The 57,671-nt window shown below is 34.6% G+C and carries 53 protein-coding genes (1 of these 53 running past the window's edge); 40 read left to right on the forward strand and 13 right to left on the reverse strand.

The window, feature by feature from the left end; genetic code table 11:
- From BMY39_RS12795 to BMY39_RS12810, 4 genes are all read left to right on the forward strand, one after another.
- On the forward strand, positions 1-3,822 hold a 3,822-nt coding region (locus BMY39_RS12795), incomplete at its 5' end, for an HYR-like domain-containing protein (RefSeq protein ID WP_092580303.1).
- A gap of 10 nt (positions 3,823-3,832) precedes the next feature.
- The gene (locus BMY39_RS12800) at positions 3,833-4,753 is read left to right on the forward strand and encodes a PorP/SprF family type IX secretion system membrane protein (protein WP_092580305.1); all 921 of its coding nucleotides are present in this window, start codon (positions 3,833-3,835) and stop codon (positions 4,751-4,753) included.
- 18 nt (positions 4,754-4,771) lie between these two features.
- Positions 4,772-6,694 (forward strand): OmpA family protein, encoded by a 1,923-nt coding sequence (locus BMY39_RS12805; RefSeq protein WP_092580307.1) that lies wholly within the window; start codon positions 4,772-4,774, stop codon positions 6,692-6,694.
- Positions 6,695-6,757: 63 nt separating this feature from the next.
- A complete protein-coding gene (locus BMY39_RS12810; protein ID WP_092580309.1) occupies positions 6,758-8,719 on the forward strand; it encodes an OmpA family protein in 1,962 nt (653 codons plus the stop codon).
- Between the two features lie 448 nt (positions 8,720-9,167).
- Here the strand turns inward: BMY39_RS12810 and BMY39_RS12815 are convergent, their stop codons facing one another.
- From BMY39_RS12815 to pyrR, 6 genes are all read right to left on the reverse strand, one after another.
- Positions 9,168-9,662 carry a CAP domain-containing protein gene (locus BMY39_RS12815; RefSeq protein WP_092580311.1) on the reverse strand — a complete coding sequence of 165 codons (495 nt, stop codon included), beginning with the start codon at positions 9,660-9,662 and terminating at the stop codon, positions 9,168-9,170.
- Between the two features lie 167 nt (positions 9,663-9,829).
- A complete protein-coding gene (pdxH, locus tag BMY39_RS12820; RefSeq protein ID WP_092580313.1) occupies positions 9,830-10,477 on the reverse strand; it encodes a pyridoxamine 5'-phosphate oxidase in 648 nt (215 codons plus the stop codon).
- Positions 10,478-10,535: 58 nt separating this feature from the next.
- Positions 10,536-11,444 (reverse strand): ribonuclease Z, encoded by a 909-nt coding sequence (locus BMY39_RS12825; protein ID WP_092580315.1) that lies wholly within the window; start codon positions 11,442-11,444, stop codon positions 10,536-10,538.
- Positions 11,445-11,534: 90 nt separating this feature from the next.
- Positions 11,535-11,867, reverse strand: coding sequence for a ribonuclease Z (locus BMY39_RS12830; protein ID WP_092580317.1), 333 nt, complete (start codon positions 11,865-11,867; stop codon positions 11,535-11,537).
- A gap of 3 nt (positions 11,868-11,870) precedes the next feature.
- Entirely contained in the window at positions 11,871-12,800 is a 930-nt protein-coding gene (locus tag BMY39_RS12835; RefSeq protein WP_092580319.1) for an aspartate carbamoyltransferase catalytic subunit, read from the reverse strand.
- Positions 12,801-12,806: 6 nt separating this feature from the next.
- Entirely contained in the window at positions 12,807-13,346 is a 540-nt protein-coding gene (gene pyrR / locus BMY39_RS12840) for a bifunctional pyr operon transcriptional regulator/uracil phosphoribosyltransferase PyrR (protein WP_092580321.1), read from the reverse strand.
- A gap of 139 nt (positions 13,347-13,485) precedes the next feature.
- Here pyrR and BMY39_RS12845 point away from each other — a divergent pair, with 139 nt between their 5' ends.
- Genes BMY39_RS12845 through BMY39_RS12860 form a run of 4 tightly spaced genes read left to right on the forward strand, consistent with a single transcriptional unit; the run spans position 13,486 to position 17,583 of the window.
- The gene (locus BMY39_RS12845) at positions 13,486-14,037 is read left to right on the forward strand and encodes an NUDIX hydrolase (RefSeq protein WP_092580323.1); all 552 of its coding nucleotides are present in this window, start codon (positions 13,486-13,488) and stop codon (positions 14,035-14,037) included.
- Between the two features lie 59 nt (positions 14,038-14,096).
- A complete protein-coding gene (locus BMY39_RS12850; protein WP_092580325.1) occupies positions 14,097-14,582 on the forward strand; it encodes an acyl-CoA carboxylase biotin carboxyl carrier protein subunit in 486 nt (161 codons plus the stop codon).
- 2 nt (positions 14,583-14,584) lie between these two features.
- Positions 14,585-16,027 carry an acetyl-CoA carboxylase biotin carboxylase subunit gene (gene accC, locus BMY39_RS12855; protein ID WP_092580327.1) on the forward strand — a complete coding sequence of 481 codons (1,443 nt, stop codon included), beginning with the start codon at positions 14,585-14,587 and terminating at the stop codon, positions 16,025-16,027.
- A gap of 5 nt (positions 16,028-16,032) precedes the next feature.
- Positions 16,033-17,583, forward strand: a complete 1,551-nt coding sequence (locus BMY39_RS12860; protein ID WP_092580330.1) for an acyl-CoA carboxylase subunit beta — start codon at positions 16,033-16,035, stop codon at positions 17,581-17,583.
- 289 nt (positions 17,584-17,872) lie between these two features.
- Here BMY39_RS12860 and BMY39_RS12865 read toward each other — a convergent pair whose 3' ends face one another.
- A complete protein-coding gene (locus BMY39_RS12865; RefSeq protein ID WP_143064778.1) occupies positions 17,873-19,447 on the reverse strand; it encodes a helix-turn-helix transcriptional regulator in 1,575 nt (524 codons plus the stop codon).
- Positions 19,448-19,761: 314 nt separating this feature from the next.
- Between BMY39_RS12865 and BMY39_RS12870 the strand changes: the two genes are divergently transcribed.
- Entirely contained in the window at positions 19,762-20,985 is a 1,224-nt protein-coding gene (locus tag BMY39_RS12870) for a multidrug effflux MFS transporter (RefSeq protein ID WP_092580334.1), read from the forward strand.
- Between the two features lies 1 nt (position 20,986).
- On the opposite strand, the gene BMY39_RS12875 is transcribed toward BMY39_RS12870, so the two are convergent.
- On the reverse strand, positions 20,987-21,526 hold the full coding sequence (locus BMY39_RS12875) for a DinB family protein (protein ID WP_245738285.1): 540 nt from the start codon (positions 21,524-21,526) through the stop codon (positions 20,987-20,989).
- 105 nt (positions 21,527-21,631) lie between these two features.
- Here BMY39_RS12875 and BMY39_RS12880 point away from each other — a divergent pair, with 105 nt between their 5' ends.
- Positions 21,632-22,246 carry a fumarylacetoacetate hydrolase family protein gene (locus BMY39_RS12880; protein ID WP_092580336.1) on the forward strand — a complete coding sequence of 205 codons (615 nt, stop codon included), beginning with the start codon at positions 21,632-21,634 and terminating at the stop codon, positions 22,244-22,246.
- Between the two features lie 7 nt (positions 22,247-22,253).
- Here the strand turns inward: BMY39_RS12880 and acs are convergent, their stop codons facing one another.
- On the reverse strand, positions 22,254-24,161 hold the full coding sequence (acs, locus tag BMY39_RS12885) for an acetate--CoA ligase (protein WP_092580338.1): 1,908 nt from the start codon (positions 24,159-24,161) through the stop codon (positions 22,254-22,256).
- A 543-nt stretch (positions 24,162-24,704) separates the two neighbouring features.
- On the opposite strand from acs, the gene BMY39_RS12890 reads away from it, so the two are divergent.
- Together BMY39_RS12890 and BMY39_RS12895 are read left to right on the forward strand one after the other, a co-directional pair.
- Positions 24,705-25,481 (forward strand): carbonic anhydrase, encoded by a 777-nt coding sequence (locus BMY39_RS12890; RefSeq protein WP_092580340.1) that lies wholly within the window; start codon positions 24,705-24,707, stop codon positions 25,479-25,481.
- Positions 25,482-25,554: 73 nt separating this feature from the next.
- Positions 25,555-26,541: an aldo/keto reductase gene (locus BMY39_RS12895; protein ID WP_092580342.1), complete on the forward strand. Its 987-nt coding sequence runs from the start codon at positions 25,555-25,557 to the stop codon at positions 26,539-26,541.
- On the opposite strand, the gene BMY39_RS12900 is transcribed toward BMY39_RS12895, so the two are convergent.
- Positions 26,542-27,492: a phosphoribosylaminoimidazolesuccinocarboxamide synthase gene (locus BMY39_RS12900; RefSeq protein ID WP_092580344.1), complete on the reverse strand. Its 951-nt coding sequence runs from the start codon at positions 27,490-27,492 to the stop codon at positions 26,542-26,544.
- Positions 27,493-27,648: 156 nt separating this feature from the next.
- On the reverse strand, positions 27,649-28,602 hold the full coding sequence (locus tag BMY39_RS12905; RefSeq protein WP_092580346.1) for a PhoH family protein: 954 nt from the start codon (positions 28,600-28,602) through the stop codon (positions 27,649-27,651).
- 159 nt (positions 28,603-28,761) lie between these two features.
- On the opposite strand from BMY39_RS12905, the gene BMY39_RS12910 reads away from it, so the two are divergent.
- The 8 genes from BMY39_RS12910 (at position 28,762) to BMY39_RS12945 (ending at position 39,933) form a co-directional block, all read left to right on the forward strand.
- Positions 28,762-29,628 carry an SAM hydrolase/SAM-dependent halogenase family protein gene (locus BMY39_RS12910; protein ID WP_092580348.1) on the forward strand — a complete coding sequence of 289 codons (867 nt, stop codon included), beginning with the start codon at positions 28,762-28,764 and terminating at the stop codon, positions 29,626-29,628.
- Between the two features lie 11 nt (positions 29,629-29,639).
- Positions 29,640-29,936, forward strand: coding sequence for a putative quinol monooxygenase (locus BMY39_RS12915; RefSeq protein WP_092580350.1), 297 nt, complete (start codon positions 29,640-29,642; stop codon positions 29,934-29,936).
- A gap of 87 nt (positions 29,937-30,023) precedes the next feature.
- On the forward strand, positions 30,024-32,408 hold the full coding sequence (gene gldG / locus BMY39_RS12920) for a gliding motility-associated ABC transporter substrate-binding protein GldG (RefSeq protein WP_092580352.1): 2,385 nt from the start codon (positions 30,024-30,026) through the stop codon (positions 32,406-32,408).
- Positions 32,409-32,570: 162 nt separating this feature from the next.
- Positions 32,571-33,689: a DNA polymerase III subunit beta gene (gene dnaN / locus BMY39_RS12925; RefSeq protein ID WP_092580354.1), complete on the forward strand. Its 1,119-nt coding sequence runs from the start codon at positions 32,571-32,573 to the stop codon at positions 33,687-33,689.
- Positions 33,690-33,950: 261 nt separating this feature from the next.
- Entirely contained in the window at positions 33,951-34,430 is a 480-nt protein-coding gene (locus BMY39_RS12930; RefSeq protein ID WP_092580356.1) for a hypothetical protein, read from the forward strand.
- 178 nt (positions 34,431-34,608) lie between these two features.
- A complete protein-coding gene (locus BMY39_RS12935; protein ID WP_092580358.1) occupies positions 34,609-37,140 on the forward strand; it encodes a PIG-L family deacetylase in 2,532 nt (843 codons plus the stop codon).
- Between the two features lie 113 nt (positions 37,141-37,253).
- The gene (locus tag BMY39_RS12940) at positions 37,254-38,966 is read left to right on the forward strand and encodes a sodium:solute symporter family protein (RefSeq protein ID WP_092580360.1); all 1,713 of its coding nucleotides are present in this window, start codon (positions 37,254-37,256) and stop codon (positions 38,964-38,966) included.
- A complete protein-coding gene (locus BMY39_RS12945; RefSeq protein ID WP_092580362.1) occupies positions 38,944-39,933 on the forward strand; it encodes a Gfo/Idh/MocA family protein in 990 nt (329 codons plus the stop codon). The genes BMY39_RS12940 and BMY39_RS12945 overlap by 23 nt, the downstream gene beginning before the upstream one ends.
- A 196-nt stretch (positions 39,934-40,129) precedes the next feature.
- Here the strand turns inward: BMY39_RS12945 and BMY39_RS12950 are convergent, their stop codons facing one another.
- Entirely contained in the window at positions 40,130-40,978 is an 849-nt protein-coding gene (locus BMY39_RS12950; protein ID WP_092580364.1) for a DUF2911 domain-containing protein, read from the reverse strand.
- Between the two features lie 360 nt (positions 40,979-41,338).
- On the opposite strand from BMY39_RS12950, the gene BMY39_RS12955 reads away from it, so the two are divergent.
- The 20 genes from BMY39_RS12955 to BMY39_RS13045 all read left to right on the forward strand — a co-directional run bounded on the left by BMY39_RS12955 (position 41,339) and on the right by BMY39_RS13045 (position 57,558).
- Positions 41,339-41,995 carry a TetR family transcriptional regulator C-terminal domain-containing protein gene (locus tag BMY39_RS12955; RefSeq protein ID WP_092580386.1) on the forward strand — a complete coding sequence of 219 codons (657 nt, stop codon included), beginning with the start codon at positions 41,339-41,341 and terminating at the stop codon, positions 41,993-41,995.
- 6 nt (positions 41,996-42,001) lie between these two features.
- A complete protein-coding gene (locus BMY39_RS12960) occupies positions 42,002-43,315 on the forward strand; it encodes an ABC1 kinase family protein (protein WP_092580388.1) in 1,314 nt (437 codons plus the stop codon).
- A 1-nt stretch (position 43,316) separates the two neighbouring features.
- Complete coding sequence (locus tag BMY39_RS12965) at positions 43,317-43,949, forward strand: flavin reductase family protein (RefSeq protein ID WP_092580390.1); 633 nt, start codon at positions 43,317-43,319, stop codon at positions 43,947-43,949.
- Positions 43,946-45,415, forward strand: a complete 1,470-nt coding sequence (locus BMY39_RS12970; protein ID WP_092580392.1) for an SDR family oxidoreductase — start codon at positions 43,946-43,948, stop codon at positions 45,413-45,415. The genes BMY39_RS12965 and BMY39_RS12970 overlap by 4 nt, the downstream gene beginning before the upstream one ends.
- Positions 45,366-45,512, forward strand: a complete 147-nt coding sequence (locus BMY39_RS12975) for a DUF2256 domain-containing protein (protein ID WP_092580394.1) — start codon at positions 45,366-45,368, stop codon at positions 45,510-45,512. The genes BMY39_RS12970 and BMY39_RS12975 overlap by 50 nt, the downstream gene beginning before the upstream one ends.
- On the forward strand, positions 45,482-46,792 hold the full coding sequence (locus tag BMY39_RS12980; protein WP_092580396.1) for a DASH family cryptochrome: 1,311 nt from the start codon (positions 45,482-45,484) through the stop codon (positions 46,790-46,792). The genes BMY39_RS12975 and BMY39_RS12980 overlap by 31 nt, the downstream gene beginning before the upstream one ends.
- Positions 46,793-48,325 carry a cryptochrome/photolyase family protein gene (locus BMY39_RS12985; RefSeq protein WP_092580399.1) on the forward strand — a complete coding sequence of 511 codons (1,533 nt, stop codon included), beginning with the start codon at positions 46,793-46,795 and terminating at the stop codon, positions 48,323-48,325.
- Positions 48,315-49,796 carry a cryptochrome/deoxyribodipyrimidine photo-lyase family protein gene (locus BMY39_RS12990; protein ID WP_092580401.1) on the forward strand — a complete coding sequence of 494 codons (1,482 nt, stop codon included), beginning with the start codon at positions 48,315-48,317 and terminating at the stop codon, positions 49,794-49,796. Before BMY39_RS12985 ends, BMY39_RS12990 begins: the two co-directional genes overlap by 11 nt.
- A 121-nt stretch (positions 49,797-49,917) precedes the next feature.
- The gene (locus tag BMY39_RS12995; protein WP_092580403.1) at positions 49,918-50,346 is read left to right on the forward strand and encodes a hypothetical protein; all 429 of its coding nucleotides are present in this window, start codon (positions 49,918-49,920) and stop codon (positions 50,344-50,346) included.
- Complete coding sequence (locus tag BMY39_RS13000) at positions 50,343-50,615, forward strand: TIGR03643 family protein (RefSeq protein WP_092580405.1); 273 nt, start codon at positions 50,343-50,345, stop codon at positions 50,613-50,615. Before BMY39_RS12995 ends, BMY39_RS13000 begins: the two co-directional genes overlap by 4 nt.
- Before the next feature lie 48 nt (positions 50,616-50,663).
- On the forward strand, positions 50,664-51,359 hold the full coding sequence (folE, locus tag BMY39_RS13005) for a GTP cyclohydrolase I FolE (RefSeq protein WP_092580732.1): 696 nt from the start codon (positions 50,664-50,666) through the stop codon (positions 51,357-51,359).
- Positions 51,360-51,363: 4 nt separating this feature from the next.
- The gene (locus BMY39_RS13010) at positions 51,364-51,582 is read left to right on the forward strand and encodes a hypothetical protein (protein WP_092580407.1); all 219 of its coding nucleotides are present in this window, start codon (positions 51,364-51,366) and stop codon (positions 51,580-51,582) included.
- Positions 51,583-51,710: 128 nt separating this feature from the next.
- Complete coding sequence (locus BMY39_RS13015) at positions 51,711-51,926, forward strand: hypothetical protein (RefSeq protein ID WP_092580409.1); 216 nt, start codon at positions 51,711-51,713, stop codon at positions 51,924-51,926.
- A 21-nt stretch (positions 51,927-51,947) separates the two neighbouring features.
- The gene (locus BMY39_RS13020; protein WP_092580411.1) at positions 51,948-52,631 is read left to right on the forward strand and encodes an SDR family NAD(P)-dependent oxidoreductase; all 684 of its coding nucleotides are present in this window, start codon (positions 51,948-51,950) and stop codon (positions 52,629-52,631) included.
- Between the two features lie 2 nt (positions 52,632-52,633).
- The gene (locus BMY39_RS13025; RefSeq protein WP_092580413.1) at positions 52,634-53,170 is read left to right on the forward strand and encodes a glutathione peroxidase; all 537 of its coding nucleotides are present in this window, start codon (positions 52,634-52,636) and stop codon (positions 53,168-53,170) included.
- Between the two features lie 7 nt (positions 53,171-53,177).
- Complete coding sequence (locus tag BMY39_RS14985) at positions 53,178-53,354, forward strand: Lacal_2735 family protein (RefSeq protein ID WP_143064779.1); 177 nt, start codon at positions 53,178-53,180, stop codon at positions 53,352-53,354.
- Positions 53,341-53,802: a TspO/MBR family protein gene (locus BMY39_RS13030; protein ID WP_092580415.1), complete on the forward strand. Its 462-nt coding sequence runs from the start codon at positions 53,341-53,343 to the stop codon at positions 53,800-53,802. Before BMY39_RS14985 ends, BMY39_RS13030 begins: the two co-directional genes overlap by 14 nt.
- 2 nt (positions 53,803-53,804) lie before the next feature.
- Positions 53,805-54,266: an SRPBCC family protein gene (locus tag BMY39_RS13035; protein WP_092580417.1), complete on the forward strand. Its 462-nt coding sequence runs from the start codon at positions 53,805-53,807 to the stop codon at positions 54,264-54,266.
- Positions 54,267-54,359: 93 nt separating this feature from the next.
- Entirely contained in the window at positions 54,360-55,664 is a 1,305-nt protein-coding gene (locus tag BMY39_RS13040; protein WP_092580419.1) for a cryptochrome/photolyase family protein, read from the forward strand.
- Positions 55,665-55,890: 226 nt separating this feature from the next.
- Positions 55,891-57,558, forward strand: a complete 1,668-nt coding sequence (locus BMY39_RS13045) for a formate--tetrahydrofolate ligase (RefSeq protein WP_092580421.1) — start codon at positions 55,891-55,893, stop codon at positions 57,556-57,558.
- On the opposite strand, the gene BMY39_RS13050 is transcribed toward BMY39_RS13045, so the two are convergent.
- Positions 57,555-57,671, reverse strand: partial view of an NAD(P)H-dependent flavin oxidoreductase gene (locus BMY39_RS13050; protein ID WP_092580423.1) — the 3' end only. It continues 831 nt past the right edge of the window; the window shows 117 of its 948 coding nt (coding positions 832-948); its start codon lies off the right edge, out of view; the stop codon is at positions 57,555-57,557. The genes BMY39_RS13045 and BMY39_RS13050 overlap by 4 nt on opposite strands.

Below are 57,671 nucleotides of genomic sequence, written 5' to 3' on the forward strand. Positions count from 1 at the left end.
ACTGCAACTGTAACAACCAACAGTACCGGACTTAGCGATCTTTGTGGCGCTACTGGTACCGAAACGGTAACCTTTACGCTTACTGATGAATGTGGGAACGCTATTTCTGCTGATGCTACCTTCACGATTGAAGATACTACTGATCCTGTTATTGACAATACCAATACTGCAGATATAGATATAGAATGTGGTTTAGGTGATACTGAAAAACGATTAAACGCTTGGTTAAATAGTAATGCTGGCGCAACGGCAACGGACAATTGTAGTAGTGTAACATGGACAAATGACTATGGTAACGACGATAATATAAAATGTATAAAAGGTGTTACAGTGACTTTTACAGCAACTGATGAATGCGGCAACCAATCCTCAACTACAGCCACCTATTTTATTAAAGATACAGTTGCTCCATCAATTGATACACCAGCAGTTAACGAAACTGTGGAATGTGATGGTTCAGGTAACATCACCGATCTTAATAATTGGTTAACTTCAAATGGAGGTGCTGTAGCAACAGATAGATGTTCTGTTGTAACATGGACAAATGACTTTACAGGATTATCCGATCTTTGTGGAGCTACAGGTGCCGTAACGGTAACGTTTACAGCTACTGATGCTTGTAGTAATTCTAGCTCAACAACGGCTACCTTTACTATTGAAGATACTACCGATCCTACTTGGGATGTTATTCCTACGGATATGACGGTAGAATGTGATGGTACTGCTGATCCAAATGGCGCTTTCGCTGCGTGGTTGGCTTCATTCTCAGGCTCTGATACATGTGGTACTGCAACTGTAACAACCAACAGTACCGGACTTAGCGACCTTTGTGGCGCTACTGGTACCGAAACGGTAACCTTTACGCTTACTGATGAATGTGGTAATTCTATTTCAACAGATGCGACGTTCACTATTGAAGATACTACCGATCCTACTTGGGATGTAACACCTTCAGATCTTACTGTAGAATGTGATGGTACTGCTGATCCAAATGGCGCTTTCGCTGCGTGGTTGGCTTCATTCTCAGGTTCTGATACATGTGGTACTGCAACTGTAACAACCAACAGTACCGGACTTAGCGATCTTTGTGGCGCTACTGGTACCGAAACGGTAACCTTTACGCTTACTGATGAATGTGGTAATTCTATTTCAACAGATGCGACCTTTACCATTGAAGATACTACCGATCCTACTTGGGATGTTATTCCTACGGATATGACAGTAGAATGTGATGGTACTGCTGATCCAAATGGCGCTTTCGCTGCATGGTTGGCTTCATTCTCTGGTTCTGACACGTGTGGTACTGCAACTGTAACAACTAACAGTACCGGACTTAGCGATCTTTGTGGCGCTACAGGTACCGAAACGGTAACCTTTACGCTTACTGATGAATGTGGTAACGCTATTTCTGCTGATGCTACTTTCACGATTGAAGATACTACTGATCCTGTGTGGGTTAATGCGCCTTCAGACCTTACTGTAGAATGTGACGGTAGTACAGATGCTAATGGAGCATTTACAACATGGTTAAATTCATTTACAGGAACCGATACTTGTGGTACGGCTACTGTTACTAATAATAGCAATACACTTAGTGATTTATGTGGGGCTAATGGATCAGAAACTGTTACATTTAGCTTAACTGACGAATGTGGAAATACCATAAGTGCTGATGCAACCTTTACAATACAAGACACCACTAATCCAACTTGGACAAACGAACCAATGGATGTAACAGTAGAGTGTGATGGCACCCCAGACCCTAATGGCGCTTTTGCGAACTGGCTAATGTCCTTCTCAGGAATAGATGCTTGTAGTATTGCGACTGTTACCCATAATAGCGTTGGATTATCAGATTTATGTGGTACAACAGGTTCTGAAACAGTAACATTTACACTTACTGATGATTGTGGTAACTTTATAACTAAAGATGCAACCTTTACTATTGAAGATACTACCAACCCTACTTGGGATGTGACACCGTCAGATCTTACTGTAGAATGTGATGGTACTGCTGATCCAAATGGCGCTTTTGCTACATGGTTGGCTTCATTCTCTGGCTCTGATGCATGTGGTACTGCAACTGTAACAACCAATAGTACCGGACTTAGTGATCTTTGTGGTGCTACAGGTGCTGAAACGGTAACCTTTACGCTTACTGATGAATGTGGTAACGCTATTTCAACAGATGCTACATTTACCATTGAAGATACTACCGATCCTACTTGGGATGTTGTTCCTATGGATATGACAGTAGAATGTGATGGTACTGCTGATCCAAATGGCGCTTTTGCTGCGTGGTTGGCTTCATTCTCTGGCTCTGATGCATGTGGTACTGCAACTGTAACAACCAATAGTACCGGACTTAGTGATCTTTGTGGTGCTACAGGTGCTGAAACGGTAACCTTTACGCTTACTGATGAATGTGGTAACGCTATTTCAACAGATGCTACATTTACCATTGAAGATACTACCAATCCTACCTGGGATGTTGTTCCTATGGATATGACAGTAGAATGTGATGGTACTGCTGATCCAAATGGCGCTTTCGCTGCGTGGTTGGCTTCATTCTCTGGTTCTGACACGTGTGGAACTGCAACTGTAACAACCAACAGTACCGGACTTAGCGACCTTTGTGGGGCTACAGGTACCGAAACGGTAACCTTTACGCTTGCGGACGAATGTGGAAATTCTATCTCTACTGATGCGACGTTCACTATTGAAGATACAACTCCTCCAGTATTTGTTGAAAGATTACCCGACGATATAACGGTAGAGTGTGATGCAATTCCAGATCCAGAAAGTCTTACAGCATCTGACACCTGTGGATCTGCTACAGTGTCTTCTGAAGACGTAATTACACCTGGAGCTTGTGATGGTACATATACTATTGAACGTACTTACACGGCAACTGACGAATGTGGTTTAACGGTATCTTATACTCAAACCATTAATGTTCAAGACACTACTGCTCCTACTCCAGTAGAGACGCTAGAAGAGAATTTAACTGTTAGCTGTACTGATATTCCAGATGTTCCAACTATTCAATTTGAAGACAATTGTTCAACGGATATAACTGTAGTTTTCAATGAAGTAAATGGATTTGATGATACCGTTTTCAACGATTATCAAATAGTAAGAACATGGACAGTAAGAGATGCTTGTAATAATGAAGAGACTTATACGCAAACATTAAATGTAATGTTAGATGAAATTATTACTCAAGTAAACGGTCCAGACAGATGTTATGATGACGGTATTATTGACTTAAATGAATTCCTTACTTCAGAAAACAAAGAAGGAACCTGGGAATTAATTGAAGGCAATACTGAGGCTGAGTTGAATGGTAATTTATTTAACCCTACTACCCTTACACTATCTGAAGACTTTAAACCTGGCAGTGAATCTATAAACTACATTTTTAAATACACAGGGTTAGATGCTGGTTGTATTAATATTACTGAAGTTAATATGGCAATAAATGCAAATTGTGTCGTACTGCCTTGTGGTAACTCAGATGTTGTTATATCTAAAGCGCTAACGCCTAATGGTGACGGCTTTAATGATAGCTTTGACATTATGGGAATTGACCTATGTGGATTTACAGCCAACGTAAAAATATTTAACCGTTGGGGAGCTTTAATCTATGAATCGAGCAATTACACCTTGGGTGAAGGCCAAGGATCATGGCAAGGAGATTCTCATAAATCTTCTATAGGATCTGCAGGTACTGTACCTAACGGAACATACTATTACATTATTAATTTAGAAAATAGTGGATTAGCACCTTTCACTGGCCCTATCTACATCGGAACCAAATAAAACGTAACCTATGAAACCTATTAAACATTATATAATTGCTTTTGCGTTATTTAGTTGTACTGTTGGAATTGCACAGCAATTACCTCAATTTACTCAGTACATGTATAACACAATTTCTATAAATCCAGCTTACGCCGGTAGTAGAGAAGCCTTAAGCATCGTTGGATTACACAGAAGCCAATGGGTTGGTTTTGATGGTGGACCAATAACACAAACACTTTCTATTCATACACCTTTACGAAATGATAGAATAGGTTTGGGATTATCTTTTATTGAAGATGATCTGGGTCCTGAAAATTTCACCTATTTATATGGAGATTTCTCGTATACAATTCCTACTGGGGCCACTGGTAAATTAGCTTTTGGTCTTAAGGCCGGTTTTACAAGCTACAGTCTAGACCCTGATTTTAGAAACTCACAGAGTTTTGACCCCTCAATTAGAGGTGTTCAAGACAGATGGACCCCAAATATTGGACTTGGTTTGTTCTATCATACAAATAGATTCTATTTAGGTGCTTCCGCCCCTAGAATTTTAAACACTGATAGAAATACGGATGACGGATTTGAAGCTTTAGAAAGATTGAGTTATTATGTAATTGCTGGTGCAGTTTTCGACATAAGTGAAACTATTAAATTTAAGCCTTCAACATTAATGAAGGCTACCAATGGCGCTCCTTTATCGTTTGATTTTACGGGCAACTTTCTTTTCAATGAAAAGTTTTGGCTAGGTGCTTCATACAGATTAAATCAAGATACTGGTGCATTTGGAGGTTTTGCAGATATCCAATTATCACGCCAATTACGCGTGGGATACTCGTATGAAAAACCTATCTCGGATATCAGAGCATACACCAGCGGTACGCATGAGGTATTGCTTATATATGAATTCAAATTCTTAAGTTCTAAACTAAAATCACCAAGATATTTCTAAAAACTGCAAGTATTCATTATGAAATTAAAGACTTACATATTAGTTTGTATTACATTAGTAATGGCATCTGCAGCGTTTGCACAACCAGGTAAACAAAAAAGAGCCGATACTTTATTCAATAAGTTTTCTTTTGTTAAGGCTGCCGAAGTTTACAAGGATCTGATAAAAAATAATTATAATAAAGATTACGCAACAAGGCAGTTAGCTGATTGCTATGCATATCTAAGAAACCCTTCTGCTGCTGCTAGATATTATAAGCGCGTTGTAGAACAAGACAATGTACCTATTGAGTATTACTATAGTTACGCTCAAGCCTTGAGAGGTATTAAAAAGTACGAAGAGTCTAGAGAATGGATGCAACGATTTAAAGACTCTGGAGGTGTAACAAATACAAATGATTTTGAGAAAGATCAAATGTTTATGGCACATGTGTTTAGTTCTAAGAAACAGTACTTTTTAAAACGCACAAGAATAAATTCAAAATACAGTGATTTTGGTGCTATAGAACATGACGGCAAAGTATATTTTGCTTCATCAAGAGATGAAGGTGTATCTGTAAAACGTTTATATGGCTGGAATGAACAACCGTTCTTAGATGTTTATGTCACCGAAAAAGGCGGCAAAAGAAGTGTAGATCATACCCAAAAACTAAAGGGTGATGTTAACTCAATTTATCATGATGGTCCGGTTGTAATTACCAAAGATGGTAAAACTATGTATTTTTCTAGAAATGCCGCTAACAAATATGGTAAGGAGAACGATAAAAAAGGTATTAGCAACATCAATATTTATAAAGCTACATTTGTAGATAGTCTTTGGACCAATGTTGAAAAACTACCTATTAGCAGCGCAGAGTATTCAACGCAACATCCGGCTTTAAACAAGGATAATTCCAAACTTTATTTTTCCTCGGACATGCCAGGTGGTTATGGAGGATCAGATATTTATTATGTAGATATTAATCCTGACGGGACATATGGTGAACCTGTAAATGTTGGTGATGTTGTAAACACGAAAGACTCTGAAGGCACACCTTTTATTAATAATGAAGGAATATTGTTTTTCTCTTCTGACGGACATTTGGGCTTGGGCTTATTGGATATCTTTGGAACAGTTACCGATGAGACTGGTACAATTACTGATGTAGTTAACCTAGGCGTTCCCGTAAATTCTGAAAAAGATGATTTTTCATTCACTATGAATGAAGATGGTCTAACCGGTTACTTCTCTTCAAACAGACGAGGTGGACGAGGTGATGATGATATTTACGAGTATTACCGCAAACCTTTATTGAATGTTCAAGGTCAGGTAGTTGATGCTATTAATACTAAACCTATTCCAAATTCTGAAATAAACCTTTTTGACGCAGATGGCAATAAAATAGCATATATGGTTACTGATAAAGACGGTTACTATAATATCAATATAGATAGAAATAAAGACTATAAAATTGTAGCGAGCTTAGATAAATACATTGACGATTACAGAGTATTCACTTCAAAAAATATTTCTAGCATTGAGTCCATAATTGTGGCAAACTTGATTTTGAATCCAGTTCAAAACGTAGAAGTATTAGCAGACTTGTCACTAAATACCATTTACTTTGATTTTGATAAGCATAACATTCGAGAAGATGCTAAAAAAGAACTAGACAAAATAATCAACTTATTAAACAATGAATATCCAGAAATGATAATCAGGATAGAATCGCATACTGATTCTAGAGGTTCATTAAGCTATAACGACAGATTATCTATAGATCGTGCAAACGCTACTTACGACTATTTGATTTCTAATGGCGTAGACCCTAGTCGTATAACAGAGCACAAAGGTTTTGGTGAAAGACGACTTACAAATGGTTGTGAAGATGGTGCAAAATGTGAGGATGAAGAACACCAACTTAACCGTAGAACACAATTTATAGTTGTACAAATGGAATAGGCATCACGACACTACTGGTGCTATAGTACTTTGAAAAATTTGTTTTATTTAAAGCAAGACCCCATGAAACCAAAAAACTACTTTTTAATCTGCTTAACCTATTTACTATCCGTTGCTGCCTTTGGGCAACAAGGGTTGCAGAAAAGGGCCGACAGCCTTTTTAATAAATTTGCTTTTGTAGATGCCGCACAAGCCTACAAGAAATTAATAGAAAAAGATTATAATGCCGATTATGCGACAAGGCAACTGGGTGATTGTTATGCATACATGCGCAATCCTAAACAGGCTATCGTATATTATAAAAATGCTGTTGCACAAGAAAATGTACCTACTGAGTATTATTACAAATACGCACAAGCCTTAAGAGGTATTGAAGATTATAAAGCATCAAGAATATGGTTGAAAAAATTTAAGGAGGCCGGTGGCGTAATTGATAAAAATAAAATTACAAGAGACCCAGACTTTATAACTGCCGTATTTAATGCAAGGCATCAATACTTTCTTAAAGATGTAAAAATCAATTCTGACTTAAGTGATTTTGGAGCATTTGAGCAAGATGGTAAAATTTATTTTACGTCGTCTGCAGATAAAGGAGTTTTAACAAAACACTTATATGCATGGAATGAACAACCGTTTCTAGATGTTTATGTTACTGAAAAAAATGCCGACACCATTGTACATAGTAAATCAAAATTAAAAGGTGATGTAAATTCCCTGTATCATGATGGGCCGGTAACTATAACTAAAGATGGCAAAACCATGTACTTTTCTAGGAATAATTTTAATGATAAAAGGCTAGGAAAAGATAAAAATGGTATTAGTAATCTTAAAATTTACAAGGCGTCTCTGGTTGGTGATGAATGGACAAACATTGAAGAATTACCGTTTAATGATGATGATTACTCCGTTGGCCACCCTACTTTAAACAAGGACGAAACAAAACTGTACTTCGCTTCAGATATGCCTGGTGGCTTTGGAGGCTCGGACATATACTATGTAGATATTAATAAAAATAATGCCTATAGCACGCCCAAAAATGCTGGAAATATTATCAATACAAAACGAAATGAGCTATTCCCTTTTATTAATACTGAAGATGTTTTATTCTTTTCTTCTGATGGCCATTTAGGATTAGGACTCCTTGATATTTTTGCCACAGTTTACGATGAAAATAATATATTAACTGATGTAGTAAACCTAGGCGTTCCTATGAACTCCAGTAAAGATGATTTTTCATTCTTTATGAATAATGATGGTATAACTGGATATATGGCTTCAAATAGAGATGGAGGTATGGGAGATGACGACATATACGCGTTTAACCGAATTCCACGTTTAAAATTAGAAGGTACCGTTATAGATTCTATCGGAAATTCTCCAGTTGAAAATGCAATAGTTACATTATCAGATATTGATGGTGAAAAAATAGCATATGTTGAAACTGATGAAAATGGAGAATATAGCATTAACCTAGACAGAGATGCAGATTTTTTAGTAAATGTTACTAAAACGGATTACCCAGAGTATAAAGCCTCGGTATCTACAAAAGGACTGGATAACACGATAAAAACAATAACAGCTAATTTTGAAATTAGCCCAATACAAAAACAAGTTAAAGATATTGGAGAAGAAAAAGAAAAAGAAAAAGAACCAGAGGTGATAATAGAAGATATTGAACCCATATATTTTGACTTTGATAGTGCTAAAATTAGAGATGAGGATTCTGACGAACTAGCTAGAATAGTTGATTTAATGATGAATAAATATCCTGAAATGACAATTAAAATTGAATCACATACTGATTCTAGGGGGCCTGCAGCTTACAATCATACCTTGTCGACTAGAAGAGCTAATGCCACATATAATTATTTGGTAAAAGAAGGTGTAAACCCATCTAGAATTATTGAATATAAAGGCTATGGTGAAGAAAGACTAACTAATGGCTGTGACGGCACAATACGCTGTACAGAAGCGCAACATCGCCTTAACAGACGCACTAATTTTATAGTGATTAAAGTGAAATAATTTAAAGAAAACTTAGTTTAATAGTATTAAAAAAACCATCAATAGGTTATGCCTTATGATGGTTTTTGTTTTTTGTGATGCGACTTTAGCTCCAATTAATTACGATTAAAAGAAATATGGTAAATATTTAAAATCGTTTTGCAGTTTGATCAAGAGAAGCAGCTGTTATGCTTAATCTCGAAGTAGTAGACCAATAAGGTGTTATTTTTTTCAATCACATCCATAAATTATATTTTCAAACCATATTACAATTCGCATTATATCAATAAATTTTAACATAAAAAACCCTCCTATTCCTAGAAGGGCTTATACCTAAAGCTAAATTTAATAACAATTAAGTTATCAACATAACCTTACTAACTAATTCAAATTAAATATTAAAACATTCAATTATAGCTACCAATCAGTTATTATCAAAAGGCTACTCGTTTATTGTCTAAAAGACAAATTACTTCTTTATAAAAATATTGGTGAAGTACCATTTATCATCTGAATCTTTCTCAGCAGAAACTTCAAAATCGGTAAAATCACCTTCTATATTCTTTTTGTGGGATTCACTTCGCATCCATGCATCTACTACTGATTTTGCAGATGAAAATCCATAAGCAACATTCTCAGATACACTTTTAGCTCCAGCGTTACTTTTTAAATAATTACTTCTTGTAAAAAAGTTAGCATGAGATACTGTTTGCGTATCTACCATATAATCGGTGTGAGTAAATGCTGTAGTTTTAATTATGGTCATACTCTTTAAAGGATTCATTCCTTTAGACAACCTATGGTTATTAATGAGCTCCAGTATCTCTAATTCAATAGACTTTGGCGTTGGAGCTTCTATATTTTCTATCAAAGCGTCGGCTTTGTCGTCTAAAGATTCAGGAGAACAAGAAAATGAAAGTACGGTAATAATTACCAAAAAAGACAATTTGGTTAGTAACTTCATGGTTAGGTAAATTTAGATTTGGGACTATAAATCTACTTTCAAAACCATGCTATTTAAGTTAAGGAAATGTTAAAATCGACTAAAAACATGTATTTCATCGAATAATAGTGTTTTTAATCGACGAAACACATGTTAAAGGTAAGTAAATATGTATTTAATCGTATTAATTATGGAGATAATCGATGAATCAACCAACTATAGTCTTCTTGTAATTTATACCTGATTCTATCATGTAACCTATTTGGTCTCCCCTGCCAAAATTCTAATTCAACTGGTTTTACTATATAACCACCCCAATAATCTGGTCTTTCCACGTCTTTACCTTCATATTCAGCTTCTAAAGCCTTTAGTTTTTGTTCTAGAAAATCTCTATTGGGAATTATTTCACTTTGGTTAGAAACTAGCGCACCTAATTGGCTCCCTTTAGGTCTAGATTCAAAATAGCCATCACTTAAATTCGGTACAATTTTTTCAGCCTTTCCTTTCACTATAACTTGTCTTTCGGCACCATGCCAAAAAAAGGATAAACATACGTTTGGGTTTTGTGCTATTGCCTTTCCTTTTTCACTATTATAATTAGTATAAAAAATAAAGCCTTCGTACGTGAATTTTTTAAGCAACACTATCCTATTTTTTGGATAACCATCTAATCCAATTGTAGAAATGGTCATGGCATTATTCTCATCTTCAGAAAAAAACTTATCCACTTCAAAAAACCATTTTTGAAACAGTTCTAGTGGGTTTTCGGGAGCTTCCTTTAATAGCAGTTCTCCTTTGTTATAAGATTTTCTATAATTGCTTAAATCGTTTTCCATATAACGAAATTAATGAAAAATTAGTCTTTATATATAATAAATAGTTTTTCTAGAACTATTAATAAAAATTAAAGACCTTTCCGTCTTCAGCGAGCTCAACCTCTTTAAAAACGGTTTTTGCCTCTTTTCGAAAAGCTTCTAGATCTGGATACCGAGAAGAATAATGTCCAAGAATTAATGTGCCCACATTTGCAAGTTTGGCTATACTTGCAGCTTCTTTAGCTGTAGAATGTTTTGTTTTTGGTGCTAGATGCGCATGAGCATCTAAAAACGTAGATTCATGATACAAGACATCTACATTTTTTATAAGCGGTGCAATATCCTTTTTATATGCGGTATCGCTACAAAAGGCATAACTTTTTGGCCTTTCTGGAGGAAATGTTACCGTTTCATTATTTATTAAAATACCATCCTCATTTTTTATATCAAACCCCTGTTTTAATTTTCTGTAATAAGCAACATCTATATTTGCTTCTTCCGCAGCATCTATGTTAAGTTTTCTATCACCTGTTTTTTCCTTAAACATATACCCATTGGTATATATGCGATGATCCAACGGAATTGTATGCACTTCAACATCATCATCTTCAAAAATTAATTCAGACTCTGTTGATGTAAGTTCATGAAAGTAAAGCTTATAATTTGTCCACGAATCGGCTAATTTCATTTGAAGCGTTACTACTTCCTTAATGCCTTTTGGTCCATAAATATGCAAATCGGCCTCACGGGTAAGTAATCGAAATGTTGATATAAGACCGACTAAGCCGAAAAAATGGTCGCCATGGAGGTGGGAAATAAAGATATGCTTAATGCGGCTAAATTTTACCTTATGTCGTCGTAGTTGAACCTGTGTGCCTTCTCCACAATCTATCAAGAACATGTGGTTGCCAATTTCTAGTATTTGCGAAGTAGTATTACCTAAAGTCCTTGGAGTAGCGCTAAAACACCCTAAAATGGTCAATTTCATGTATAATGTTGTAGTTTAATTTTGAGCAGATGAATGTATTGAATTGAGTGAAATTTAATAACGAACGAACTGATTTAAAATCTACTTCCATTAAAACCCTAAATCACGTTCCATTTCTTCCATCTCAATAATATCAAAAGCTTCTTGCTGGGTAGGCACTACTACTAGTGCTTCTGGAATTTCATCTAAATTTACTTTATCAGAAACTATAATAAAAGAATGTTTATCCTTTCTGTGAATATTAGAAAGTTGAAGAAATTCCACTACTTCATCAGCACTAATTTTTTCCAAAGAAGTTAAAACAACCATGAGGTTGTCACCTTTAAACTTAGGATAAAGCACCTGTATTTTTTTTACAAGCTCAATAACCGTAAATTTTTCTTGGGTTATAATTGTAGTGTTTCCACTTTTATCAATAATCATAAATTACTGTTTTATTTTCGAAGCTAATAAATAAATTACAGCCATTCTAATTGCCACACCATTTTGTACTTGGTCTAAAATAATGGCTTGTTTAGAATCGGCCACATCACTGGTTATTTCTACACCGCGATTTATAGGTCCTGGGTGCATTATGGTTATTTCTTTATTTAATGAATTCAGTAAATCTTTATTCACACCAAACTGTTGCGTATATTCTCTGGTAGATGGAAAATAACTAATATCCATTCGCTCATTTTGCACACGTAGCATATTAGCTACATCACACCAATTCAATGCTTTAATTAGGTTGTTTTCAACCTTTACTCCAAGCTTGTCTATATACTTTGGAATTAAGGTTTTTGGTCCACAAACCATCACTTGAGCACCTTGTAATTGAAGCGCAAAAATATTGGAAAGCGCTACTCTACTGTGCAGAATATCTCCAACAATTACTACTTTTTTACCTTTTACTTCACCTAGTTTTTCTCTGATAGAGTAGGAATCCAACAGTGCTTGTGTAGGATGCTCGTGCGCCCCATCGCCTGCATTTACAATACTTGCATTTACATGCTTTGATAGAAATACTCCTGCTCCTGGGTTTGGGTGGCGCATTACTACCATATCAACTTTCATTGAAAGGATATTATTTACGGTATCTATTAAGGTTTCTCCTTTTTTAACGGAGGATTGACCTGATGAAAAATTAATTACATCGGCAGAGAGACGCTTTTCTGCTAATTCAAACGAAAGCTTTGTTCTTGTAGAGTTTTCAAAAAATAAATTGGCAATGGTAATATCTCTTAGAGAAGGTACTTTTTTAATAGGCCTGTTAATCACCTCTTTAAAATGGTCGGCAGTTTCAAAAATAAGTTGAATATCCTTCTTATTAAGATATTTAATTCCCAGTAAGTGATTTACACTTAATTCGCTCATTATTTTTTATTTATCAATTAAATAAACTGAGTCTTCCTTATCATGCTCCTTCCAGTTTACTTTTACCTTTTCGGTATTTATTACATCTACCTGTCTCCCTCTATAATCTGGCTGAATTGGTAAATGCCTACTAAAACGTCTATCAATTAACGTCAGTAATTCTATCTCGTTTGGTCTTCCAAAAGATTGTACCGCTGTTAGGGCAGCCCTTATGCTCCTACCGGTATAAAGTACATCATCAATAAATACAATATTTTTATCCTCAACCAAAAAATCAATTTTAGTAGTATTGGCTTCTAAGGGTTTATCGCTTCTTCTAAAATCATCACGATAAAACGTAATATCTAAATAGCCAAGTTTTATATTTTCAACATTATACTCTTCTTTGAGAATCTTTGCGATTCTATTTGCTAAAAAAACCCCGCGAGGTTGTAAGCCTATAAGTACTGTATTAGAAAAATCGTTGTGTTTTTCGATAAGTTGACAAGCCAATCGATGAAGAATGATGTTTACCTCTTTTGCGTTAAGTAAAACTTTTTGACTCATATATTACCCAAACGTATCTGGAATACAAATGTAATGCAAAAAATTAAAATGCATTGTTTTAAATTCATTTTATAAAGTTTAATAGTTAAACCTTATTTTATACTAATTTTGTAATAATTCAAAATGAAGCACAATACAAGTGGACGAATATATAGATGTTGCTACAAAAGACGGCAAATTAACCGGTGAAAAAGAATTAAAGTCAATAATTCATAAACAAGGACTATACCACCATACTGCGCATATATGGCTCTACACAAAGAACAAGGAAATTCTTTTGGCGCAGCGGTCCTCCAAAAAAGCCATTTGCCCTTTACTTTGGGATGTTTCTGTTGCAGGACATATTGACGCAGGCGAAACACCCAAACAAGCTGCAATAAGAGAAACCCAGGAGGAAATTGGTTTAAAGCTGATAGAAAAGGATTTAAAACTGATTGGAGTTTTTAAATGTTTCCAAACATACCCAAATGGTTTAATAGATAACGAATTTCATAATACATATATCGCGGAACTTAAAACGCCTTTAACTAAGTTAAGCTTACAGGAAAGCGAAGTGGAATCGGTTAAGCTCGTAACTTTTACCGCGTTTAAAAATCTCATAAAAAATATTGGTAAAAACAATCATTTTGTACCTTCAAACAAAGCGTATTATCAAACTGTTTTTAAAAAAATAAAAAGTGAGGCACTATAGCGTTTTACGCTAGTTTAAAAGCTAAATCTTGCGTATCTTTACAGAAAGAAAGATACATTATGAGTAGCCATTTAAAAGTGAAAGTAGATGATCGTTTTGATTTCGATATTTGCAAAAACGACATCTCTAATTTAGATATCACTCAAGTTTCAAACTCAAAATATCACCTACTACAAAACAACAAATCTTTCCACACCAAAGTAGTAGCCTCTAATTTTACAACAAAAGAATATGAAGTATCTGTAAACAATACGGTTTACAAAGTTTCTATCTCTAATGATTTAGATATTCTTGTAAAAGATATGGGCTTCACTTTAGGATCAAAAAAGGCTATTTCTTCAATAATAGCTCCAATGCCCGGGCTAATTCTAGACATTAGTGTTGTGGTTGGTCAAGAAGTAAAGGAAAATGATCCATTACTTATTCTTGAAGCCATGAAAATGGAAAACAGCATTACCTCTCCTATCGACGGTATCATAAAGGCCGTACATTCTAACAAGGGAGATGCCGTGGAAAAAAACCAATTGATAATAGAATTTGAGTAGATATGAAAAAAATTCTTGTAGCCAATAGGGGTGAAATTGCCATAAGGGTAATGACAACCGCTAAAAAAATGGGTATAAAAACTGTTGCCGTATTTTCTACGGTTGACAGAAATGCACCCCATGTAAAATTTGCCGATAAAGCTGTATGCATTGGTGAAGCACCTTCAAATCAATCTTATTTAAAAGGTGATAAAATTATTGAAGTTGCCAAACAACTAAATGTTGATGGCATTCATCCTGGATATGGTTTTTTAAGCGAGAATGCGGATTTCGCTGAACTTTGCGAAAAAAACGACATTGTTTTTATTGGTCCTCGTTCTAAGGCTATAAAAATTATGGGAAGCAAACTGGCCGCAAAAGAAGCCGTTAAAACCTATAATATACCAATGGTTCCAGGTATAGACGAAGCTATTACAGATGTTGAAAAGGCAAAAAGTATAGCAAAACAAATAGGTTTTCCTATTTTGATAAAAGCATCTGCAGGCGGTGGCGGTAAAGGCATGCGTATTGTTGAGAAAGAAAAAGATTTAGAATCTCAAATGAAACGCGCTATAAGCGAAGCAACCTCAGCCTTTGGTGATGGCTCTGTTTTTATTGAAAAGTATGTGAGTTCACCACGGCATATAGAAATTCAAGTAATGGCAGATAGCCACGGTAAAATACTTCATTTTTTTGAGCGAGAATGCAGCATTCAACGTCGCCATCAAAAGGTAGTTGAAGAAGCGCCATCATCCGTATTAACACCAGAGTTAAGAGAGGAAATGGGGCAAGCGGCGATAAAAGTTGCGAAATCGTGCGATTATTTAGGAGCCGGTACCGTAGAGTTTCTATTAGATGCAGACCATAATTTCTATTTCTTAGAAATGAACACACGCTTACAGGTGGAACATCCCGTATCAGAAATTATATCAGGAGTTGACCTGGTTGAACTTCAAATTAAAGTAGCTCGAGGCGAAAAATTAGATATAGCGCAAGAGGATTTAAAAATAAATGGACATGCACTTGAGTTGCGAGTTTATGCTGAAGATCCTTTAAACGACTTTTTACCTAGTGTTGGCCATCTAGACGTGTATCGACTTCCATCAGGGCAAGGCATAAGAGTTGATAATGGGTATGAAGAAGATATGGATATTCCTATTTACTACGACCCTATGCTATCAAAACTAATCACCTATGGTAAAACACGTGAAGAAGCTATTATGCTTATGAAACAAGCTATTACAAATTACAAAGTTGAAGGTGTAGAAACTACATTACCTTTTGGTAAGTACGTTTGTGAACACGAGGCCTTTACATCTGGAAACTTCGATACGCATTTTGTAAAAAAATATTATTCACCAGAAGTATTACAGAAGAACACAGAAGCCGAAGCTAAAATTGCGGCATTAGTAGCCGTAAATCAATATCTAGAAGACCAAAAAACACTTCGCCTACCCGTCAATTAATTATTATGGATTCAAAACAAGAAAAAATAAATAAGCTCAAAGAGCGTATTGCACTTTCTAAATTAGGAGGTGGTCAAAAACGTATTGATAAGCAACATAAGAACAAAAAATTAACGGCCAGAGAACGTATTGACTATTTATTAGACGAAGGTTCTTTTGAGGAAATTGGAGCTTTAGTTACCCATAGGAGTACTGATTTTGGTATGGAAAACCAAATAATATATGGTGATGGCGTTGTTACTGGATATGGCACTATCCATGGAAGGCTTGTATATGTTTACGCCCAAGATTTCACGGTATTTGGTGGTTCTTTATCAGAAACGCATGCCGAAAAAATATGTAAGGTTATGGATATGGCCGTTAAAGTTGGCGTGCCTATTATTGGACTTAACGATTCTGGCGGCGCAAGAATTCAGGAAGGAGTTCGCTCACTTGGTGGATATGCCGATATTTTCTTTAGAAATGTACAAGCCTCGGGTGTGATTCCTCAAATCTCTGCCGTTATGGGGCCTTGTGCTGGTGGTGCAGTATATTCACCCGCTATGACAGATTTTATAATTATGGTTGAGCAAACCAGCTATATGTTTGTTACAGGACCCAATGTTGTAAAGACAGTAACTAACGAAGAGGTTACTAGCGAAGAACTTGGTGGCGCTCAAACACATGCAACAAAGTCGGGTGTGGCTCATAAAACATCTGCCAATGATGTGGAGTGTTTAGAGGACATCAAAAAACTGATACAATATATACCTCAAAACAATACTGAAACACCAAAATTATTAGATTACACTCTTAAAGATGAAGTTAGAGACGTACTGTCTAATATAGTTCCAGACAACCCTAACAAGCCTTATGATATGCATGAGGTTATTTCTGGAATAATTGATACAGATTCTTTTTATGAGATTCACAAAGAGTACGCCGAAAATATTATTGTAGGGTTTGCAAGATTAGGCGGTAGAAGTGTTGGCATAGTTGCTAATCAACCTATGGCATTTGCTGGCGTATTAGGTGTTCGTAGCTCCAAAAAAGCTGCACGTTTTGTGCGTTTTTGCGATTGCTTTAATATCCCACTTTTAGTACTTGTTGATGTTCCTGGTTTTTTACCGGGCACAGACCAAGAGTGGAATGGTATAATTGTTCATGGAGCAAAACTTTTATACGCACTTAGTGAAGCAACTGTGCCTAGAGTAACCGTAATTACCAGAAAAGCATATGGAGGTGCGTACGACGTAATGAACTCTAAGCATATAGGTGCAGATTTCAATTTTGCATGGCCTGGAGCAGAAATTGCGGTAATGGGCGCTAAGGGTGCAAGTGAAATTATCTTTAGACGAGAAATAATGGCTGCCGAAAACCCTGAGGAGAAACTAGCTGAAAAGGAAGCAGAATATGCAGCCAAATTTGCCAATCCGTATCGTGCGGCCAAACGGGGTTTTATTGATGAAGTAATACTTCCTAAAAATACACGCAGAAAATTACTCAAAGCCTTTGCTAGCTTAGAAAACAAAGACGTAAATCTCCCTAAGAGGAAACATGGTAACATACCACTTTAAATACAGAAAAGGAGCCTTTAAAAAAGCTCCTTTTTTCAGTTGTAATCAACAAACTTTTCTTTGATGAAAAGTTTAAACATGCGTAATAGCTTTACTTTTTTTAATTAAAACGATTAATAGCCAACCAACCTTGGTATATTAAATGGTGTTTTAACTAACCCTAATAGAAAACAGCAAAGAACTACTACTATTTAAATTGATAATAGCATTACGCAAATATCAAAAAATCAAAGCAATTCATCATATTTTATAACTACGCATTAAGTACGCAAACTAAAAAATACGGTATTTAATGAGATAGTATTGTATTGTGAAGCGCGTCTTTAAATGTTTTCTCCAAATGTTCTACAAGCGTGAAGTTGCTTTTATCAAAATCTATTTTTTTTGATATTCTGTATCGTCTACTTTCTACAGCTCTAACAGAAGTATTTAAAAATATCGAGATTTCCTTATTGGTAAACCCTATCAGTATATAATAACAAATAATAATTTCTGATTTATTCAATTGCGGATAAAGCACATCGATTTTTTTAAAAAAATCAATATTTAAATCATTTATTAATTCTAAATGGCTTTCACTCTTATCTAAGATAGTTGACGAATTAATATGCAAGGTTGTATATAATTCCTTAATTTTAAGCTTCTGTTTTTCCAAACACTTTTCAGAAGATATTTCCTTTACTTCCTTTTTCAAGTTTTTAATGTATGCCTCTAAACCATGTACTTTTACTGCAAGTTGTTCATTATTCGTCTTTATATAGTTTAGATCTTTCGCTTCACATTTTGCCGTTTTAAGCTTCATTTTATGCTTTCTGTAAAAAAACACATAAACTAAACTTAATAGCATGACTAAACCTAACAGCAAAAATAAAAACTTCTGCATTGATGATTTTTCTTTTTTTTGATTAACTATCTCTAATTCAGATTCTAAAAGAACGTTATTTATATCATAACTTGCATTAATATTGTTGTGAAAAAGTTCATCTTGAAATACCGCTAAAGAATCTATAAACTTTTTAGAAGCTTCAATATTATTAAGTTGTTTATGGGAATCAGCAGAAAGCTTATAATAGTCTTTAAGAGCATCTACTGCCATAAACTTAGTGTGTTGTGATGCATTCTTTAAATAATGAAATGTTGAGTCTAGTTGTTTTTGATCAAAATGAAATTCAGCAAAAAACAAATACATAGAGGCCATAAAAGATCTATGGTTATAAGGCAATATTGTTTTATTTTGTTTAAGCCTTTTTAGCTCATTAAAATATCTATAAGCATTTTTTAGGTTATTAAGCTGTAAGTAATTTGATGCCAACATATAATTCGCAAACATGTAATAATAACCTTCTTCATCTTTAATACTTCGGTAGTGGCTTAAATTATTCAGTATAATTGTGTTGCTTTCCTTAAATTTACCATCGAGAGACTTGTAATAAGAAAGCATTTCATCTATTTGTAGAATTGCATATTTATCTTCGCATTTTATTAAGTATTCTCTAGCCTGATCTAAATATTTTGTATCGTTAGAATCATCTGCAACTACAAACTTATCGGTATGCAAATCTAGACTCGCTTGTCCCGCAATACAATAATTTTCTTCCTCAATAGCATATCGTAAAGCCAAAATATTTGATTGATAGAATTTTGCTTGCCGATTGTACTCATCATGTATAAGGGCTTTTATAGAATAATACTCGGCAACCCTACCTGCGATATGTTGATGTATTGGTTTTGGAATACTGTCTAAAAACTTTTTGGTTTTCCTTGTGTCGATATCAACATAAGTATCGGCAGAGTCTAAAAAACGGAAATAATCTTCTGTACTCTGCTGACCACTACAAGACAAGTTATAGAGAGAGAAAGCCAAAAATACCGCTATTGTTTTGAGAGAAAAAAAACTATTATAAAGTGCCAAACTTAAAGGCTATTGTTAATATGCTAATAAACAAAAATAACAAAATCTTGACAAAGCAATATTAATCATAAAACTAAATGATAACCACTTACAGATTAAATAGAATAGATATAGCAGTATTTGTAGTATTATATCCGTTATTAGGTTCTTTCATCTCAAAATTAGATTTATACTGAAGTAAAAATTTACACTAGTACTGAGTTAATCAAATTTAATAATAATGATATTATATTATAAAATGATAAACTATAATTAAAACTTGGAAAATGCTATATGTTTGCAACGTGAAAAAGGAGAAGCATTTTAAGTTTGAGTTTATAGCATTAATGGCATCTTTAATGTCTATTGTGGCATTATCGATTGACGCACTGTTGCCGGCACTACCGGATATCGGGAATCATTTAGGGGTTGTTGACGCTAATGACAATCAACTACTTGTTACCATGATATTTCTTGGAATAGGTTTTGGTCAGTTGTTATTTGGGCCTTTGTCTGATAGTTTTGGCAGAAAACCAATCGTGTATATTGGCTTTTCATTATTTATAATAGCAAGTATTATTTGTGTTACTACCAAAAATTTTGAAATCATGGTTATAGGACGTATTCTTCAGGGGGTTGGGTTATCATCTCCTAGAAGTATAGCCTTATCTATGATTAGAGATATGTTCAGTGGTGATTATATGGCAAAAGTAATGTCTATTATCGTTATGTTCTTTATCCTTGTTCCTGTTGTGGCTCCAACTCTTGGCCAGTGGTTAATCATACTTTTCAATTGGCAATCGATATTTTATTTCAATTTAATATTTGGTGTACTTGTTATGATATGGTTTGGACTGAGGCAAAATGAAACATTGCCAAAAGAAAAGCGCATAAAATTTTCTTCCCATCTCTTTGTTGATGGCGTAAAAGAGTTTTTAAAATATAAGGATGCTGTAGCTTTTACTTTTGTTTCTGGTTTTATTACTGGCTCATTTATGGTATATTTAAGTACATCGCAGCAAATTTTTCAAGAACAATATGATTTAGCTGAAATGTTTCCTTACATTTTTGCAAGCCTAGCTATTTCAGTAGGATTTGCTACATATTTAAATAGCCGGCTTGTTGAAAGATACGGCATGTGGCGCATGGCATTTACCGCAGCCATCGCGTATTCCGTAGTGTCAATATTATATGTTATTTTATTTATTTCAGGTAATAACCCAAGCATTGTAGTTTTGTTAGGTTTTTTAGCGTTACAGTTTTTTGCTGTAGGTTTTTTATTTGGAAATCTTCGTGCCATTGCCATGGAACCTCTAGGTCATATCGCAGGTATAGGTGCTGCAATAAACGGTTTTGTAAGTACAGTTATGGCTGTTCCTATTGCTAATTATATTGGCAGTTTTGTTTCTAATTCAGTCTTACCTCTATTTATTGGTTTTTCAATATTTGGTATACTATCGGTATTTGTTTTTCTCATAATGAGAAAACGACCCGAGACAGTTACTGTTTAATCTATAAGTAGCGTTCTGTTATAACATCTATATGCCATAAATAATGGCCTAAATTAATAAAGGCTATGGCTCGAGCTGAAATTGGAAAACCACTAGCTTCTCCAATAAATTCTATGTCTTCTGGTGTTAACGTTTTTAATAGCACGGTAAAACTATCTCTTACAGATGTGAATTCTTCAAGTAATAATTCTATTGATTTTGAATTTGCATCAGAAGTCATTATAAAATCATCTTGATCAAATCCTGCCAATGGCGTAGCATCTCTTCTAGCAACACGAAAACACCGGTACATAAACACGCGCTCTGTATCAATTAAATGCTGAAAAACTTCTTTTACTGTCCATTTTCCGTCAGCATAAGCGAAATTATGTTTCTCTTCGGGTAAAGATGAAAAGAAATCAACAACTCCCTGTTTCCCTTTTTGAAAACCATCAAGTAAACCTAAATCATCAGATAGCTTATTTAAATAAACTTCATAATAGGTGTTATATTCTTGGGTTTTTATTTCATTTTTATACATAAACTGAAGTTTAAATTTCATCAAAGTAAAACAAATATAATAACTGATTAAAATTTGATGTTTTTGTTTTTAATCTTCCTGTATAATTTTATACTTTCACCAAATCTTTAATAAAATAAAATACAAATGAAAGTAATAGGTATTGGCAAAAATTATGTTAACGATTTATCAGAAATTGCGGCATTAAAAACTGGACATCAACTCATTTTTACAAAACCCGATAGCTCTATTGTTACTGAAAATAAAGATGTGCCATATCCAAATATTACAAATGAGATTGTTTATGAAGTTGAACTTGTTGCTAAAATTGGAAAAACGTGCAAAGATATATCTGAAGCCGAAGCTGCCTCTTATATAAGTGCATTAGCCATTGGCATTGACTATACAGCTACAGACGTACTAAAAGCTAATAGAGAACTAAAATGGCCATGGGCTTTGGCCAAAGGATTTGATGGTGCTTCACCTATCTCAGGCTTTAAACCTATCTCTGAATTTTCAGATTTGAATGACATCAACTTCGATCTAAAAATAAACGGAGAGCAAAAGCAAATAGGAAATACATCTATGATGATTTATAATTTCGCTGAAATTATTTCTTATGTTTCTAAGTTTATGACCTTAGAACCTGGTGATTTATTCTTTACGGGTACACCAGCTGCTGGAACGGGGCTAATTCATAAAGGTGACCATTTACAAGCTTCGATTGAGGGGGAATTGTTGTTAGATTTTAAAATGGTTTAAATCGACCTTAAATCACATTATCCATAATTTCCTGAACTACTTCAGGATTTAATAAGGTACTCGTATCACCTAAGTTACTTGTATCATTACTCGCTATTTTTCTTAAAATACGCCTCATTATTTTACCTGAACGTGTTTTAGGTAAGCCTTTGGTAAACTGAATTTTATCTAATTTGGCAATAGGGCCTACATGTTCTGTTATAATCTGATTGATTTCTTTACGTAAATTATTATGATCTCGTGTTTCACCCACATCTTTTAAGATTACATATCCGTAAAGTGCATTGCCCTTAATGTCATGAGGAAATCCAACAATAGCACTTTCAGCCACTGCAGGGTGTTCGTTTATAGCATCCTCAATTGGCGCAGTTCCTAAATTATGTCCTGATACGATAATCACATCATCTACCCTACCTGTAATTCTGTAATAGCCTACTTCATCACGCAAAGCACCATCTCCTGTAAAATACTTATTCTCAAATGTGGAAAAATACGTATCCTTATAACGCTGATGGTTGCCCCAAATAGTTCTTGCCATACTCGGCCATGGAAATTTTATACACAAACGCCCTTCTACTTGATTATCTTTTAACTCCACATTATTTTCATCCATCAAGGCTGGCTGAATTCCTGGAAAAGGTAATGTAGCGTATGTTGGTTTGGTTGGTGTTGCAAATGGTATCGGAGTTATCATAATACCACCTGTTTCAGTTTGCCACCAAGTATCAACTATAGGGCTTCTGTTTTTACCAATATTATCATTATACCAATGCCATGCCTCCTCATTTATAGGTTCTCCTACAGAACCTAAAACTTTAAGAGAGGACAAATCGTATTTATTAACTAAATCTAAACCTTCTTTTGCCAATGCTCTTATTGCAGTAGGTGCAGTATAAAATTGATTTACTTTATGCTTATCAACAATATCCCAAAACCTCCCAAAATCAGGATAACTAGGTACACCTTCGAACATAACCGTTGTTGCTCCGTTGGCTAAAGGCCCGTAAACTATATAACTATGTCCGGTAATCCAACCTATATCGGCAGTACACCAATATATATCACCTTCTTTGTATTGAAATACGTTTTTAAACGTATAAGCTGTATAAATCATATAACCAGCTGTGGAGTGCACCATACCCTTAGGCATTCCTGTTGAACCAGATGTATATAAAATGAAAAGAGGATCTTCAGCATCCATAATTTCTGGGACACAATCGCTATATGCCTCATCCAATAAAGGCGCAATCCATTCATCACGGCCTTTTAACATATTAATTTCAGAATTAATTCGCTTTACCACCAAAACAGATGCAACACCAGGACAATCTTCCAATGCCTCATCTACTATGCCTTTTAAGTCGATAGTTTTTGCACCACGGTAGGACCCATCACTGGTGATTACCATTTTACAATCACTATCGTTAATTCTAGTTGCCAAAGCAGTGGCAGAAAAACCTGCAAAGACAACAGAATGTACTGCTCCTATGCGTGCACATGCTAAAGTTGCTATTGCCAACTCAGGAATCATTGGCAAGTAAATACAAACACGGTCTCCTTTACGAATTCCTTTACTTTTTAAAACATTTGCAAATTTGCAAACACGTTGGTGTAATTGCCTATAAGTTATGTGTTCTGCTTCAGCATTGGGGTCATTTGGCTCAAACAAAATTGCTGTCTTGTCCGCATTTGTCGTTAAATGCCTATCGATACAGTTCACTGTAATGTTTAATTTTGCTCCCTCAAACCATTTTACTTCTGGTTTAGTAAAATCCCAAGACAATACCTTATCCCATTTCTTGTACCATAAAAAATGCTCTTCAGCGACTTCTTCCCAAAAGTGTTCAGGTTCTCGTACAGATTTTCTATAAACTTGATAATATTCTTCTAGGTGTTTTATGTGGTAGTTACTCATTTAGTTAGTTTTTTCATTCAAAACCTCTAAATTAATAAATAAAAGCACATTTTTTGATTTTCGGTTTTTAGATTTTCGCGCCAATCGGAAAGAGAATGAATATTTATGTTTATTAATGGTCCTAAAATAGAAAGAATAAAAGTCCTTCATGTAGCGAGTAAAACAACAATTTTAATTAAGTCGAAATACTAACGTTTTGTATTTGCTGTTTATTTGGTTTTGGTCAAATATATTCTTTAGGATAAATTAATAGCCCTAAGTTATAAGCACTCAAATTAAGCAACCAATAAAAACTTGCATAGTTACCTATCAACTTTACAAAGTGACCGACGAAAGTCTACGTTTTTGCAACACCTGATGGATTTGGTTATGAGGATGATTTAAGCTGTTCAATAACTTTATTTTTAGCCTTTAATCTTTTAGCTAAAGCAAATAAATCTAGAAAACGTAATAGTTGATTTTTTTTAATTAAACTGACTTTTGTAAGGTTTTAATAATTTAATACATATTAGATTTGTTCAAACTAATACTTATTTATATTCCATGAAAACGACTATCGGTATATTATTACTGCTTTTACAACTATCATCGTGTGTTCAATATGATAAAGAAAAACATAAGTCGCATTTATCTCACGCGCATTGGAGCTATTCTGGAGAAACCTCACCTGAGCATTGGATAGAAATAGAAAAAAATTCCGATTGTGATGGTAAATATCAATCCCCTATTAATATTATTCATAGAAGAGCAGATTCTGTAAAACTTCAAGGTGATTTAAAAATTCAATATACACCTACAACACTTTTAAAGGAAGTAGAAAACAATGGACACTCCATACAATTTGATTTTGAAGCGGGAGATTCTATAAATTATAAAAATGAAACCTATTACTTAAAGCAAATTCATTTCCATGAACCCTCAGAACATAAAATTAACGGCTTAATATACCCTATTGAAATGCATTTGGTACATATCAGCAACTCTGGAAATATTACCGTTTTAGGATTACTAGGAGAAGAAGGACAAGAAAGTCAATTGTTTGAGTTTTTTGAAAGTTTTCTACCCCTAAAAAATGGAGAAATAAAAGATATACATCAAAAAATAGATTTATCCAGTTTATTGTTAGAAGATAAGCACTATTACTCGTATACCGGTTCTTTAACCACACCTCCATGCAGCGAAAATGTGAACTGGATTGTATTCAAGGAGCCCATAGTTTTATCTGTTGAAGAGGTTATTAAACTAAGGAACAATATGCCTTTAAATAATTACCGTAACGAACAACCTATAAATGATCGTATCGTGTCCTTTCATTACTAGCAGAATATGTATCTTTAGGCTTAAAATCAATTTGTCAATTGATATTTATTAATCAAAAATTGTAATCGATTTTATGGAACATAGACAACTAGGAGCAAAAGGTTTTGAGGTAAGTGAAATTGGTTTAGGTTGCTGGCAATTAGGTTCCGATTGGGGCACTGGCATAAGTGAAGCGCTTAGTTTTAAAATTTTAAATGAAGCTACAACACATGGTATTGATTTTTTTGATACTGCTGATGTTTATGGTAACGGCCTAAGTGAAAAACGTATTGGTGCGTTTTTAAAACAGCAGGATAAACCCATTAGGGTTGCGACCAAATTTGGTAGAAACGGTAATGTTTTTCCCAATAGTTATACAAAGGATAAACTTAGAAAATCTGTTGAAGGTTCTTTAGAACGTCTAGGTATAGATGCTTTAGATTTATTACAACTACATTGTGTACCATTTGACGTTTTAAAACAAGGTGATATTTTTGATTGGTTACGGGATTTAAAAAATGAAGGACTAATACATCATTTTGGTGCAAGTGTAGAAACCATAGAAGAAGGCTTTTTTTGTATGCAACAGGAGGGCTTAGTTTCATTACAGGTTATATTTAATGTTTTCAGGCAAAAGTTAGTTACCGACTTATTGCCTCAAGCTGAAGCCAATGGCATTGGTATTATTGTACGTTTGCCTTTAGCTAGTGGCTTGTTAACCGGAAAATACACCAAGAACACCACTTTTGCTGAAGAAGACCATAGGAATTACAATAGAAACGGAGATGCGTTTAATGTTGGAGAAACATTTGCAGGTGTGCCTTTTGAAAAAGGAATAGACATTGTTAATTCTATTGAAAAGAACATCCTTCCTAGTGATTTGTCTATGGTACAATTAGCTTTACGATGGATTTTAGACCATAATGCTGTGAGCACGATTATTCCTGGAGCGAGCTCCCCAAAACAAGTTGTCTCGAATGTTGAAGCTGCTAAATTAAGTCGCCTTTCTGCTCAAACACATAAGGCATTAAGTGCTTTGTATGAAAATGAAATACACAAACATGTACGCGGTGCCTATTAACTAAGCATTTAAAAATGATAAAACATTACGCTCAATGCGTTGTTGAATAGCACTTACATCTGCCTTAACGAAAGTTTCTCCCGTAATGTTTTCGTAGAGCTCGATGTAGCGCTCTGAAACGGTTTCAATATATGCGTCGCTCATAAATGGCACGGTTTGCCCTTCCAAACCTTGAAAATTATTAGAAATCAGCCATTGGCGCACAAATTCTTTAGAAAGCTGCTTTTGTGGTTCACCCTTTTCTTGGCGTTTTTCATAACCTTCTGCATAAAAATAACGCGAGGAGTCTGGTGTGTGAATTTCATCAATTAATACGATGTTGCCATCTTTGGTTTTTCCAAACTCGTATTTGGTATCCACTAAAATGAGACCTCTAGATGCCGCAATTTCTGATCCACGTTGGAATAGTTTACGGGTGTAGTCTTCTAAAACCAAATAATCTTCCTCTGAAACAATACCGCGCTTTAAAATATCCACTCTCGAAATATCTTCATCGTGATTACCCATTTCTGCTTTAGTTGCTGGGGTAATTATTGGCTCTGGAAACGCATCATTTTCTTTCATGCCCTCAGGCATTGGCACACCACATAACATACGTTTACCTGCTTTATATTCGCGTGCAGCATGCCCACTCATATAGCCACGTATTACCATTTCAACTTTAAAAGGCTCACATAAATGGCCTACGGCTACGTTGGGGTCTGGCGTTGCGGTTAACCAATTGGGCACCAAATCTTCAGTTGCTGCCATCATTTTTGTGGCTATTTGATTTAAAATTTGACCTTTATATGGAATTCCCTTTGGCATTACCACATCGAAAGCCGATAAGCGGTCTGTAGCAATCATTACCAATTGTTCGTTATTAATATTGTAAACTTCTCTTACTTTTCCTTTATAGACGCTTTTTTGTCCTGGGAAATTGAAATTGGTATCAATTATCGTATTACTCATTATATTTTATTTTTAGCTAATAGCCAATGATTTCTAGCTCTTATATTTTTATTTTAGAATTTTAATGTCGTGCCTAAACCCATAGCCCCGATTGAGGCATTTGTTGGAGCTCCTCGCAGAGAGCGACTGCCGAAAGCGGGAAATAGCTACAAAAAATTAATCCCTATTTTCTATACTTTTATATGCTTCAATTACTTTTTTAACGAGTTTGTGACGTATCACGTCTTTATCATCTAAAAATATAATACCTACACCTTCTACGTTTTTTAAAATTAACAATGCCTCCTTTAACCCCGAAATTGTACGGCGCGGTAAATCTATCTGCCCAGGATCGCCAGTTAATAAAAACTTTGCATTTTTGCCCATACGGGTTAAAAACATTTTCATTTGTGCGTGCGTGGTATTTTGCGCTTCATCTAAAATTACAAATGCATTGTCTAGGGTTCTACCGCGCATAAATGCCAACGGAGCTATTTGAATGGTACCTTTTTCTATATAATTTGCCAATTTTTCGGGAGCAATCATATCACGCAAAGCATCATACAAGGGTTGCATATACGGATCTAACTTTTCCTGTAAATCACCTGGTAGAAAGCCTAGGTTTTCACCAGCTTCTACTGCAGGGCGGGTTAAAATAATTCGCTTTACCGCCTTATTTTTTAAGGCTTGTACTGCTAGAGCTACACCTGTATAGGTTTTACCAGTTCCTGCAGGACCTATGGCAAAAACCATATCATTTGTACGCATACTTTCTACCAACTTTCGTTGGTTTGCGGTTTGTGCTTTTATAATTCTTCCCCCAACACCGTGCACGATGGCTTCGCCACTTTGTTTTGATGTAGTGTAATCTTCGCTACTTTGGCTTGTTAAAACACGCTCAATAACGTTTTCATCCAGTTTATTATACTTGGCAAAATGTTTTAATAGCATAGTTATGCGTCTATCAAATTCTTCTAGCAAATCTTCATCGCCAAAAGCTTTAATTTTATTTCCGCGTGCTACAATTTTTAATTTTGGAAAGTACTTTTTTAGAAGTTCTATGTTGGTATTGTGGGCTCCAAAAAACTCTTTTGGAGTAATCTCTTCAAGTTCAATAATAATTTCGTTCAAAAGCGTTTATTTAATATAGGTTTTAGATGAGGAACATTAACAGCAATATCTATGGCTTAAGATGAAATGATTTATTAGATTTGTGTCTATATTTCTCTCAAATCAAAAATACATAATTTTAGAGGAGTTAACCTTAAAAACATATCAACAATTTTGCCCATGGCAATCATTACATTAACAACCGATTTTGGTGAGAAAGATCACTTTACTGGCGCAACAAAAGGCGCTATTTATAGTGAACTTCCTGATGTGAATATTGTTGATATCTCCCATCAGGTATCGCCATTTAATATCCCCGAGGCTGCTTACGTTATACAAAATGCTTACAGCAGTTTTCCTAAAGGCACAATTCATATTATAGGTATAGATTCTGAGTTGAATGTGGAGAACAAGCATATTGCCATGAAACTAGACGACCACTATTTTATTTGCGCTAATAATGGTATTATGAGCATGATTTGTTCTGAAATAGCTCCTGAAAAAATAGTAGAAATAAACATCCACGATAAAATACAAACCAGTTTTCCCGTGCTTGATGTTTTTGTAAAAGTAGCCTGCCACATTGCTCGCGGTGGCACTTTGGAGGTGATTGGAAAACCTATTGATACCATTAAACCTATCAATAATTTAAAACCTTACGTAAATGATGATAAAACAAAAATAATTGGCAGGGTAATTTATATTGATAATTACGGAAATGTAGTAACCAATGTGCGTAAACACTTTTTTGAAACGATTCAAAAAGGTCGGAAATTTGAAATAACGGCGAGACAGTATAAATTTAAAACCATTTATGGTAAGTATAGTGATGTAGTGAATTTTGATATTCCAAAAGAAAAACGTCAAGACGAAGGTAAGGGGTTAGTTGTTTTTAATTCTGGCGGGTTTTTGGAAATCGCCATGTACAAAAGCGACTCGAAAAAACACGGTAGTGCCGCTACCCTAATGGGGCTTGGTGTTAGAGATACTATTGGTATAGACTTTATAACAGTTCCTGTTGTACCACAAAACCAAGACACGTTCTAAAAAAAACAATTATGCTGGTACGTATTGTAAAAATGAGTTTTGAAGCTACCCATATTGAACAATTCCTAAGTATTTTTGAAGATAGTAAAACACGAATTAGAGGTTTTACTGGTTGTGAGTTTTTAGAATTGTATAGAGATAAAGATAACCCAGATATTTTTTTTACGTATAGCTATTGGAAGTCTGAGGCAGATTTGGAAAACTATCGCCATTCAGACCTGTTTAAAAGCGTATGGAGCAAAACCAAGGTACTTTTTAATGCAAAACCTGAGGCGTGGAGCGTTGAGAAGTTGGCGTCTTTAGATTGATGATTTACGATTAACAATTAACGATTTTTGAATAACCAGTAACCAGTAACCAGTAACCAGTAACCAGTAACCAGTAACCAAAATTAAATGCTAGCAATACTTAAAAAAGAAATCAATACATTTTTTGCATCACCAATTGGTTATTTAGTTATTGCTATTTTTTTGGTGCTTAACGGATTGTTTTTATGGGTGTTTAAAGGTGAGTTTAATATTCTAGATTACGGTTTTGCCGATTTATCTGCCTTCTTTTTGTTAGCGCCGTGGATTTTATTATTCCTAGTTCCCGCTATTACCATGCGCAGCTTTTCTGATGAAAAAAAACAAGGTACACTAGAGCTATTGCTTACAAAACCCATGTCTCATCTCAATATTGTTTTTGGTAAATATTTTGGTGCATATGTACTAATTTTAATGGCGTTATTGCCAACATTACTTTACGTTTACACCGTTTATCAATTAGGAAACCCCGCTGGAAATATAGATTTAGGTAGTGTTTTGGGCTCTTATTTAGGACTGATTTTTTTGGCAGGGGCTTATACGGCAATTGGTATATTTTGTTCTACACTATCCAATAACCAAATTGTAGCTTTTATCATCTCTGTATTTATATGTTTTTTCTTTTATATTGGTTTTGAAGGTATTACAGAGTTTACCTCAAGTGCTATTGTAGAACAAATAGGTATGAATTACCACTACAAAAGCATCAGCCGTGGTGTTATTGATACCAGAGATATTATTTACTTTTTAAGTGTTATTACATTTTTTATCCTGTTGACGAAACTTGGTATAAAAACTGGAAAACTTCAACGGAAAGATCTGACTAAAGTTGCCGGCATTCTAGTGGGTATATTCATTCTAAATATAGCTTCACATTATATGTACAAGCGTATTGATGTAACTAAAGACCAGCGTTACACCTTAAGCGCATCTGCTAAAGATATCGTGAACAAAGCCAATTCACCTTTAGTAGTCGATATATTTTTAAAGGGCGAAGATTTCCCTTCTGAATTTAGACGCCTTCAAACAGAGACGCGACAGTTACTAGAAGAATTCTCAAATGAGAATAAGAATATTATTTTCGATTTTATTAACCCTTTGGAAAATGAAGCATCTCGAGAACAAACCATACAAGTATTAACCCAACGTGGTTTAACACCAATGCAACTGGAAGTTAAAGAAAACGGTAAAGCCACTCAGGAAGTTATATTTCCATGGGCATTGGCCAGTTATAACGAGCAAACCGTAATTATTCCATTAATTAAAACTAAAATTGGCGCTTCTCAACAAGAATTGGTGAGCAACTCTGTACAACACCTGGAATATGCCTTTGCGGACGGTTTTAAAAAGTTAGTAACACCAAAATCAAAGAAAATAGCAGTTCTAAAAGGCAATGCGCAATTGGAAGATAAATACATTGCGGATATTGCTAAAACACTTGGAGAATATTACTTTATAGCTCCATTCACGCTAGATAGTGTCGCTAGCAACCCACAAAACACATTAAAAGATTTAAATAATTACGACTTAGTAATTTCTGCAAAACCTACAGAGGCCTTTACCGAAAACGAAAAGTTTGTCTTAGACCAGTACACCATGCAAGGAGGTAAAAGCTTATGGCTTTTAGATGCAGTAGCTATGGAGAAAGACAGTTTGTATAACGACGCTGGTAAAAATTATGCCATAAGCAGGGATTTAAACCTAACGGATTTTTTCTTTAATTACGGTTTGCGTATTAATCCAGTAATGGTAGCTACGCCCTACTCCGCACCTATCACGTTAGCTATTGGAGATGGTAGCGATGCCCAATACCAGCACTTAAACTGGCCATATTCACCATTAGCCACCTCTAATGGAAAGCACCCCATTACCAATAACTTGAATTTGGTGCGTTTTGATTTTTCAAACCATATTGATACCCTTAAAAACAACGTTAAAAAAACCATCCTTTTAGAAACTGCACCAATATCTAGATTAGAAGGTACACCAAGAGAGATTAGCTTAGATTTAGTGACTAAACCTATTGATCCGAAAGACTTTAAAAATGAAACACAAATACTTGCCGTTTTGTTGGAAGGTGAGTTTAAGTCGGCTTTCGCAAATCGAATCAAACCTTTTACTCTACCCAACACCAAAGAAAAAAGCAAACAAAGTAAAATGGTTGTAATTGCTGATGGCGATGTGATTAAAAATGATGTAGTGCGTAACAAATCGCAAGAATTGGGTTTTGATAGATGGACCGGGAAATTGTATGGTAATAAAGAGTTTTTGATAAACGCAGTCAATTATTTGTTGGACGATAACGGACTTATAAACATTCGTACCAAAGAAATAGATGTTGCCTTTTTAAATCAAGAAAAAATTGCCAAAGAAAAAACCAGTTGGCAACTTCTAAACATTGGAGTACCAATAGTTTTACTAGGTATTTTCGGTTTTGTATTTAACTACCTTAGAAAGAAAAAATACGCAGCGTAACTGTTAATAAGTTTGTTTCGATAAAACGCAGGTTTGAAATATATTTGTAGGTATAGATTTTACAAAACTAAACGTGACAGGATTTGCTTTTAGGAGTTTTAAAAATAATAGAATCTCATAAGCAAATACATTACAACAGACCTTTTAAATAAAAATTTACGAATGAAATTTATTGTATCAAGTACTTATCTTTTAAAACAATTACAGGTTTTGGGTGGAGTTATCAATAGCTCTAATACCCTACCTATTTTAGATAACTTTCTGTTTGAATTAGACCACACAAAGCTTACCGTTTCTGCAAGCGATTTAGAAACCACTATGTCTTCTGCTATGGACGTTGAAAGTGACAGTGAAGGTAGCGTTGCCATTCCTGCAAGGTTATTACTTGATACGCTAAAAACATTCCCTGAGCAGCCTTTAACCTTTGTTGTTGAAGACAATAATACTGTAGAAATTAGTTCTAACCACGGTAAATATGCGTTGGCTTATGCGAGTGGTGAAGAATTTCCAAGGGCTGTGGCTTTAGAAGACCCAAGCAAAACCGTGGTTTTAGGCGATATATTAGCAACAGCCATTAGTAAAACTATTTTTGCCGCAGGAAACGACGATTTACGGCCTGTTATGAGTGGTGTATTTTTTCAGTTCTCTACAGAGGGCTTAACTTTTGTAGCTACAGATGCACATAAATTAGTTAAATACACCAGAGAGGATGTAAACGCAAGTCAGGTGGCTGAATTTATTATGCCTAAAAAACCTTTAAATTTATTAAAGGGTATTTTGGCTGGTAGTGAAGATGAAGTAACCATTGAATACAACGACTCTAATGCGAAATTCACATTTGAAAATTCTGAATTAATCTGTCGTTTAATTGATGGGAAATATCCGAATTATGAAGCAGTAATTCCAAAGGAAAATCCAAATAAGTTGTCAATTGACAGAACACAGTTTTTAAATTCTGTGCGTCGTGTTAGTATTTTCTCTAATAAGACAACGCACCAAATTCGCTTAAAAATAGCTGGTGCCGAATTAAATATTTCTGCCGAGGATGTAGATTATAGCAATAAGGCAGAAGAGCGTTTAACTTGTGATTACCAAGGCGATGATATGCAAATTGGCTTTAACTCCCGTTTTTTAACTGAAATGCTGAATAATTTAAGTTCAGACGATGTACAGTTGGAAATGAGTATGCCAAATCGTGCGGGCATTTTAACCCCAGTAGATGGGTTGGATGATGGCGAGCAAATAACCATGTTGGTGATGCCTGTGATGTTGAATTCCTAACTAGAATAACAACCTCTAAATAAAAAATAGCAGTAATCATATTTTGGTTGCTGCTTTTTTATTTTAACCAAAAAAACCAATAATATTTTATCAATTACTAACGGTATGACAATTATATTTTTTATATCTAAAATCGAAGATCAAGTATAGATTCTTTACTGTCAATTTGACATTTGCAAACCCTTAATCTTCATAAAATTTGACTGGCATATTTTTTGAAAAACTATAAATGTTTTAACTATAATTCTAAAATAAATTAAGATGAAAACATTGCAACTACTGCCTTTGTTTTGTCTGTTATTTTTCAATTGTTCAGGACAAAACAAAGCTCAAAAACCTGAAGAAAACACTATTAAACCCGACGAGAACATTACCGTAAACAAGGAATATGATGAATTTGGGAACTTAAAACGTTACGATTCAATTTATTCTTACAGTTATTCTTCAAACGGAAAACTAAGCGATAGCCTAAAACTTCAATTTCAACAACATTTTAATAACCATTCCTTTTTTGAAGATTCATTTTTTGATGATTTCTTCGGAAGAGATTCCATATCTGGAGGAGGGTTTTATCCAGACAATTTCTTTCAAAAAGGATTCATGAATCATAATCAACACATCGAACAAATGATGAGACGTATGGATTCTATTCAGCGTTTATTCTTTAATGGCAATCGAGGTATGATTATTCCGCCAGAACCAGAGAAAAAAGCTGAACAAAAAAACATGAAACAGATATAATATCTTGATATTGCAAATAAAACGTGGTTATCTAGAATTAGTCCTTAAGTTCGCTAAGACTACTTCTGCGTTCTTTCTAGTAATGACGTAGCATTTGTTCAACACGTTAAATAAAATTTAAAACCAGTGCACCCGCTGGTTTCTTTATTTATATTTGGCAGATATCTAACCGATAATTATGCAAAAACATATACTTTACGCCTTAATAGCAGTATTTTCGCTATCAGTCCTTAAAGCCCAAAAGCCCAAAACACCATCGTCTTCTGAAATATATGAATCCATTCAAAAACTTAATTTTTTAGGCTCGGTATTGTATGTAGCTGCACATCCTGATGATGAAAACACACGCCTAATTTCATACATGTCCAACCAAGTAAAGGCGCGTACAGCTTATTTATCGTTAACACGTGGGGATGGAGGTCAAAACCTTATTGGCCCCGAAATTAGGGAATTACTAGGTGTAATTAGAACCCAAGAACTTTTAGCAGCCAGACGAATAGATGGTGGTGAACAATTATTCACGAGAGCAAACGATTTTGGCTACTCTAAACACCCGGACGAAACCCTAGAAATTTGGGATAAAGATCAAGTGTTGAGCGATGTGGTTTTGGCAATAAGACAGTTTAAACCAGACATCATTATAAATAGGTTTGACCACAGAAGAGCTGGAAAAACACATGGACACCATACAACATCGGCTATGTTAAGTCTAGAAGCTTTTGATATTGCGAATGATAAAACCCAATATACGGAACACTTGGAACAAGCGAGTGTTTGGCAACCTAAACGATTATTTTATAATACAAGTTGGTGGCGCTATGGTAGCAGGGAAGCGTTTGACCAAGTAGATAAATCCAATATGGTACGTTTAGATATTGGCACTTACTACCCGTTAAAAGGTATGAGCAATAATGAGCTTGCGTCTTTAGCAAGTAGTCAGCACTTGTGCCAAGGTTTTGGTCGCATATCCACACGTGGCACTCAAGACGAGTATATAGAGTTTTTAAAAGGGGAGCCACTTGACGGTAATGGGGCAACAGAAATTTTTGCCGGTATAGATACCTCATGGAATCGTATTAAAGGAGGAAAAGCCATTGGAGATATTTTAGTAGCAGTTGAGAATAACTTCAATTTTAAAAATCCATCTGTTCATGTTTCAGATTTATTAAACGCATATAGATTGCTACAAAATATTGAAAACGAGCACTGGAAAACTCAAAAAACTAAAGAATTAAAAGCGATAATCGAAATGTGCGCTGGTTTGTATTTAGAAGCATCAGCAAACACTAATTGGGCCACTGCAGGCGATATGGTTGATGTAAGCCTTGAAGTTCTAAATAGAAGTGCATTGCCAATAACCTTAGTAAGTATCGGTAATATTAATGAAAAACCCATTTCAAAAAATATTAATCTTGAAAACAATACTCGTTTCACTTTTAAGGAAGTTTTAAAAATACATGAAAACGCTACTCCAACAACACCCTATTGGCTAGATAAAAAAGGGACATTGGGGATGTATCAAGTAGAAGACCAATCGTTAATTGGAAAACCTGAAACCCCAAGGTTTTATTCTATAAGTTTCAATCTTTTAATTGAAAATACGCCTTTGACATTTACTAAACCTGTAATTCAAAGATTTTCCAAACCCGATAAAGGCGAGTTGTATCGTCCGTTTGAAATTATTCCTGAAACATCAGCAAAAATCAAAGAGAAGGTTATCATTTTTGAAAACAACCACCAACAAGATATTACTGTTATTGTGAAAGCTGGTCGGGATAATATAGATGGCGATGTCGAAGTTAGCCATCCCGAAAACTGGAACATATATCCCAAAAAACAAAAAGTATCTATTGCCCATAAGGGCGAAGAACAAACTTTAGTTTTTACGGTATTCCCTCCTGCCAACCAAAGCGAAGGATTAATTGGACCTATAGTGCATATTGGAGATAAGGATTATTCCAGAGAATTGATTGCAATTGACTACGAGCATATTCCATTTCAAACAGTCTTACTTCCAAGTGAGAGCAAAGTTGTGCGCTTAAACATTGAAAAACGTGGTGAAAATATAGGATACATTCAAGGCGCTGGTGATGTTGTTCCTGAAAGTTTACAACAAATAGGTTATAATGTTCGCGTAATTTCGCCTGAGGAAATTAACCCTGAAACTTTGAGCAGATTCGATGCTATAGTTGTTGGTATTAGAGCATATAATACGTTAGAAAATATACAGTTTAAGCAACAACAACTCTTCGATTTCGTTGCAAATGGAGGTAACATGATTGTGCAGTATAGCAAATCATATGGCTTATTATTAGAGAATATCGCACCTTATGATATTACATTATCGCATGATCGGGTTACTGACGAAAATGCAGAGGTACGTTTTCTAGATCCAGGTCACGAAGTATTGAATTTCCCAAACAAAATCACACAAAAAGATTTTGAAGGTTGGACACAGGAGCGTGGTTTGTACTTTGCAAATAATTGGAGTAATGAGTTTACCCCTATCCTATCGATGAACGATAAAGGTGAAACTCCCAAAAATGGAAGTTTATTGATTGCCAAACATGGCAAAGGGCATTATATCTACACAGGTCTAAGCTTTTTTAGGGAATTTCCTGCTGGTGTTTCTGGAGCATACCGCTTATTCGCCAATATGCTTTCGCTTGGTAAAGATGAGATAAAAGCATCACTAAAATTAGAAGATTAAACCAAATGAAGGAAGCACCAAAGCAAAAATGGATTACATTGTACACTATCGTTTTGGTAGCAAATGCGTTGTATTTCGTTATCTTTTATATTATAACAAAAGCCTTTTAAGATATGCAGTTGAATTGGGTAGATTGGGCTGTACTTGCCGTAACGCTAATTGCAATTGTTACTTACGGCACATTGCAAACTCGTGGAAGTAAAAATGTAAAGGACTACTTACGTGGTGGCAACACCTCAAAATGGTGGACAATTGGTTTGTCTGTTATGGCAACTCAGGCCAGTGCAATTACTTTTCTTTCTACGCCGGGTCAAGCTTATAATGATGGCATGGGTTTCGTTCAGTTTTATTTTGGATTGCCCATAGCGATGATTGTCATTTGTATGGTTTTTATACCGCTATACCATCGCTTAAAGGTATATACTGCCTATGAGTTTTTAGAGAATAGATTCGATTTAAAAACAAGAACTCTGGCCGCTATTTTATTTTTAATTCAACGTGGCTTAGCGGCAGGTATTACCATTTTTGCGCCTGCTATCATTTTATCAGTTGTTTTAGGTTGGGACTTACTCACTCTAAATATTGTTATCGGATTCTTAGTAATTATCTATACTGTTTCTGGTGGTACAAGAGCGGTAAATGTGACACAAAAGCATCAAATGGTAGTAATTTTTATTGGAATGCTCGTGGCATTTCTTATCATAGTAAATAAGTTACCACAAGATATAAGTTTTACTAAAGCCTTGGAAATTGCAGGTGCAAGTGGCAAAATGGAAGTTCTTGATTTTTCGTTTAGTTTAAATAACCGTTATACATTTTGGAGTGGTATTATTGGCGGTACGTTTTTAATGTTGTCCTATTTCGGAACAGACCAAAGCCAGGTACAACGTTATCTTTCAGGTAAATCTGTAAAAGAAATGCAACTAGGATTAATTTTTAATGGACTTTTAAAAGTGCCAATGCAATTTTTTATTCTCCTAGTAGGTGTTATGGTATTCGTGTTCTACCAATTTAATAAAGCACCAATAAACTTTAACCCTAATGCTACGGAAGTAGTTCTAAATTCGGAATATGCCGATGCCTATAAGGCTTTACAAAATGAGTGGGACATTATTCATAACGATAAACAAAGGGTAGTAAAAGCTCTAGGAAATCATGAAAATTCAAAACTTGTAGCCCTTAATATTGAACATTTAAATCAGCTTAACGAAAACGTTAAAAATGAAGCTAAAGTGCTTATTGAAAAAGCTGCGAAAGATAAAGACCTTAAAATAGAGACCAACGATAAAGATTACGTATTTATTCATTTTATTTTGAATAATCTCCCACGTGGACTTATAGGATTGTTGCTAGCCGTTATCTTAAGTGCAGCTATGTCTAGTACTGCCAGTGAACTCAATGCTTTGGGTTCTACCACGACCATGGATTTATATAAAAGAAATGTTTCTGAAAAAACAGAAGAGGAAATGGTAAAAGCCTCAAAATGGTTTACGTTTCTTTGGGGAATTATTGCCATCGGGGTTGCTTGTGTAGCTAATCTTGCAGAAAACTTAATACAACTTGTAAACATCATAGGATCTATTTTTTACGGTAATGTTTTAGGCATATTTCTACTAGCGTTTTTCTTTAAATTCGTAAAAGGTAATGCGGTTTTTATTGCAGCGTTAATTACACAAATTCTTGTAATCGCATTGTATTTCTTGAATGAATACGAGTATATTAACCTTCCATTTTTATGGTTGAATTTTGTTGGTTGTATTATTGTTATTTTTATAGCATGTTTAATACAAGGGTTATCTAAAAATGAACAATACACAAATATCTAAAACCATTAACTGGGGCATTATAGGCCTTGGTAATATTGCACATAAATTTGCAACTGATTTATTAACAATTGAAGGTGCAAAATTATATGCAGTAGCTTCAAGAAACCAAGATAAAGCCCATGCATTTGCTGATAAGTATTTGGCCGTAACCGCTTTCGATAGTTATGAAGCCCTAGCTAAAGATAAAAATATTGATGCTGTATATATTGCTACGCCTCATGCACTTCACATGGAAAACACGTTGCTTTGTTTAAAACAAGGTATTGCTGTTTTATGCGAAAAACCTTTTGCTATGAATTATAATGAGGTATCAAAAATGATTGCAACAGCTAAAGCAAACAATGTACTGCTCATGGAAGCATTGTGGACGTATTTTTTACCGCACTATCAATATGTTTTAAAGGCTTTAGAAGATAAAATATTTGGAGATGTTATAAAATTAGAAGCAGACTTTGGGTTTTACCGTGCATTTGATAATTCGTCCCGATTATTTAATAAATCGCTTGGTGGCGGTAGTTTATTGGATATAGGCATCTACCCTATTTTTGCAGCCATATCTACTCTTGGTATGCCAAAAAACATAGAAGCCAAAGCCGGTTATTTTAAAAATGGTGCTGATTCCTCTTGTGATATGCTTTTTGAATATGACAATAATGCAAAAGCGTATTTGAAAAGTACGTTAGTTGAAGATACAGGAACTGAAGCCATATTCTATTGCGAGCGTGGTACTATTAAAATAAATAGTATGTTCCACATGCCTACAACGGTAACTTTAATTCCAAAAAACGGTACGCCTGAAACTTTAGATTTTGGTTACAATACCATTGGGTATAATTATGAAGCTATCCATTTTAATGAACTTCTAAGGCAAGAAAAAACTGAAAGTAATGTAATGACGTTTGCCTTTAGCGAACAATTAATCAAAACTTTAGACCACGTTCGTTCACTAATTAACTTAGAGTATTAAAATTGTTTAGAAACGTCTTAAGCAAACACTCGCGTTAGCGATTACAGCGGTAGCTTTTGGCGAGGCATGCATCGAGTCAAAACTTTTAGTGGAAAGTGCAACCCGCAGGGTAACGCCCAAAATAAAAGAGCGCAACTACAACTAGCTGCGCTCTTTTAAATTATATAGTAATCTAAAATTCTAAGAGGCCAAAGTATTACATAGCGCCCCACTCTTTTAATGAATCCTGATTCATTTTTACATACCCTTTGTTGCCAGCCTTTTCTGCAAGCTCTAAAGACTGTTTTGCAGCTGCAATAGCACTTTTAGTCTCGCCAGCCTTAGCATGAACAAGGGATTGTAAACGCAACATCCAAAAACGAGGGTTATCTTTTGTCATGTCAATAGCTGTATCAATCCATTTCTTGGCCTTTTGGATATCCTTATTTTCCTGCATGTAATACTGCGCAGCAGAGAAATAATCGTTAACACTTGGCCCTCCCATTACGTCACTAATACTCTTTAATACAGCATTATCAGTAGGAACCGTAAAAGGTACAGCGGCATAAGTTTTCTCCCAAATAAACTCTAGGTGACCTCCACTATTGGTAATATTATTAATGTCCATAGCATAGGTTTCCACATTAAAATCTAATGGATAAGATTTTACAGTAGTTTTGGCCGCAACCTTGCTTTCATCCCAATTTTGTGGTACACCCCAATTTTCCGTATCAGAATAAAAATACACCTCCCAGTTTTCTTCACCAGGTTTTGTGAAAATAGCATAAGATCCTGCCTTAAGAGTTTGTCCATCTACTGTAGCTTCGGTACTAAAGGTAACAATTGTATTTTTGTTAGCTCCAGTTCTCCACATCTCACCATAAGGTACTAAACCTCCAAATATTTTCCGTCCCTTAACGCCTGGTCTAGAATATTCAATGGTAATATCCGTCAGTCCAACTTTTTGCTCCAACTTAGCGCTAGGGCTTGGTTGTGGTGTTTTAATTTGTGCCTGTACAGCATAAACTGTGGCGCAAGTCATAAATAATAATAGTAATTTTTTCATGTTCTCTAGTTATTAATTTAAATCTTTTTAAAATTAACTAATCTAAAATCGGTAATTGTTAACAAAAGCTTAAAATAAGATGATGTGTTTTACTTATGATTAGTTTGAACGTTACTATACGGGCTTATGTTTATAATTTATCCGATTTGATGAATAATTAGGGAACTAATATTGTGATAAAACCGTTTTATTATACGTTCAATGCTGAAGTATTTATATTAGTTTTTAAGTGCAAATTTAGACGTACAAAGCATGTAGCTAAGACCCAATAAGCAAACCTTATAGCTTTATATTTATTTTTGTTTAACTTTTTTTAATATATGTTAAACATTTTGTATCTTTACCATAAATAATAGAATTATGGCGAAGAAAAAATCAGTAAATAAGAACGACATCATTACCTGGTATATGGATTATGTTTTGGAGCACGATGCAGACCCTAAGACGGTATTTGCTTTTTCCAAAATTAATAACTTTGAAGAAGCTAAATTCTACGAATATTTTGCTTCATTCGAAGCTATTGAGAAAGGCATCTTTGAAGCATTTTTCACACATTCAATAACCGCTTTGAGCAAAAGCGAAGACTATAAAATTTTTGATGCTAGAAACAAGCTATTAAGTTTCTACTATACCTTTTTCGAAAACCTTACTGCGAATAGAAGTTATGTAAAACATGTATTGGATAAGTATAAATCGGATCTTAAAGGTTTAAAAATGTTATCTGGTTTAAAGAAACATTTTACGCAGTATGTGAGTGAATTGGGTATTCAAATGTTAGACATTAAGCAAGAACAGTTTGAAAAATTTCAGGATAAAGCGCTTAAAGAATCAGCATGGTTACAGTTATTGTTAACGATGAAGTTTTGGCTCGACGATACGTCTGCTTCTTTCGAAAAGACAGATATTTTCATAGAAAAATCAGTTAATACCACTTTTGATGTATTAGATATTGCGCCTCTAAAAAGTGTTTTAGATTTAGGCAAATTCTTATTTAAAGAAAAATTTCAAATGAATTAATATTAAATGAAAACCATAGATAGCATACCTACTTCAAAAATACAACGCGCTACAAAACTGGTGTCTACCGGTGCAAAGGTAGGCGTTAATTATTTAAAATACTATGGCGATAAACTCGTAAATACCGAAGACGCAGCAAAGGAACGTCTAAACCAAAACAATGCTGCTGATATTTACAACGGGCTAAAACAACTTAAAGGTAGCGCACTTAAAGTAGCGCAAATGTTAAGTATGGAAAAAAGTATCTTACCACAAGCCTATGTGGAAAAATTTTCTCTAGCCCAATTTTCGGTGCCACCATTATCGCCACCACTCGTCATTAAAACATTTAAAAAATACTTCGGGAAACATCCCGATGAACTATTTGATACTTTTAACGCAACTTCTGTTAACGCTGCTAGCATCGGTCAGGTGCATATCGCAACTAAGAATGGGAAAAAACTTGCTGTGAAAATCCAATATCCAGGAGTTGCGGAGAGTATCGCTTCAGATTTAGCTATGGTAAAACCAATAGCTATGAGCATGTTCAATATTAAGGGAAAAGATTCTGATAAGTATTTTAAAGAAGTAGAACATAAGTTGGTTGAGGAAACCAATTATATTTTAGAAGTTGCCCAAAGCAAAGAGATATCAAAAGCTTGCGCGCATATTTCAAACTTAAAGTTTCCAAAATATTATGAAGAATTATCGTCTGCACGTATCATCACCATGGATTACATGGAAGGTGAGCATCTTTCGGAGTTTACGGCTCATAATAAAGACCAACAGAAAGCACATAGATTAGGACAAGCCCTTTGGGACTTTTACATGTACCAAATTCATAAATTGAAAAAAGTACATGCTGATCCACATCCTGGGAATTTCCTGATTTCTGAAAAAGGAGAATTAATAGCACTTGATTTCGGGTGTATGAAATCCATCCCTCTAGAATTTTATACACCCTATTTTGAGCTGGCCTTACCAGAAAACATTAATAACCGTAAGTACTTTGTTAACAAATTGTATCAGCTAGAGATTTTAAGGGAAGACGATAGTAAAGAAGAATTGGAGTTTTTTACGGATATGTTCCACGAAATGTTAAGTCTGTTTACACAACCATTCCATCAGGAGCGTTTCAATTTTTCGGATGAGACCTTTTTTGGGAAAATCGCCGAACTTGGAGAGCGTTACTCAAAAAATACGGATTTAAGGAAAATGAATGGTAATAGAGGATCAAAGCATTTTATATACATCAACAGAACATTTTTTGGACTTTATAATTTGATGTTCGATTTAAAAGCAGAAAACATCAAAATCAATAATTATTTGAGATTATCCTAATATGAAATATTTTAGTGAAACGGACATACAGCAACTTCAACACATCTACAAAATCAATTTGATTAATAGCTGTTCAGGCTATAAATCTGCCAATTTATTGGGCTCTATTTCAGAAGATGGTATTGAGAATGTAGCCGTTTTCAGTTCTGTGACGCATATTGGTTCTAGTCCAGCAATGTTAGGCTTTTTTTTAAGACCCACTACGGTTATGAGAAATACCTATGAAAATTTGAAGGCTACAGGTGTATATACTATCAATCATATCCACAACAGTATTTTAAGTGATGCACACCATACCTCCGCCAAATACGATCGTGAAATTTCGGAATTTGACGTTACGAGGCTACAACCAGAATATAAACCAAATTTTAAAGCGCCCTTTGTAAAAAATACGCCAATTCAATTGGCGATGGCGTATGTTGAGGAATATGATATTAAAGCAAATAATACCATATTAGTGATTGGAAAAATTGTTGGGTTGTATGTAAATGATTATCTTATTGAAAAAGATGGATTTATAAATTTATCAAAAGCTGAAGTAGCTGCGATAAACGGACTTGATGGATACGCTATTCCAGAATCAAGAACTCGGTTTGGATACCAAAGACCAAAAATTTTAGAACACGACTCATGAATATTCTCGTAACAGGAGCAACAGGCTATATAGGCAAACGCCTCATTCCCCTATTAATAAATCAAGGGCATACCATTGTTTGTGTTGTACGAGATAGAGCAAGAGCCGATAAAAGTTATGCTGAAGAAGATAATGTGTTTGTTATTGAAGCTGACTTTTTAAAACCAGAAACTCTTAAAAATATTCCTAAAAAAATAGACGTAGCTTATTATTTAATACATTCTATGTCTAATTCCTCAAAAGATTTTGAGTCTCTTGAAGAGCGTTGCGCCATTAATTTTAAAACTTATATTGAAACTACTGAGACTGACCAAGTCATTTATTTAAGTGGTATCACCAACGAAGACGAACTTTCTAAGCACTTACGCTCACGAAAAAATGTTGAGAGCCATTTAGAATCAGAAAACTATGCACTAACCATATTTAAAGCTGGTATTATTGTGGGTTCGGGGAGCTCCTCTTTTGAAATTATTAGGGATTTAGTGGAGAAGCTCCCCTTTATGATTGCCCCAAAATGGTTAAACACCAAAACACAACCCTTAGCTGTTAGGGATGTTTTAGCATTTTTATCGAGAGCTGCAGGAAATACGCGAGTATATAATAAATCGTTTGATGTATTCGGTCCCGAGATTATTACCTATCGCGAAATGCTCTTGCAATTTGCCGAAGTACGTGATTTAAAACGCTACATCCTAACGGTTCCTGTAATGACGCCTAAATTATCATCGTATTGGTTGTATTTTGTAACATCAACGTCCTACAAATTAGCAACATCATTAGTAGATAGCATGGGTGTTCAAATTATTGGAAAACCAAGTGACATCAATACCTTATTAAAGGTAGATCCCATTACATACAAGGAAGCGGTAAAATTAGCCTTTGAAAAAATTGAACAAAATAGTATAGTTTCTAGTTGGAAAGATTCTATGGTAAGTAGCGGCAGGTTACGCAATCAATTACATAAGTATGTAAACGTACCCAAGTTTGGTTGTTTTAAAGATTATAAAGAACGTGACATAGTCGATGCAGATGAAACTATTGATAAAATTTGGCGTATAGGCGGTAATAATGGTTGGTACTATGGTACTATTTTATGGCGTATTAGAGGATATATCGATAAGCTTTTTGGCGGTATTGGATTAAGACGTGGACGCACAAACCCTTCTGAGTTAAACGCTGGTGATGCTTTAGACTTTTGGCGGGTAATTTTTGCAGATAAGTCCAAACAAAAATTATTGCTCTATGCTGAAATGCGCCTACCGGGAGAAGCTTGGTTAGAATTTAAAATTGAAGACAACAAATTAAAACAAACAGCAACATTTAGGCCCCGAGGTCTTTGGGGCAGATTATACTGGTACGCCGTATTACCATTTCACGGAATTATTTTCTCAGGTATGATTAATAAACTTGTTAACGTTGAGCCACAAAAAACAACACTTACCACAGAAAACGTGTCCGATTTGTAAACGCCCATTCACATGGAGAAAAAAATGGGAAAAGAATTGGGATACTGTAAAATATTGTAGCGAAAGATGTCGGAAAAACAGAAGAGTACAGGACTAGTTTGGTTTAGAAACGATTTAAGGGTTAACGATAATATAGTTTTAAATGCTGCTATAAAACAGCATGAACATATTGTGGCAGTGTATTGTTTTGATCCTAGACATTATCAAACTGGACCTTACGGATTTAAAAAAACAGAAAAATTCAGGGCTAAGTTTTTAATTGAAACGATTATAGATTTAAAAAGAAATCTTCACCACCTAAATATTGAACTGTTTGTTTATCAGGATAAGCCGGAATATACAATTCCTGAACTAATCGAAAAATTCAATATAACTTCCATTTATCTTCAAAATGAATGGACAAGTGAAGAAGTTGAAGTCTTAGAATTAGTAAAATTCAATTGCTCAAATAATATTTCATTTAACGAATATTACAATCAGTTTTTATTTCATCCTAAAGATATAGACATACCTTTTTCCCAGATACCTCAGGTATTTACCAATTTCAGGAAAAAGGTTGAAAAATACAGTTCTAGAAGAGCTACAAATGCGCCTGAAGCTCTCAAGACTATTTCAAACATTTCTAATAACACTAAAATCCCTTCGCTTAAGGAGCTAGGGTTTGACGATTTCCAAACACATCCAAATTCAGCGTTTCCATTTGAAGGCGGCGAAAATGCTGCATTAAATCGTTTGAACAACTATTTCTTTCAAACTAAAAAATTAGGATTTTATAAAAAAACTAGAAACGGATTAATAGGAACAGACTTCAGTTCTAAATTTTCTCCTTGGTTAGCCAATGGCAGTATTTCTGCACGAACCATTTATTGGCAAGTAAAACAATTTGAAAAAGAATATTACAAAAATCAATCTACATATTGGTTGATTTTTGAATTGATATGGAGAGATTATTTCAAATACATATCACTTAAACACGGTAACACAATTTTTAAAATTGGAGGCATTCTTAAGAAGGATTATGAATGGAAAAACGAAGATTCCCTAATAAATAGTTGGATTAGTGGTGAAACACGTTCAGCATTTGTGAATGCTAATATGATTGAAATAAAAGAGACAGGTTGGATGAGCAATAGAGGTAGGCAAAACGTAGCGTCGTTCTTTGCTAAAGATTTAAAATTAGATTGGAGAATTGGCGCTGCGTATTTTGAAGCTATGCTATTAGATTACGATGTACACAGCAACTATGGCAATTGGATGTATGTTTCTGGAGTTGGTAATGACCCAAGAGATAGAAAGTTTAATGTGGATTTACAGGCGGAACGCTATGATGCTTCGGGTAAGTTTCAGAATCTATGGTTGCAAAGAACTCTATTCTAAATGAAAACTCTGAGATTAATATTAGGCGATCAACTCAATATAAAACATTCGTGGTTTAAAAACACCAATGATGATGTGCTGTACTGTATGTTCGAAATGCGTCAAGAAACAGATTATGTAAGACATCATATTCAAAAAGTTATTGGCTTTTTTGCTGCGATGCGCCAGTTTTCACAAGATTTAAAGTCTGATGGGCACAATGTTATCTACTTTAAAATTAATGATGAAGAGAATACACAAACCCTAACTGAGAACCTATCAAAATTAATAGAGCAACACACTATTGAATGTTTTGAATATATACACCCTGATGAATACAGATTAGACAAGCAACTCAAAACGTTTTGTAAGGATCAAGATATTAAAACAGAAACCATTTCTGCAGAACATTTCTACACCGAAAGAGACGATTTAAAGCATTTCTTTAAAGAGAAAAAGCAATATCTCATGGAGAACTTTTACCGGAATATGCGCAAAAAACATGATATTTTAATGGTTGCAGACCAACCAGAAGGCGGTAAATGGAATTACGATAAAAGTAATAGAAATAAGTGGAAAGGTGATGTTGAAATTCCTAGCTATAAATTATTTAAAAACAAGGTTGAAACTGTAGTTTCAGATATTGAAAAAGCCAGTATTGAAACATTTGGCAAGTTTGAAACCAAAACGTTCTCCTACCCTATTTCCCGTTCTCAAGCTTTAGATCAACTTAAATATTTTTGTGAGCATTTATTGATACATTTTGGTGACTATCAAGATGCTATGCATACCGAAGAGGAATATTTGTTTCACTCACGATTATCCTTTGCCATGAACTTAAAGTTAATTTCTCCAAAGGATATTGTAAGAACTGTAATGAACTATTACCGAAAACACGGAGTTGGTATAGATATTTCGCAAGTAGAAGGTTTTGTGCGCCAAATTATTGGCTGGCGCGAATATATGCGTGGCATGTATTGGGCCTTTATGCCCGAATATAAAAATTTGAACGTTCTAGAAAACAACAACAAATTACCTGATTTCTTTTGGACAGGAAATACCAAAATGAATTGCCTAAAACATACCATAAATAATTCTTTAGACAACGGTTATGCGCACCATATTCAACGTTTAATGATTACAGGAAATTATGCGCTTTTAACCCAAACCAACCCAGATGAGGTCGATGCATGGTATTTAGGCATTTATGTAGATGCCGTAGAATGGGTACAACTCCCCAATACCAGAGGCATGAGTCAGTTTGCAGATGGTGGAAAAATTGCAACAAAACCTTACGTTTCCTCAAGTTCATACATCAATAAAATGAGCAATTATTGTACCGCTTGCCAATACAATAGGAATAAGAAAGTTGAGGATAATGCGTGTCCGTTTAATAGTTTATACTGGAATTTTTTGGATGAAAAACGAGAACAATTGGGAAATAATTATAGAATGGGAATGATGTACAGCCTGTTGGATAAAATGGATAAACAAGACTTACAAAATATAAAAAATAAAGCCCAACATATAATTGCACATCAAGATGACTACTAAGCCCCCAATTACCGTAGTTTGGTTAAAACGCGACTTGCGATTGCATGATAACGAAGCCATTTATAATGCCTTAAAAGCTAACAAACCAACACTTTTGCTCTATTGTTTTGAACCGCTTTTAATGAACGATCCGCATTACAGCGAACGTCACTGGAATTTTATAAAAGAATCTATTGTAGACTTAAATAAAGAGTTAGAAGCTTACAATTCTAAAATACTTACTGTACAATGTGATATTATTGCGGCAATCAACCAATTGCAAACCCTTTATTCAATTTCAGAGATTTATTCCCATCAAGAAACGGGCATATTGGTAACGTTTGAACGTGATAAAAACTTTAAGCGCTATTGCAAAAACAATCTGATAACATGGCACGAGAATATCAACAACGGCGTACAACGTGGCTTGAAAAACAGAGACAATTGGAATGAATTGGTCGATGCATTTTATGCTGTAGAACCATTGAAGTTTACACCAAAGAACAATCAGTTGTTAACTATTGAGGCAATAAAAGATTTAGAAACACTTTTTAAAATTCCAAATTTAAATGCGCAACAGTTTACTCCGTTTCAAAAAGGGGGGCGTACCACTGGTAAACGTTATTTATCTACTTTTTTTGAAGAACGCCATAGAGACTATATGCTTCACATTTCAAAACCAGAACTGGCCAGAACAAGTTGCAGCAGAATTTCACCTTATATCGCTTGGGGAAATTTATCGGTAAGAGAAGTATATCATCAAGCTTATCATCTCAAAGAAACTTCAAAACATAAAAAGGCATTAGAGGCATTTATGTCCCGTTTACGTTGGCAAACCCATTTTATTCAAAAGTTTGAAATGGAACACACCATGGAAGAAGCTAGCTTGAACAAAGGGTTTCATAAACTAAAAAAAAGCATTTCTAAAGATTACCAGCAAGCATGGAAAACAGGGCAAACTGGGTACCCAATGGTTGATGCTTGTATGCGTTGTTTAAACGAAACTGGTTATCTTAATTTTAGAATGCGCGCCTTGGTAGTATCGTTTTTTACACACAATCTTTGGCAGCCTTGGCAGGAAGCCACAACACATTTATCTCAAATGTTTTTAGATTTCGAACCTGGCATTCACTTCCCACAATTACAGATGCAAGCAGGTGAAACTGGCATTAATATGCTACGGATTTATAATCCCGTGAAAAATAGTTTGGAGCATGACCCTAATGCCACTTTTATAAAAAAATGGGTGCCTGAACTTGAAAAATTAGATACACCTTTTGCGCATCAGCCCTATTTGATGACCGAAATGGAGCAGCAATTTTATGGATTTAATTTAGGAAAGGATTACCCAAAACCTATAGTAGATTTAGAAACTACCCGCAAAAAAGCTGGAGATACACTTTGGACACTACGAAAGGATAAAACGGTACTGGAAGAGAGTAAGCGTATCTTAAGAAAACACACACGCAACAAGCGATTATCAAAATCTTAACTTCTGAAAAACAAAGCATTACAACTACTATAAATTTTATCAATAGTAAAATGTTAATTTTTGTTTAACTTTTTATTTAAAATTTTAAACATTTTGTATATTTGAGGTATAAGAAGTTTAAATGGTACTAGAAACAACATACTTCAATAAAGAACACAAACAAATACTAATTGATTTGGTTGGTAGACCTTTTACATTTTTAGAATCGTTTAAAATGAAAGGTGTAGGTTCTAAACGTATGATTATTGGAGAGGTAAGCCCAAACTTAAGTTCATACATGAATACCGTTTCAGATATCAATTATGCAAACATTGAATTACGTAAATCTGGCATACTTATATTCATAAATAAAGGGCTTAAAAATTTCACTTGGGCCATACCATATTACCAATTGGTAATGTACAAAACCAACGGTGCCAGTATTCATGCTCAAGGTAAATTCATTCAGTTTAAAAACACAAAAACCTTTAGAGAAAATAAAAAATTCTTTGAAAAAATGCTGGATGAAAAAATAAAATATGATGAACGCTTTAATTTCCAAGGTGCATGAGTTTAACTGTTGAAGACATTGACAGGGTTATTGAAATGGCTTGGGAAGACCGCACAACTTTTGATGCCATTCAGTTTCAATTTGGATTAAAAGAACAGGAGGTTATAGAATTAATGCGAAGCGAGATGAAACCTAGCAGTTTCAAAATGTGGAGGAAACGCGTTCAAGGAAGAACAACAAAACATGAAAAATTAAGAACCTTTGAAAAGGGGCGCTTTAAATGTAGTAGACAAAAGCAAATAACTCACAATAAAATTTCAAAACGCTAACGTGCTTTGATTAATAATACTGTTAAGACAGCACAAAAAAAAGAAGATATGCAATTAGAAAAATTAAAAACGAAAACAAACGGACATAAGTTAAATGGTTTTACGGTTGAAGATATTGGAGACGATCATCTTTACACTGGACTAGAAACTCCAATGAAATCTGATGCCTTTAAACTAACAGATACCGAGAAGAAGGAACGCATCGCTATTTTATTTGAGGAAATTATGGATGTGATGGGACTAGATTTAACCGACGATTCCTTAAAAGGCACACCACAACGTGTCGCTAAAATGTATATCGACGAAATATTTTCGGGTTTAAATCCGGAAAACAAACCCAAAGTAGCGTTGTTTGATAACAAATATCAATACAATCAAATGTTGGTAGAAAAAAATATCACCTTCTATTCCAATTGTGAGCATCACTTCGTACCCATTATTGGTAAGGCACATGTTGCTTACATTTCTTCAGGAAAAGTAATAGGTCTATCCAAGTTAAATAGAATTGTGCAATATTATGCCAAACGTCCTCAGGTGCAGGAGCGTTTAACGAACCAAATTGCTAATGAATTAAGGACAATTCTAGACACAGATGATATTGCAGTAATTATTGATGCAAAGCATTTATGTGTATCCTCAAGAGGTATTAAAGATGATACATCTGCTACCGTAACATCATATTACGGCGGACAATTTAATACTTCAGAAAAAATTGCAGAATTACAAAATTATTTAAACAATTAACATTATGGATTTAATTAACAGAGCATTAGAATTTGAACAAAGAAAAATGAGATCTTTATCTACTAGTGATCGTGTAAAGATTTCTAGAGAAGCAAAAGCTTTAATTTTAGATTTAAACCAAGTCTACAAGGTTAAAAAAGATGAAAAAATTATGGATATCATGAAACGTCTTACTGTTATTAAGCGTAAAGTAGAAAAACGTTTAAAAGGGCGTCTACTGTAGTGTAGTAAGAAGTAATATTAAATTTTACCTAATATATTCCCATAAAAATAGGTAATCTTCTATATTTTATTATATTGCAAAACTGTCTAAAAATAGACAACTACAAAATATAGTAAGGTTTAAAAATTATGGAGATTATCGACAAAGCTTTAGAGTTCGAAAAGCGCAGACACACTTTTAAAACAACGAGTGAGCGTATTGAATCGTCTAGAGAAGTAAAAAATTTAATTTTGGGTTTAAACGATATCTACAAAGTAGATAAAGATCCTGAGATTATGGATTTAATGAAACGTTTAACGGTAATAAAACAGAAAATAGAAAAACGGCTAAAGGGCAGGCCATAATAATAGAATGCCCTGAAACCCATGAAAACAATTATAATAGTTGGTGGAAGTAAGGGCATTGGTAACGCTATAGTTACTAAGTTGCTGGATTACTGCAAAGTCATAAACATAAGCAGATCCACTCCAGAGAAATCGCATGACAATTTAACTCACTACAGTTGCGATGTAATTCAAGATGAACTTCCTGAAATTGAGAATGCTGACGGACTTATTTATTGTCCTGGAAGTATAAACTTAAAACCTATTTCTCGGTTGAGTATTGAAGATTTTAAAAACGATTTTGAAATCAATGTACTCGGTGCCGTTAAGGTGATTCAAAACTATTTGCCGATTTTAAAAAACGGTAATAATCCTTCAGTTGTTTTATTTAGCACCGTTGCTGCAAAATTAGGTATGCCTTATCATGCGAGTATTGCAGTGGCAAAATCAGGTGTAGAAGGTTTAGTAAAATCACTTGGCGCTGAATTGGCCCCTAACTTACGTATTAACGCCATTGCTCCTACTGTAACAGACACTGATTTGGCATCGAAATTATTGCGGAATGACAAAATGATTGAGAACATAACGGAACGACATCCATTGAAGAAATTCTTATCGCCACAAGAAGTAGCGGATATGGCAGAATTTTTACTTTCAGAAAAGGCATCTTCTATATCAGGTCAAATTTTTGAAATGGATTGTGGTATTGTAAGTTTTAAAATATAAATATGAATCCAATAAAAGCATTTATAGCAACAATAGGAAGTAAGAGCGATACGAAAACACTTGATGTTGAAAGTATATATGGCATATCTATAAATGCACTTAACGGCAAGCCTATTGATCTATCAGAACTTAAAGGAAAACACATCCTCTTCGTAAATGTCGCTTCAAAATGCGGTTTTACGCCTCAATATAAAACGCTTCAAAAACTACATGAGGAATATAGCAATAAGATTCAAGTTATTGGTGTACCCTGTAATCAGTTTGGAGGACAAGAACCAGGAAATGCAAAGGAAATAGAGACCTTTTGTGAAGTAAATTACGGAGTTAATTTTTTAATTACTGAAAAAGTAGATGTTAAGGGTAAAGGACAACATCCGCTTTACACATGGTTAACCCAAAAAGTGAACAATGGTGTTAAAGATTCTTCGGTAAAATGGAATTTTCAAAAATATTTAATAAATCCTGAAGGGAAGTTGATAGATTATTTCTTTTCATCAACGAGTCCTTTGAGTCCAAAAATTGTAAAACACTTAAAATAAATTTGCTATGTTCAGTTTTTTAAAACGAAAATCAAAAAAAGAAAAATTAGAAGAAAAGTTTAAAAAATTAATGCAAGAGTGGCATCAGTTATCATCAATAAATAGGTCTGCTAGTGACAAAAAATATGCTGAAGCTCAAGAAATTGCTAAAATGCTAAGTGCCATGAAACATGAAACTGCTTAAATATATAATTATATTTTTAATAATAAACTTTGGAGCGTTAGCCATTGGCAGTTGGCTAATGGCTAATGGTCCGCAATCTAGTTGGTACATAAATCTTAACCAAGCACCTTGGACACCACCTGGATGGGTTTTCGGAGTTGCTTGGACAACAATAATGATATGCTTTTCAATATACATGGCATACTTGTATAAAAAATTAAATACCGCAACTGTAACTATTTTGTTTAGTATACAATTTGTACTGAATGTTATTTGGAATTATATTTTTTTTAATCTACACCTCGTAGGAATAGGTTTAACAACAATTGTATTATTAACAGCCGTTGTTGCAATTTTTACAGTACGATATCATAAGCAACTTAAAATAAAAACGCTACTCATACTTCCCTATTTTATATGGTTATGTATCGCGACATCTTTAAACGCGTACATTCTTCTTAAAAACTAAAAATGAAAATATATAGACTTCATAAAAAGCAAAACCTCCCCATAACAGTTGATGAGGCTTGGGGTTTTCTATCTGATCCTAAGAATTTAAAAACCATTACGCCAGATTATATGGGTTTTAATATTTTATCAGGAGCCGACAGACCTATGTTTGCTGGTCAAATTATTCAGTATATTGTAACTCCTGTGCTTGGTATTAAAACTAAATGGGTTACAGAAATAACGCATGTTATTAATAAACATTATTTTGTTGACGAACAACGTTTTGGGCCCTATGCGCTATGGCACCACAAACATTTTATAAAAGAAATTGATGGTGGTGTGGAAATGGAAGATATTATTGATTATAAGGTACCTTTTGGTCTCCTTGGCCAGCTTGTTCATCCCATATTAGTAAAACCAAAACTAGAGGAAATCTTTAATTATAGAACTGAAAAGTTAGAAGAATTGTTTGGTAAATATTAATCTTGTATAACCTGCTATTCTGAAATGATTTCAAATCTAATAAAAATATGAGATGCTGAGATAGATTCAAAGCATTAAAAATTTCTGGATACAATGAAACAACCTATAAATATATTTTGGTTTCGCCGTGATTTAAGACTAGACGATAATGTTGGGTTTTATGAAGCACTCAAGAGCAACCATCCTGTGTTACCTGTTTTTATTTTTGATTCACAAATATTAGATATACTTCCTGAAGACGATGCTCGCGTAACTTTTATACATGAAACGCTACAGGAAATGAGGAATACGCTCCAAGACGAGCACAATAGTAGTATTGCAATTTTCCATGGGAAACCCATTGACATTTATAAAGATTTGATTGATGAGTATGAGATAAATACTGTTTATACTAACCATGATTATGAACCTTATGCTAAGGAACGAGATGAAAATATAAAATCGTTTTTAAAGAAAAATAATATTGAATTTAAAACCTATAAGGACCAAGTTATTTTTGAAAAAGATGAAGTTGTAAAAGCAGATGGCGATCCATATGTAGTTTATACACCTTACATGAAGACATGGAAAGAAAAGTTTAAATCGCATCATTTAGAGATTTTCTACACCAACTCTTATTTAGATAATTTAGTTCAGCATACAAGGTTACCAAATCTAAGTTTGTCTGACATAGGTTTTAAAACGTCTTCTCAAAAAATTAAACCTTACACCGTTACGCCAACGCTTATTCAGGAATATGAAGACACAAGAAATTATCCTGCCAAAGATGCTACTTCTCGATTAGGACCGCACTTGCGCTTTGGTACGGTTAGTATTCGAAAAATGATTAAAAAAGCAATTGCCGAAAACAATGAAATATTCTGGCAAGAGTTAATATGGCGTGAGTTTTTCATGCAAATTTTATGGCATTTTCCACATACGGTTGATGAAAGTTTTAAATCTAAATACGATAGGATAGAATGGCGTAATAATGAAGATGAATTTAAAGCTTGGTGTCAAGGAGAAACAGGGTATCCGTTGGTAGATGCTGGTATGCGTCAACTAAACGAAACCGGATTTATGCACAATAGAGTACGAATGCTAGTGGGCAGTTTTTTATGCAAACATTTACTTATCGATTGGCGTTGGGGAGAGGCATATTTCGCCGAAAAACTACACGATTATGAAATGGCAAGTAATGTGGGGAATTGGCAATGGGTTGCTGGTAGTGGTGTAGATGCTGCCCCATATTTTAGAATTTTTAATCCTACTACACAAATTGATAAGTTCGACAAAGACCACAAGTATATTAAAAAATGGGTGCCAAATTATAAGGATTCCAGTTATCCTGAGCCAATTATAGAACATAAAATGGCTCGTGAACGCTGCTTAGAAAGGTATAAAAGTGCCTTAAACTAACAATTTTTAAAACTTAATTCACCTTAAAACAATGATATCACTTGCTTAAAAGGTTATGAAAGTAATTAAAAAAAGTTTTACTAATCGTTAATCAATTCTTTAGTGGTTCATCTATGGATAATCTTCGAAAATTATCTTCTATACTATTTACATATAAGATTTATTAAATTTAATTACCCATTAATTTCATACATTTAAAGCTATTATTCTTTCTTAAAACCAACTTATGACCGATTTAGAAGTTGCCAAAACCGTTACGCTTAAACACATATCAGAAATAGCAGAAACATTCGGAGTCAATAAAGATCATATTGAAATGTATGGAAAGTACAAAGCCAAACTTCCTTTAGCATACATTGACAAAGCCAAAACCGAACAAAGCAATTTAATATTAGTATCTGCCATTTCTCCTACTCCCGCAGGTGAGGGTAAAACAACGATGTCTATTGGCTTATCTGAAGGTCTAAATAGATTAGGGAAGAAAACAACAGTAGTGTTGAGAGAACCATCCTTGGGCCCAGTATTTGGTATAAAAGGTGGCGCAACCGGTGGTGGGTATTCACAAGTACTACCTATGGAAGATATCAATCTTCATTTTACAGGTGATTTTTCGGCTATAGAAAAGGCACATAACTTATTGGCAGCGATAATTGATAATAATATCCAAAGCAAAACAAATTCTTTACAAATAGACCCCAGAACCATTAGTTGGAAACGCGTGGTAGATTTGAATGATAGAGCATTAAGACGTGTAATTGTAGGTTTAGGAGGAACAACCTCTGGCGTACCTAGAGAAACAGGTTTTGATATTACAGCAGCTTCAGAAATTATGGCGATTCTTTGTTTGGCTGAAAACTTAACAGACCTAAAAAATCGATTGGGTAATATTTTTATTGGCTATACTTTTGATAAACAACCTATATACGCAAGAGATTTAAAGGCCCAAGGTGCAATGACCGCACTTTTAAAAGATGCTATTAAGCCAAATCTCGTGCAAACTATAGAAGGAAATCCGGCAATTATTCATGGCGGGCCTTTTGCAAATATTGCACAAGGCACTAATACTGTAATTGCAACATTGATGGGGATGTCGCATTCTGAATATACAGTAACCGAAGCTGGTTTTGGATTTGATTTAGGTGCTGAAAAGTTTTTTGATATTAAATGCCAAAGTGCGGGCTTAAAACCTAAAGCAGTGGTCTTAACTACTACCATTCGAGCCTTAAAGTACCATGGTGGAGCAGATTTGAAAGCATTAACAGAACCTAACTTAGGAGCTTTAGAAAAAGGAATGCCAAATTTAGAAAAGCATTTAGAGAATATTGCAAAATTTAATGTTGCACCTGTAATTGCCATTAATCAATTTACATCAGATACTGAAGCAGAGATTGAATTGATTAAGGATTTTGCAGATTCGAAAGGTATCAAAGTCGCATTGGCCAATGTTTGGGGCAAAGGCGGTGAAGGCGCTCTAGAGCTTGCACAACATGTGATTGATGTAGTTAAAAGCAATACCTCTAATTTTAAACCTTTGTACGATTGGAAGTCGCCCGTTACAGATAAAATAGCAACTATTTCCACAGAAATTTACGGTGCGCAACATGTAGATTATACTTCAAAAGCAAAAGCGCATTTGAGAAAGATTAAAAACTTAAAATTAGAATATTTACCTGTTTGTATTGCTAAAACACAAAAATCGTTATCAGACAATCCAAAACTATTGGGCAGACCTAAAGACTTTATAATTACAGTTAGAGAAATAGAGATTGCCTCCGGTGCAGGCTTTTTAATTCCCATTACGGGAGATATTATGCGAATGCCTGGGCTTCCTGCTCATCCTGCCTCAGAAGGCATAGATATAAATGACGTTGGAGAAATTACAGGATTGTTTTAATCCACTAATTTTTTTATAATATCCTTTACGGGTAAAATTGCCTTAGTATGTTCAATACTTGGTCCAGCTACCCAAACTGTTTTGTAAGTTGCCTTTGTAGCAGCATTTTTGGT

Source organism: Hyunsoonleella jejuensis (assembly GCF_900111025.1).
Lineage (GTDB): Bacteria > Bacteroidota > Bacteroidia > Flavobacteriales > Flavobacteriaceae > Jejuia > Jejuia jejuensis.

Excerpts from the sequence above, each read along its gene's own strand:
- folE (WP_092580732.1), top strand. The coding sequence starts at position 50,664 with ATGCAATTAGAAAAATTAAAAACGAAAACAAACGGACATAAGTTAAAT.
- acs (WP_092580338.1), bottom strand. The coding sequence starts at position 24,161 with ATGAGTAACTACCACATAAAACACCTAGAAGAATATTATCAAGTTTAT.
- BMY39_RS12990 (WP_092580401.1), top strand. The coding sequence starts at position 48,315 with ATGACTACTAAGCCCCCAATTACCGTAGTTTGGTTAAAACGCGACTTG.
- BMY39_RS12890 (WP_092580340.1), top strand. The coding sequence starts at position 24,705 with ATGAAAACGACTATCGGTATATTATTACTGCTTTTACAACTATCATCG.
- BMY39_RS12825 (WP_092580315.1), bottom strand. The coding sequence starts at position 11,444 with ATGAAATTGACCATTTTAGGGTGTTTTAGCGCTACTCCAAGGACTTTA.
- BMY39_RS12940 (WP_092580360.1), top strand. The coding sequence starts at position 37,254 with ATGCAGTTGAATTGGGTAGATTGGGCTGTACTTGCCGTAACGCTAATT.
- BMY39_RS12850 (WP_092580325.1), top strand. The coding sequence starts at position 14,097 with ATGAGTAGCCATTTAAAAGTGAAAGTAGATGATCGTTTTGATTTCGAT.
- BMY39_RS12965 (WP_092580390.1), top strand. The coding sequence starts at position 43,317 with ATGAAATATTTTAGTGAAACGGACATACAGCAACTTCAACACATCTAC.
- BMY39_RS12985 (WP_092580399.1), top strand. The coding sequence starts at position 46,793 with ATGAAAACTCTGAGATTAATATTAGGCGATCAACTCAATATAAAACAT.
- BMY39_RS13030 (WP_092580415.1), top strand. The coding sequence starts at position 53,341 with ATGAAACTGCTTAAATATATAATTATATTTTTAATAATAAACTTTGGA.
- BMY39_RS12945 (WP_092580362.1), top strand. The coding sequence starts at position 38,944 with ATGAACAATACACAAATATCTAAAACCATTAACTGGGGCATTATAGGC.
- gldG (WP_092580352.1), top strand. The coding sequence starts at position 30,024 with ATGCTAGCAATACTTAAAAAAGAAATCAATACATTTTTTGCATCACCA.
- BMY39_RS12970 (WP_092580392.1), top strand. The coding sequence starts at position 43,946 with ATGAATATTCTCGTAACAGGAGCAACAGGCTATATAGGCAAACGCCTC.
- BMY39_RS12875 (WP_245738285.1), bottom strand. The coding sequence starts at position 21,526 with ATGAAATTTAAACTTCAGTTTATGTATAAAAATGAAATAAAAACCCAA.
- BMY39_RS12960 (WP_092580388.1), top strand. The coding sequence starts at position 42,002 with ATGAAAACCATAGATAGCATACCTACTTCAAAAATACAACGCGCTACA.
- BMY39_RS12930 (WP_092580356.1), top strand. The coding sequence starts at position 33,951 with ATGAAAACATTGCAACTACTGCCTTTGTTTTGTCTGTTATTTTTCAAT.
- BMY39_RS13010 (WP_092580407.1), top strand. The coding sequence starts at position 51,364 with ATGGATTTAATTAACAGAGCATTAGAATTTGAACAAAGAAAAATGAGA.
- BMY39_RS13015 (WP_092580409.1), top strand. The coding sequence starts at position 51,711 with ATGGAGATTATCGACAAAGCTTTAGAGTTCGAAAAGCGCAGACACACT.
- BMY39_RS12835 (WP_092580319.1), bottom strand. The coding sequence starts at position 12,800 with ATGAGCGAATTAAGTGTAAATCACTTACTGGGAATTAAATATCTTAAT.
- BMY39_RS12810 (WP_092580309.1), top strand. The coding sequence starts at position 6,758 with ATGAAACCAAAAAACTACTTTTTAATCTGCTTAACCTATTTACTATCC.
- BMY39_RS12915 (WP_092580350.1), top strand. The coding sequence starts at position 29,640 with ATGCTGGTACGTATTGTAAAAATGAGTTTTGAAGCTACCCATATTGAA.
- BMY39_RS12860 (WP_092580330.1), top strand. The coding sequence starts at position 16,033 with ATGGATTCAAAACAAGAAAAAATAAATAAGCTCAAAGAGCGTATTGCA.
- BMY39_RS12870 (WP_092580334.1), top strand. The coding sequence starts at position 19,762 with ATGCTATATGTTTGCAACGTGAAAAAGGAGAAGCATTTTAAGTTTGAG.
- BMY39_RS13020 (WP_092580411.1), top strand. The coding sequence starts at position 51,948 with ATGAAAACAATTATAATAGTTGGTGGAAGTAAGGGCATTGGTAACGCT.
- BMY39_RS14985 (WP_143064779.1), top strand. The coding sequence starts at position 53,178 with ATGTTCAGTTTTTTAAAACGAAAATCAAAAAAAGAAAAATTAGAAGAA.
- BMY39_RS12980 (WP_092580396.1), top strand. The coding sequence starts at position 45,482 with ATGTCGGAAAAACAGAAGAGTACAGGACTAGTTTGGTTTAGAAACGAT.
- BMY39_RS13025 (WP_092580413.1), top strand. The coding sequence starts at position 52,634 with ATGAATCCAATAAAAGCATTTATAGCAACAATAGGAAGTAAGAGCGAT.
- BMY39_RS12830 (WP_092580317.1), bottom strand. The coding sequence starts at position 11,867 with ATGATTATTGATAAAAGTGGAAACACTACAATTATAACCCAAGAAAAA.
- BMY39_RS12900 (WP_092580344.1), bottom strand. The coding sequence starts at position 27,492 with ATGAGTAATACGATAATTGATACCAATTTCAATTTCCCAGGACAAAAA.
- pyrR (WP_092580321.1), bottom strand. The coding sequence starts at position 13,346 with ATGAGTCAAAAAGTTTTACTTAACGCAAAAGAGGTAAACATCATTCTT.
- BMY39_RS13040 (WP_092580419.1), top strand. The coding sequence starts at position 54,360 with ATGAAACAACCTATAAATATATTTTGGTTTCGCCGTGATTTAAGACTA.
- BMY39_RS12950 (WP_092580364.1), bottom strand. The coding sequence starts at position 40,978 with ATGAAAAAATTACTATTATTATTTATGACTTGCGCCACAGTTTATGCT.
- dnaN (WP_092580354.1), top strand. The coding sequence starts at position 32,571 with ATGAAATTTATTGTATCAAGTACTTATCTTTTAAAACAATTACAGGTT.
- BMY39_RS12935 (WP_092580358.1), top strand. The coding sequence starts at position 34,609 with ATGCAAAAACATATACTTTACGCCTTAATAGCAGTATTTTCGCTATCA.
- BMY39_RS12880 (WP_092580336.1), top strand. The coding sequence starts at position 21,632 with ATGAAAGTAATAGGTATTGGCAAAAATTATGTTAACGATTTATCAGAA.
- BMY39_RS12910 (WP_092580348.1), top strand. The coding sequence starts at position 28,762 with ATGGCAATCATTACATTAACAACCGATTTTGGTGAGAAAGATCACTTT.
- BMY39_RS12995 (WP_092580403.1), top strand. The coding sequence starts at position 49,918 with ATGGTACTAGAAACAACATACTTCAATAAAGAACACAAACAAATACTA.
- BMY39_RS12895 (WP_092580342.1), top strand. The coding sequence starts at position 25,555 with ATGGAACATAGACAACTAGGAGCAAAAGGTTTTGAGGTAAGTGAAATT.
- accC (WP_092580327.1), top strand. The coding sequence starts at position 14,585 with ATGAAAAAAATTCTTGTAGCCAATAGGGGTGAAATTGCCATAAGGGTA.
- BMY39_RS13000 (WP_092580405.1), top strand. The coding sequence starts at position 50,343 with ATGAGTTTAACTGTTGAAGACATTGACAGGGTTATTGAAATGGCTTGG.
- pdxH (WP_092580313.1), bottom strand. The coding sequence starts at position 10,477 with ATGGAAAACGATTTAAGCAATTATAGAAAATCTTATAACAAAGGAGAA.
- BMY39_RS12815 (WP_092580311.1), bottom strand. The coding sequence starts at position 9,662 with ATGAAGTTACTAACCAAATTGTCTTTTTTGGTAATTATTACCGTACTT.
- BMY39_RS12955 (WP_092580386.1), top strand. The coding sequence starts at position 41,339 with ATGGCGAAGAAAAAATCAGTAAATAAGAACGACATCATTACCTGGTAT.
- BMY39_RS13035 (WP_092580417.1), top strand. The coding sequence starts at position 53,805 with ATGAAAATATATAGACTTCATAAAAAGCAAAACCTCCCCATAACAGTT.
- BMY39_RS12800 (WP_092580305.1), top strand. The coding sequence starts at position 3,833 with ATGAAACCTATTAAACATTATATAATTGCTTTTGCGTTATTTAGTTGT.
- BMY39_RS12805 (WP_092580307.1), top strand. The coding sequence starts at position 4,772 with ATGAAATTAAAGACTTACATATTAGTTTGTATTACATTAGTAATGGCA.
- BMY39_RS13045 (WP_092580421.1), top strand. The coding sequence starts at position 55,891 with ATGACCGATTTAGAAGTTGCCAAAACCGTTACGCTTAAACACATATCA.